The sequence below is a fragment of the Roseateles saccharophilus genome (assembly GCF_031458095.1).
GTDB lineage: Bacteria > Pseudomonadota > Gammaproteobacteria > Burkholderiales > Burkholderiaceae_C > Pelomonas > Pelomonas saccharophila_A.
Window position 1 is genome coordinate 1,572,065 of record NZ_JAVDXU010000001.1, and the last position, 55,390, is coordinate 1,627,454.

Annotated in this window: 55 protein-coding genes (2 of these 55 cut by a window edge); 31 read left to right on the top strand and 24 right to left on the bottom strand. The window is 67.7% G+C overall.

The genetic code is table 11. From position 1 onward, the window contains the following. From flhF to J2X20_RS07295, 3 genes are all read right to left on the bottom strand, one after another. A protein-coding gene (flhF, locus tag J2X20_RS07285) for a flagellar biosynthesis GTPase FlhF (RefSeq protein WP_310262919.1) crosses the window boundary here: on the bottom strand, positions 1 to 362 show its 5' portion. The gene continues 1,294 nt to the left of window position 1, outside the view; 362 of the gene's 1,656 nt are visible here — the first part of the coding sequence; the start codon lies at positions 360 to 362; the stop codon falls past the left edge of the window. Then, positions 359 to 2,449, bottom strand: a complete 2,091-nt coding sequence (gene flhA, locus J2X20_RS07290) for a flagellar biosynthesis protein FlhA (RefSeq protein ID WP_310262922.1) — start codon at positions 2,447 to 2,449, stop codon at positions 359 to 361. Before flhA ends, flhF begins: the two co-directional genes overlap by 4 nt. A gap of 181 nt (positions 2,450 to 2,630) precedes the next feature. Then, the gene (locus J2X20_RS07295) at positions 2,631 to 3,818 is read right to left on the bottom strand and encodes an EscU/YscU/HrcU family type III secretion system export apparatus switch protein (protein ID WP_310262925.1); all 1,188 of its coding nucleotides are present in this window, start codon (positions 3,816 to 3,818) and stop codon (positions 2,631 to 2,633) included. Between the two features lie 155 nt (positions 3,819 to 3,973). On the opposite strand from J2X20_RS07295, the gene J2X20_RS07300 reads away from it, so the two are divergent. Further along, positions 3,974 to 4,726: a substrate-binding periplasmic protein gene (locus tag J2X20_RS07300; RefSeq protein ID WP_310262928.1), complete on the top strand. Its 753-nt coding sequence runs from the start codon at positions 3,974 to 3,976 to the stop codon at positions 4,724 to 4,726. A gap of 62 nt (positions 4,727 to 4,788) precedes the next feature. On the opposite strand, the gene J2X20_RS07305 is transcribed toward J2X20_RS07300, so the two are convergent. The 8 genes from J2X20_RS07305 to J2X20_RS07340 all read right to left on the bottom strand — a co-directional run bounded on the left by J2X20_RS07305 (position 4,789) and on the right by J2X20_RS07340 (position 10,255). Then, on the bottom strand, positions 4,789 to 5,418 hold the full coding sequence (locus tag J2X20_RS07305) for a protein phosphatase CheZ (RefSeq protein ID WP_310265126.1): 630 nt from the start codon (positions 5,416 to 5,418) through the stop codon (positions 4,789 to 4,791). A gap of 25 nt (positions 5,419 to 5,443) precedes the next feature. Then, complete coding sequence (cheY, locus tag J2X20_RS07310; RefSeq protein ID WP_056199225.1) at positions 5,444 to 5,836, bottom strand: chemotaxis response regulator CheY; 393 nt, start codon at positions 5,834 to 5,836, stop codon at positions 5,444 to 5,446. A 54-nt stretch (positions 5,837 to 5,890) separates the two neighbouring features. Then, positions 5,891 to 6,862, bottom strand: coding sequence for a flagellar motor protein MotB (motB, locus tag J2X20_RS07315; protein ID WP_310262932.1), 972 nt, complete (start codon positions 6,860 to 6,862; stop codon positions 5,891 to 5,893). Positions 6,863 to 6,998: 136 nt separating this feature from the next. Further along, positions 6,999 to 7,856, bottom strand: a complete 858-nt coding sequence (gene motA / locus J2X20_RS07320) for a flagellar motor stator protein MotA (protein ID WP_310262935.1) — start codon at positions 7,854 to 7,856, stop codon at positions 6,999 to 7,001. Positions 7,857 to 7,946: 90 nt separating this feature from the next. Beyond that, positions 7,947 to 8,699: a class I SAM-dependent methyltransferase gene (locus tag J2X20_RS07325; RefSeq protein ID WP_310262938.1), complete on the bottom strand. Its 753-nt coding sequence runs from the start codon at positions 8,697 to 8,699 to the stop codon at positions 7,947 to 7,949. A 22-nt stretch (positions 8,700 to 8,721) separates the two neighbouring features. Continuing rightward, a complete protein-coding gene (flhC, locus tag J2X20_RS07330) occupies positions 8,722 to 9,258 on the bottom strand; it encodes a flagellar transcriptional regulator FlhC (RefSeq protein ID WP_310262941.1) in 537 nt (178 codons plus the stop codon). A 51-nt stretch (positions 9,259 to 9,309) separates the two neighbouring features. Next, the gene (gene flhD, locus J2X20_RS07335) at positions 9,310 to 9,630 is read right to left on the bottom strand and encodes a flagellar transcriptional regulator FlhD (RefSeq protein ID WP_310262943.1); all 321 of its coding nucleotides are present in this window, start codon (positions 9,628 to 9,630) and stop codon (positions 9,310 to 9,312) included. 226 nt (positions 9,631 to 9,856) lie between these two features. Beyond that, complete coding sequence (locus tag J2X20_RS07340; protein WP_310262946.1) at positions 9,857 to 10,255, bottom strand: tetratricopeptide repeat protein; 399 nt, start codon at positions 10,253 to 10,255, stop codon at positions 9,857 to 9,859. A 506-nt stretch (positions 10,256 to 10,761) separates the two neighbouring features. On the opposite strand from J2X20_RS07340, the gene J2X20_RS07345 reads away from it, so the two are divergent. The 8 genes from J2X20_RS07345 (at position 10,762) to J2X20_RS07380 (ending at position 18,027) form a co-directional block, all read left to right on the top strand. Next, on the top strand, positions 10,762 to 11,673 hold the full coding sequence (locus J2X20_RS07345) for a flagellin N-terminal helical domain-containing protein (RefSeq protein WP_310262947.1): 912 nt from the start codon (positions 10,762 to 10,764) through the stop codon (positions 11,671 to 11,673). 290 nt (positions 11,674 to 11,963) lie between these two features. Beyond that, positions 11,964 to 12,881, top strand: a complete 918-nt coding sequence (locus tag J2X20_RS07350; protein ID WP_310262950.1) for a flagellin N-terminal helical domain-containing protein — start codon at positions 11,964 to 11,966, stop codon at positions 12,879 to 12,881. Positions 12,882 to 13,212: 331 nt separating this feature from the next. Then, on the top strand, positions 13,213 to 14,187 hold the full coding sequence (locus J2X20_RS07355; RefSeq protein WP_310262953.1) for a flagellin N-terminal helical domain-containing protein: 975 nt from the start codon (positions 13,213 to 13,215) through the stop codon (positions 14,185 to 14,187). Between the two features lie 144 nt (positions 14,188 to 14,331). After that, on the top strand, positions 14,332 to 15,729 hold the full coding sequence (fliD, locus tag J2X20_RS07360; protein ID WP_310262955.1) for a flagellar filament capping protein FliD: 1,398 nt from the start codon (positions 14,332 to 14,334) through the stop codon (positions 15,727 to 15,729). Between the two features lie 127 nt (positions 15,730 to 15,856). Continuing rightward, positions 15,857 to 16,294 (top strand): flagellar export chaperone FliS, encoded by a 438-nt coding sequence (fliS, locus tag J2X20_RS07365; RefSeq protein ID WP_310262957.1) that lies wholly within the window; start codon positions 15,857 to 15,859, stop codon positions 16,292 to 16,294. A 47-nt stretch (positions 16,295 to 16,341) separates the two neighbouring features. Next, on the top strand, positions 16,342 to 16,641 hold the full coding sequence (locus tag J2X20_RS07370; protein ID WP_310262959.1) for a flagellar protein FliT: 300 nt from the start codon (positions 16,342 to 16,344) through the stop codon (positions 16,639 to 16,641). Positions 16,642 to 16,804: 163 nt separating this feature from the next. Further along, a complete protein-coding gene (locus J2X20_RS07375; protein WP_310262962.1) occupies positions 16,805 to 17,536 on the top strand; it encodes a flagellar brake protein in 732 nt (243 codons plus the stop codon). Further along, on the top strand, positions 17,533 to 18,027 hold the full coding sequence (locus J2X20_RS07380) for a pilus assembly FimT family protein (RefSeq protein ID WP_310262964.1): 495 nt from the start codon (positions 17,533 to 17,535) through the stop codon (positions 18,025 to 18,027). The genes J2X20_RS07375 and J2X20_RS07380 overlap by 4 nt, the downstream gene beginning before the upstream one ends. Before the next feature lie 9 nt (positions 18,028 to 18,036). On the opposite strand, the gene fliE is transcribed toward J2X20_RS07380, so the two are convergent. Continuing rightward, a complete protein-coding gene (fliE, locus tag J2X20_RS07385; protein WP_310262966.1) occupies positions 18,037 to 18,363 on the bottom strand; it encodes a flagellar hook-basal body complex protein FliE in 327 nt (108 codons plus the stop codon). Positions 18,364 to 18,510: 147 nt separating this feature from the next. On the opposite strand from fliE, the gene fliF reads away from it, so the two are divergent. The 14 genes from fliF (at position 18,511) to truD (ending at position 31,410) form a co-directional block, all read left to right on the top strand. Continuing rightward, on the top strand, positions 18,511 to 20,205 hold the full coding sequence (fliF, locus tag J2X20_RS07390) for a flagellar basal-body MS-ring/collar protein FliF (protein ID WP_310262968.1): 1,695 nt from the start codon (positions 18,511 to 18,513) through the stop codon (positions 20,203 to 20,205). A 2-nt stretch (positions 20,206 to 20,207) separates the two neighbouring features. Next, positions 20,208 to 21,203, top strand: a complete 996-nt coding sequence (fliG, locus tag J2X20_RS07395) for a flagellar motor switch protein FliG (RefSeq protein ID WP_310262970.1) — start codon at positions 20,208 to 20,210, stop codon at positions 21,201 to 21,203. A 243-nt stretch (positions 21,204 to 21,446) separates the two neighbouring features. Next, entirely contained in the window at positions 21,447 to 22,220 is a 774-nt protein-coding gene (locus tag J2X20_RS07400) for a FliH/SctL family protein (protein ID WP_310262971.1), read from the top strand. Further along, positions 22,217 to 23,644 (top strand): flagellar protein export ATPase FliI, encoded by a 1,428-nt coding sequence (gene fliI, locus J2X20_RS07405; protein ID WP_310262972.1) that lies wholly within the window; start codon positions 22,217 to 22,219, stop codon positions 23,642 to 23,644. The genes J2X20_RS07400 and fliI overlap by 4 nt, the downstream gene beginning before the upstream one ends. 72 nt (positions 23,645 to 23,716) lie before the next feature. Then, on the top strand, positions 23,717 to 24,172 hold the full coding sequence (gene fliJ, locus J2X20_RS07410; RefSeq protein WP_310262974.1) for a flagellar export protein FliJ: 456 nt from the start codon (positions 23,717 to 23,719) through the stop codon (positions 24,170 to 24,172). A gap of 14 nt (positions 24,173 to 24,186) precedes the next feature. Further along, positions 24,187 to 25,491 carry a flagellar hook-length control protein FliK gene (locus J2X20_RS07415; protein ID WP_310262976.1) on the top strand — a complete coding sequence of 435 codons (1,305 nt, stop codon included), beginning with the start codon at positions 24,187 to 24,189 and terminating at the stop codon, positions 25,489 to 25,491. Between the two features lie 132 nt (positions 25,492 to 25,623). Continuing rightward, on the top strand, positions 25,624 to 26,220 hold the full coding sequence (locus J2X20_RS07420) for a flagellar basal body-associated FliL family protein (RefSeq protein WP_310262978.1): 597 nt from the start codon (positions 25,624 to 25,626) through the stop codon (positions 26,218 to 26,220). A gap of 10 nt (positions 26,221 to 26,230) precedes the next feature. Continuing rightward, positions 26,231 to 27,235 carry a flagellar motor switch protein FliM gene (gene fliM, locus J2X20_RS07425; RefSeq protein WP_310262979.1) on the top strand — a complete coding sequence of 335 codons (1,005 nt, stop codon included), beginning with the start codon at positions 26,231 to 26,233 and terminating at the stop codon, positions 27,233 to 27,235. Next, positions 27,225 to 27,674 (top strand): flagellar motor switch protein FliN, encoded by a 450-nt coding sequence (gene fliN / locus J2X20_RS07430; protein ID WP_310262980.1) that lies wholly within the window; start codon positions 27,225 to 27,227, stop codon positions 27,672 to 27,674. Before fliM ends, fliN begins: the two co-directional genes overlap by 11 nt. Before the next feature lie 188 nt (positions 27,675 to 27,862). Continuing rightward, positions 27,863 to 28,183: a FliO/MopB family protein gene (locus J2X20_RS07435; RefSeq protein WP_310262983.1), complete on the top strand. Its 321-nt coding sequence runs from the start codon at positions 27,863 to 27,865 to the stop codon at positions 28,181 to 28,183. Beyond that, a complete protein-coding gene (fliP, locus tag J2X20_RS07440) occupies positions 28,176 to 28,919 on the top strand; it encodes a flagellar type III secretion system pore protein FliP (RefSeq protein WP_310262985.1) in 744 nt (247 codons plus the stop codon). Before J2X20_RS07435 ends, fliP begins: the two co-directional genes overlap by 8 nt. A gap of 60 nt (positions 28,920 to 28,979) precedes the next feature. After that, positions 28,980 to 29,249, top strand: coding sequence for a flagellar biosynthesis protein FliQ (gene fliQ, locus J2X20_RS07445; RefSeq protein ID WP_310262986.1), 270 nt, complete (start codon positions 28,980 to 28,982; stop codon positions 29,247 to 29,249). Positions 29,250 to 29,423: 174 nt separating this feature from the next. After that, positions 29,424 to 30,188, top strand: coding sequence for a flagellar biosynthetic protein FliR (fliR, locus tag J2X20_RS07450; RefSeq protein WP_310262988.1), 765 nt, complete (start codon positions 29,424 to 29,426; stop codon positions 30,186 to 30,188). 196 nt (positions 30,189 to 30,384) lie between these two features. Next, positions 30,385 to 31,410, top strand: a complete 1,026-nt coding sequence (gene truD / locus J2X20_RS07455; protein WP_310262990.1) for a tRNA pseudouridine(13) synthase TruD — start codon at positions 30,385 to 30,387, stop codon at positions 31,408 to 31,410. Positions 31,411 to 31,458: 48 nt separating this feature from the next. Here truD and J2X20_RS07460 read toward each other — a convergent pair whose 3' ends face one another. Beyond that, on the bottom strand, positions 31,459 to 32,391 hold the full coding sequence (locus tag J2X20_RS07460) for a LysR family transcriptional regulator (RefSeq protein ID WP_310262991.1): 933 nt from the start codon (positions 32,389 to 32,391) through the stop codon (positions 31,459 to 31,461). Positions 32,392 to 32,510: 119 nt separating this feature from the next. On the opposite strand from J2X20_RS07460, the gene J2X20_RS07465 reads away from it, so the two are divergent. The 3 genes from J2X20_RS07465 to J2X20_RS07475 all read left to right on the top strand — a co-directional run bounded on the left by J2X20_RS07465 (position 32,511) and on the right by J2X20_RS07475 (position 35,531). After that, a complete protein-coding gene (locus J2X20_RS07465) occupies positions 32,511 to 33,584 on the top strand; it encodes a porin (protein WP_310262993.1) in 1,074 nt (357 codons plus the stop codon). Positions 33,585 to 33,663: 79 nt separating this feature from the next. Beyond that, a complete protein-coding gene (locus J2X20_RS07470; protein ID WP_310262995.1) occupies positions 33,664 to 34,467 on the top strand; it encodes a substrate-binding domain-containing protein in 804 nt (267 codons plus the stop codon). A 41-nt stretch (positions 34,468 to 34,508) separates the two neighbouring features. Beyond that, the gene (locus J2X20_RS07475) at positions 34,509 to 35,531 is read left to right on the top strand and encodes a DctP family TRAP transporter solute-binding subunit (protein WP_310262996.1); all 1,023 of its coding nucleotides are present in this window, start codon (positions 34,509 to 34,511) and stop codon (positions 35,529 to 35,531) included. A 125-nt stretch (positions 35,532 to 35,656) separates the two neighbouring features. Here J2X20_RS07475 and J2X20_RS07480 read toward each other — a convergent pair whose 3' ends face one another. The 9 genes from J2X20_RS07480 to J2X20_RS07520 form a co-directional block, all read right to left on the bottom strand. Further along, positions 35,657 to 36,973: an ABC transporter permease gene (locus J2X20_RS07480; protein WP_310262998.1), complete on the bottom strand. Its 1,317-nt coding sequence runs from the start codon at positions 36,971 to 36,973 to the stop codon at positions 35,657 to 35,659. Between the two features lie 2 nt (positions 36,974 to 36,975). Then, entirely contained in the window at positions 36,976 to 38,145 is a 1,170-nt protein-coding gene (locus J2X20_RS07485; protein ID WP_310262999.1) for an ABC transporter permease, read from the bottom strand. Positions 38,146 to 38,158: 13 nt separating this feature from the next. Beyond that, a complete protein-coding gene (locus tag J2X20_RS07490; protein WP_310263001.1) occupies positions 38,159 to 38,851 on the bottom strand; it encodes an ABC transporter ATP-binding protein in 693 nt (230 codons plus the stop codon). A gap of 4 nt (positions 38,852 to 38,855) precedes the next feature. Beyond that, entirely contained in the window at positions 38,856 to 40,076 is a 1,221-nt protein-coding gene (locus J2X20_RS07495; RefSeq protein ID WP_310263002.1) for an efflux RND transporter periplasmic adaptor subunit, read from the bottom strand. Between the two features lie 200 nt (positions 40,077 to 40,276). Beyond that, positions 40,277 to 40,789 (bottom strand): YfiR family protein, encoded by a 513-nt coding sequence (locus J2X20_RS07500; RefSeq protein ID WP_310263004.1) that lies wholly within the window; start codon positions 40,787 to 40,789, stop codon positions 40,277 to 40,279. After that, the gene (locus J2X20_RS07505) at positions 40,786 to 42,714 is read right to left on the bottom strand and encodes a TonB-dependent receptor plug domain-containing protein (protein WP_310263006.1); all 1,929 of its coding nucleotides are present in this window, start codon (positions 42,712 to 42,714) and stop codon (positions 40,786 to 40,788) included. Before J2X20_RS07505 ends, J2X20_RS07500 begins: the two co-directional genes overlap by 4 nt. A 16-nt stretch (positions 42,715 to 42,730) precedes the next feature. Continuing rightward, on the bottom strand, positions 42,731 to 44,023 hold the full coding sequence (locus tag J2X20_RS07510) for a diguanylate cyclase domain-containing protein (protein WP_310263007.1): 1,293 nt from the start codon (positions 44,021 to 44,023) through the stop codon (positions 42,731 to 42,733). Then, positions 44,004 to 44,651 (bottom strand): response regulator, encoded by a 648-nt coding sequence (locus J2X20_RS07515; protein WP_310263010.1) that lies wholly within the window; start codon positions 44,649 to 44,651, stop codon positions 44,004 to 44,006. Before J2X20_RS07515 ends, J2X20_RS07510 begins: the two co-directional genes overlap by 20 nt. Further along, positions 44,648 to 45,805: a hybrid sensor histidine kinase/response regulator gene (locus J2X20_RS07520; RefSeq protein WP_310263012.1), complete on the bottom strand. Its 1,158-nt coding sequence runs from the start codon at positions 45,803 to 45,805 to the stop codon at positions 44,648 to 44,650. The genes J2X20_RS07515 and J2X20_RS07520 overlap by 4 nt, the downstream gene beginning before the upstream one ends. A gap of 199 nt (positions 45,806 to 46,004) precedes the next feature. Here J2X20_RS07520 and J2X20_RS07525 point away from each other — a divergent pair, with 199 nt between their 5' ends. From J2X20_RS07525 to J2X20_RS07545, 5 genes are all read left to right on the top strand, one after another. After that, positions 46,005 to 46,472, top strand: coding sequence for a hypothetical protein (locus J2X20_RS07525; protein WP_310263014.1), 468 nt, complete (start codon positions 46,005 to 46,007; stop codon positions 46,470 to 46,472). Positions 46,473 to 46,525: 53 nt separating this feature from the next. Beyond that, positions 46,526 to 46,888, top strand: a complete 363-nt coding sequence (locus tag J2X20_RS07530) for a response regulator (protein WP_056199337.1) — start codon at positions 46,526 to 46,528, stop codon at positions 46,886 to 46,888. A 25-nt stretch (positions 46,889 to 46,913) separates the two neighbouring features. Next, positions 46,914 to 49,037, top strand: a complete 2,124-nt coding sequence (locus J2X20_RS07535) for a chemotaxis protein CheA (protein WP_310263019.1) — start codon at positions 46,914 to 46,916, stop codon at positions 49,035 to 49,037. Between the two features lie 25 nt (positions 49,038 to 49,062). Continuing rightward, positions 49,063 to 49,584 carry a chemotaxis protein CheW gene (locus tag J2X20_RS07540; protein ID WP_310263021.1) on the top strand — a complete coding sequence of 174 codons (522 nt, stop codon included), beginning with the start codon at positions 49,063 to 49,065 and terminating at the stop codon, positions 49,582 to 49,584. 80 nt (positions 49,585 to 49,664) lie between these two features. Then, positions 49,665 to 51,812 (top strand): methyl-accepting chemotaxis protein, encoded by a 2,148-nt coding sequence (locus J2X20_RS07545; RefSeq protein ID WP_310263023.1) that lies wholly within the window; start codon positions 49,665 to 49,667, stop codon positions 51,810 to 51,812. Positions 51,813 to 51,839: 27 nt separating this feature from the next. On the opposite strand, the gene J2X20_RS07550 is transcribed toward J2X20_RS07545, so the two are convergent. Together J2X20_RS07550 and alaS are read right to left on the bottom strand one after the other, a co-directional pair. Beyond that, on the bottom strand, positions 51,840 to 52,979 hold the full coding sequence (locus J2X20_RS07550) for a serine hydrolase domain-containing protein (protein WP_310263025.1): 1,140 nt from the start codon (positions 52,977 to 52,979) through the stop codon (positions 51,840 to 51,842). 230 nt (positions 52,980 to 53,209) lie between these two features. After that, positions 53,210 to 55,390 carry the 3' portion of an alanine--tRNA ligase gene (gene alaS / locus J2X20_RS07555; protein ID WP_310263026.1) on the bottom strand. The gene runs 444 nt beyond the window's last position, so 2,181 of the gene's 2,625 nt are visible here — the last part of the coding sequence; the start codon falls outside the window, past its right edge — the gene reads right to left on this strand; it ends in the stop codon at positions 53,210 to 53,212.

The following is a 55,390-nucleotide window of genomic DNA, read 5'->3' on the forward strand; positions in this document are numbered from 1 at the left end:
ACGCGCTCGCGCACATAGTCCTGGAAGGACAGCGTGCTCATGGCCAGCTGCTCCACGTCACCACGCACCTCGGGGCTGCCGAAGCTGGGCTCCTGGCGCGTGGCGCGGTCGGCAAAGCTGGCGCGAGGGGCGGGCTGCTGGGGCACGGTAGGCGGCGGCGCGACCTGCGGGCGGGCCTGGGTGCGCGGCGCCGTGGAGGCCATCTGTTCGATCTGGCCCATGCCCTCCGGGGCCATGGCCAGCACTTCCACGCCTTCCGGCACGTTCTTGTTGGACAGCACGACCGCGTCGGGACCGAAGGCCTGCTTGACGAGGGCCAACGCCTCGCGCGAGGAGCGGGCGGTGAATTTACGGACGTTCATGCTGTGCCTCCGATGATGGAGCCGATGCGGATGGTGTGGGTCTCAGGAATCTCGCTGTGGCCGAGCACCTTGAGTCGGGGCGCGGCGCGCTTGAGCAGGCGGGCCATGGGCGCGCGGATCATGTCGGGCACCAGCAGCGTGGCGGGCACGCCGCGGTCTTCCTGCTTCTGGGCCGTCTCGGCGGCGCTGCGGGCCAGGGTGTCGGCCACGCCGGGGTCCAGGGCCGCGCCATGCGGCGAATTGAGGGCCTGGGTGACGAGGCGCTCCAGTTCGGGCTCCAGCGCGATGACGTCCAGCTCCTTGGTGCTGCCGTAGATCTGCTGCACGATGGCCGGCGCGATATGGGTGCGGATGCGGCGGGCCAGCTCGACCGGGTCGGTGACGGCGGCGGCGTTCTCGGCCAGGCATTCGACGATGGAGCGCATGTCGCGGACGTGCACGCCCTCCTCCAGCAGCAGCTGGAGCACGCGTTGCAGGGTGGCGATGCTGACCATTCTGGGAATCACGTCTTCGATCAATTGCGGCGCCTGCTTGGTGAGGTGTTCCACCAGGGCTTGCGTCTCCACGCGGCCCAACAACTTGGCCGCGTGCACTTGCATCAAGTGTGAAAGGTGGGTGGCCACCACGGTCGAGCAATCAACGACCGTAAACCCGCTCATTTGGGCCATCTCCTTCTGGCGTTCCTCGATCCACACCGCTGGCAGGCCGAAGGCGGGGTCAGTGGTCGGCGTGCCAATGAGCTTTTGCGTGGCGTGGCCGGGGTTGATGGCCAGCCACATGCCGGGATAGGCCTCGGCCTCGCCGACGACGGCGCCGCGCAGCGAGATGCGGTACTGGCTGGGGCGCAGCTCCAGGTTGTCGCGGATGTGCACCGGCGGCGGCAGGAAGCCGACCTCCTGCGCGAACTTGCGGCGCACGCCCTTGATGCGGGACAGCAGGTCGCCCTCGCGGCTCTTGTCCACCAGTGTGATGAGGCGGTAGCCGACTTCCAGGCCCAGGGTGTCGACCGGCACCAGGTCTTCCCAGCTCGCCTCGCCGGCGCCTTCGCTGCTGGGCATGATGGGCTTGACGGCCTTGGCGGCCTCCAGGGCCTGCTCCTTGCTGCGCAGCCAGTAGGCCAGATAGCCCAGGCCGGCGGCGATCAGCAGGAAGACGATATGGGGCATGCCCGGGATCAGCCCCAGGGCGCCGATGACGCCGGCCGTGATGGCCAGCGACTTGGCCGAGCCGAACACCTGCTTGCCGATCTGGCTGCCGATGTCCTTGTCCGTGCCGACGCGCGACACCACCATGGCGGCGGCCACCGAGATCAGCAGGGCCGGCACCTGGGCGACCAGGGCGTCACCGACGGCCAGCAGGATGTAGCTGTCGGCGGCCTGGCTGGCGGACAGTCCATGCTGGGCCACGCCGATGATGAAGCCGCCGACGATGTTGATGACCAGGATCAGCATGCCGGCGACCGCATCGCCGCGCACGAACTTGCTGGCACCGTCCATGGAGCCGAAGAAGTCGGCTTCGTCGGAGAGTTCCGCGCGGCGGCGCTTGGCCTCGGCCTCGTTGATGAGGCCGGCATTCAGGTCGGCGTCCACCGCCATCTGCTTGCCGGGCATCGCGTCCAGGGTGAAGCGCGCACCAACTTCCGCGATCCGCTCGGCGCCCTTGGTCACGACGATGAAGTTGATGACGACCAGGATGGCGAAGACGATCAGGCCGACGGCGAAATTGCCGCCGATCAGGAAGTGGCCGAAGCTCTCGATGACCTTGCCGGCGGCACCGGTGCCGGTGTGGCCCTGCAGCAGCACGACGCGGGTGGAGGCGACGTTCAGCGACAGCCGCATCAGCGTGGTCAGCAGCAGCACGGTCGGGAAGGCCGCGAAGTCCAGCGGACGCACCATGTGGGCGGCCACCATCATGACCATGACGGCCATGGCGATGTTGAAGGTGAACAGCAGGTCCAGCGCGAAGGGCGGCAGCGGCAGCACCATCATCGACAGCACCAGCAGGATCGCGATGGGCGCGCCCAGGGCCGCGATGACGCCGGCGCGTGGGCCGAGCAGGCCTTGCAGCTTCTGGATCAAGGGGTTCATGAATCGGCCTGGGCCAGCGGTAAGGGAGCGTGAATCGATGTGTTCGTGATCTGGCGCATGAAGCGCAATGGCCATGGGCCCAGGTCACCTGGGAAGTGATTGTTCTGGGCGGGTCTGAAAACTTGAGCCGGAGAAACGGCGGGAAAACGGGGCTGTTCTCGCCCAGGGCGCCTCACGGCGCTCACTCCGTGAAGTCTTCCTCGGGGTCCGGTGCCCAGCCCGGCTTGTTGTGCGGATCGAGTTCCGGCGGCACATGCGGCTTGGGCATGTCCGGGCGGGTGGCATTGCGCGCAGCCAGGGCGGCGCGCAGCTGGTAGACATAGGCCAGCACCTGGGCCACGGCGCCGAACAGGGCGGCGGGGATCTCGTGGTCGACCTTGGCGTGGGCGTAGAGGGCGCGGGCCAGCACCGGCTGCTGCAGCACCGGCACCTTGCTCTCCTTGGCCAGGTCGCGGATCTTCATGGCCAGCAGATCGGCGCCCTTGGCGACCACCTTGGGCGCGGCCATCTTGCCTTCCTCGTACTTGAGGGCCACGGCATAGTGGGTCGGGTTCATGACGACCAGGTCGGCCTGCGGCACGGCGGCCAGCATGCGGCGCTTGGCCATCTCGCGCATCTTGGCGCGCACCTTGGCCTTGATCTCGAGGTTGCCTTCAACCTCCTTCATTTCCTGCTTGACCTCTTCGCGGCTCATGCGCATGCGGCGCAGCCAGAGCTGGCGCTGCAGCGGCACGTCGATGGCGGCAAACACCGCCAGCGTCACGGCCAGCAGGCCCAGGCCCCCCATCAGCTGCTGGCCGGCATAGGCCAGGGCCGAAGGCAGGGGCACGGACATGATGCCGACATAGGCCGCCAGGCGGTCCTTCAGCACCATGGCGCCGACAACGCCCAGCACCAGGGCCAGCAGCACGGCCTTCAGCGCTGCGCCAAAGCCCTGACCGGTGAACAGGCGGCCCAGGCCGGCCAGAGGATTCAGATGCGTGAACTTGGGCGCCAGCGGCTTCATCGTCCAGTTCCAACCGCCACTGGCCAGGTTGCTGGCGATGCCGACGGCCATCAGCAGGGCCGCGATGGGACCGGCGATGGCGGCAAACGCCAGGGTCATCTCGATGAGGCGCTCGCCCATGAAGCCCGGCCGGGCCAGCAGGCGGGCGTCGAAATGCAGGCCGTTGACCAGGGTCTGGCGCAGCTTGTCGATGATCTGCGGCCCTCCCGCGGCCAGGGCCGCGCCGCCGGCGACCATCATGGCGAAATGCGGCAGGTCGCGCGAGCGCGGCACTTGGCCCTCGCGCCGGGATCTTTCGATCTTCTTGGGCGAGGCGGGTAGGTTTCTGTCCTGTGCGTCGTGGTCGGCCATGGCGGTGCTCACCCGAATTGTTCGAGGCGGCCCCGCAAACTTGAGCGAGAAAAGCGGGGTGCTTGGCCCGCTATTCCGCGCCGTGCGCCGCGGCCGCCGCCCCAGGTGTGCAGGATTGCCGCTGCCGGGGTGGCAAGGTGCCGGCGGCCGGCGTTAATCTGCCGGTCATGCGCTGTCCTGCCCGCCTGATTGCCGTGATCGCCGCGTCCTGCGCCGGCGCGGCCCTGGCCCAGGCCCAGTCGCTGGCCATCGAATACCGCGACAAGCCGCCCTACAGCCATACCGTGGACGGCAAGCCGGCCGGTTTCCTGATGGAGCGCACCATCCGATTGCTCAAGCGCGCCGGCATCGAGGCCCGCTATGCCGAGGTACCGATCCGCCGCACCCTGCAGAACCTGCAGGCCAACCAGGTCGCGCTCTGCTCGCCCGGCCTGTACAAGAACCCGGAACGCGAAGCGTTTGCGCGCTTTTCCCTGCCCATCCACCGTGACAAGCCCCACGTCGTGCTGGCCCATGCCAATGCGGCCGGGCAGATCCGCGCGATGACGCGCGTCGCCCAGTTGTTCGCCGACGCGTCGCTGCAGCCCGGCTTGATGGACGGCGTCTCCTATGGCCAGCAACTGGACCAGTTCCTCGCCAGCGCCCCCAAGCCGCCCATCCGAGCCCAGCTGGCACCGCTGCAACTGGCGCGCATGGTGGGGGTGCGCCGGGTCGACTACATGCTGATCGACGAGGAAGACCTGAACTGGCTGCGCAAGGACCCGGAGTTCACGCCCCTGCCCCTGGTGCGCATCGAGTTCGCCGACATGCCGCGCGGCGAGTTGCGCTACCTGGCCTGCTCAATGCAGGTGGCGCCGCAGACCCTGGACAGGATCAACCAGGTGATCCGGGAGCTGCTGCCCGAAGCCCAAGGCGACTGATGCTCGAATCGAGATGAAAAAGGCCGGCGCTGCGGCCGGCCTGGTGTGGGACGCAGCCCGGCTCAGAAGCCGAGGCTGGCCAGCAGGTCGTCGACCTCGCCCTGGTTGGTGACGACGTCGGTGCGCCCCTCGGGATTCACGACCGGACCCTGCAGGATGTTGGGGTCGACCTTTTCGCGCTGCTCGGGCGGAACGACCTGCACCAGCAGCTTGACGAGGCTGTCTTCCAGGTCATTGGCGAGCTTGACGACCTTGGCGACGACCTGACCCGTCAGGTCATGGAAGTCCTGGGCCAGCATGATGTCGGTCAGGTGGTTGTCGATGCTCGCGGTGCGGTTCTCGACATCCTTGACGAAGTTCATCACCGCGCCGCTGGCCACCGCGCGGACCGGGTCGGCCACGATGGCCGCGGCAAGCTCCTGCGTGGCCTTGCTGATACCGGCGTGCTCGGCCTTGGCCTGGTCGACGGAGTTCAGCACCTTCTCGGCGGCGGCCGCCGTCTTCTCGGCGATGTAGCTCAGCCGGCTGCGCGCATCGGGCAGGCCGTCGGTGGCCACCTGCAGCTTGGGCATGACGCCCAGGCGCTGCATGGTGTCGTGCAGCGTGCGGGTGATGGTGCCGAGCTGCTGGAAGACTTCGGGCGAGACGAGGAGCGGCTCCTGGGCCTTGCCCAATTGCTCCAGTTGGTCCATCGACATGGCGGTCCCCTTGTTGTTGTCAGGCGGCCGCGGCCAGCTTCTGCATGATCTTCAGAACTTTTTCTTCCAGCGTCGCCTTGGTGAAGGGCTTGACGATGTAGCCCGCGGCGCCCGACTGGGCGGCCAGCACGATGTCTTCCTTGCGGGCTTCGGCGGTGACCATCAGCACCGGCAGATGCTTGAGGTTGGGGTCTTCCTTGATGGCCTTCAGCAACTCGAAGCCCGTCATGTTGGGCATGTTGATGTCGCTGACGACGAAGTCGAACTTGGCGCCCTTGAGCATGTTCAGGGCCTCGACGCCGTCCTCGGCCTCTTCGCAGTTGTTGTAGCCGATTTCCTTGAGCAGGCCGCGCACGATGCGGCGCATGGTGGAGAAGTCGTCGACGACCAGGAATTTCATGTCAGTGCTCATGGCGATCCTCTCTCGGAGCTGGCGGTATTTCGGGGGTCAGCCCGCAGTCTAGTTCTAGCGGGCTGGCGCCGGCGCTTGAGTTTGCGGCAATTTACCGCTTGGCGGCACTTGCGTTGCGGCCTCGGGCGCGGCGGCCTCGGGCTCGGCCTCATCAGGCAGATTCTTCAGCACGGCGTCCTCGGCATCGCGGTTCATGACGATGATGCTGATGCGCCGGTTCAGGGCGCCGTTGGGGTCCTTGGCGTCGAGCAGCTTGCTGGCCGCCAGGCCCTGCACGCGCAGCATGCGTGCCTCCGACAAGCCGCCAGCGACGAGCTCGCGGCGCGAGGCGTTGGCGCGGTCGGCCGACAGCTCCCAGTTGCTGTAGCCCTTGTCACCGCCCGGGAAGGGCTGGGCGTCGGTATGGCCTTCCACGGTGAGGCGGTTGGGCACCTCGGTCAGCACGCTGCCCAGCTCGCGCAGCAGCTCGCGCATATAGGGCTTCACGACGGCGCTGCCGCTGTCGAACATGGGCCGGTTGCCCTCGTCGACGATCTGGATGCGCAGGCCTTCCTTGGTCATGTCCAGGCGGATCTGGCCGCCCAGGGCCGCCAGCTTGGGGTTCTCCGAGAGCACCTCCTCGACCTTGGTCTTGAGCTGCTCCAGCCGCGCCTTCTCGGCCTTGCGCTGTTCTTCCTTCAGGGCGCGCAGCGTGTAGCTGGACTTCTTGGCGGCGCTCTCGCCTTCCTTGACCTGGCCGGTCTCGCGCGTGAGGTCCTTGCCGCCGCCACGGATGACGCTGGAGGAGTCGCCGGAGCCCGAGCCGCCCAGCATCGACACACGCAGCGGCGACTGGAAGAACTCGGCAATGCCCTTCTTGTCGCCCTCCGTCGTGGAGCCGAGCAGCCACATCAGCAGGAAGAAGGCCATCATGGCGGTGACGAAGTCGGCATAGGCGATCTTCCACGCGCCGCCATGGGCCGCGTGGCCGCCCTTCTTCACCTTCTTGATGATGATGGGCTGGAGCTTTTTTGCGTCTCCTGCCATTACAGCCCACCCCCGAAGCGCCTACGGCGCTCCCCCTCAAAGGGGCACCGCCAGTCGCCTGGCAAAGCCAGTTCGACGGCGGCCGCGCGAGGGGCGCCGCCGGCTGGCGCCGGCTGGCTGATCAAGGCGAAGCTGATCATTTCTTTTTCACGTGGCCTTCGAGCTCGGTGAAGCTCGGACGGTCACCGGAGAACAATACCTTGCGGCCGAACTCGATGGACACCGCGGGCGCGTAGCCCTGCATGCTGGCCAGCAGCGTCGTCTTGATGCACTGGAATTCCTTGCCGGCGTCCTCGACCTTCTGCTCGAGAAGACCCGCCAGGGGCTCGGCAAAACCATAGGCCAGCAGAATGCCCAGGAAGGTTCCCACCAGGGCGGAGCCAATCATGCCGCCCAGCACCGCCGGCGGCTGGCCGACCGAGCCCATGGTGTTCACGACACCCAGCACGGCGGCGACGATGCCGAAAGCCGGCAGGCCGCCCGCCAAGCGCTGCAGCGCCGCCACGGCGGCATGCTCTTCCTGGTGGTGGGTCTCGATCTCGCTGTCCATCAGCGATTCGATCTCGTGGGCATTCAGATTGCCCGACACCATCATGCGCAGGTAATCGGTGATGAATTCGGTGACGTGGTGGTCATTGCCCACCGTCGCGTACTTCTGGAACAGCGGGCTGTTGTGCGGGTCCTCGACGTCCTTTTCAATGGACATCAGGCCCTCCTTGCGGGCCTTTTGCAGGATGTCGTACATCAGGGCCAGCAGCTCCATATAGCGGGCCTTGCTGTATTTGCTGCCCTTGAAGCACAGGCCAAGGCCGGCCGCCGTCGCCTTGACGACCTTCATCTGGTTGTTGGCCAGGAAGGCACCAATGGCGGCGCCGAAGATGGTGATCATCTCGAAGGGCAAGGCGTGCAGGATGACGCCGATGTTCCCGCCGTGAGCGATGAACACGCCGAAGATGCAGGCCATGGAGATGGCCCAGCCGATGATGACGAACATGCGCGGTTGAGTTGGGGGTCTTCAGGCCATATCGGCCCGGTGCCGGGGGGCTTGAGCAAAGTATGCCGCGATGAAGCCCGCTGGAAGCACTCAATTGGCCGGCTTTGCCGCCCCATTCCGCACCGGGCGGTAAAGCCACACGAACTGGCCGCCGGGGAGTTGCCAGCTCGCCACCGGCTGCGCATCGGGCACGGCGAAGTCCAGGCTCGCCAGCCAAGCGCCGGGCGCCAGCTCCGCGCAGGCCTTGGCCCAGACGCGCGGCATGGACTCGGGTCGCTGGAAGACGTAGACGAGGGCGAAAGGCGCCCAGTCGTCCGCCCACAGGTCGCCCTGGCGCACTGTGGCGCCCCGCACACGCAGCCGGGCAGCCCAAGCCAGCGGCCGGCTCCATTCGACGCCTTCGACGCAGGCCTCGGGGTAGATGTGAACCAGTTCACGCAGGCCGTCGCCGACACCGCAGCCGGCGTCCAGCACGCGGGCGCCCGGCGGCAGCGGTGCCAGCGCCGGCAGACGCTCGAGGGCGCCGCGCGGCGTGGGGAAAAGAGGCGCCTCGGACCACGTGCGACGCGGATACAGCCACCACAGCAGGGCCAGTGGCGCCAGCCACAGCAGACCCGATGCCCCACCCTGCCAGCCCAGTGCCAGCACCGAGGTCGGGAAGCCCAGGGCGACGATGAGGCGGCGCCAGCGCTCTTCATTCAGCCAGGCGAGGGCAGCCGCGACGGCGGCACCCAGCGCCAGCGCCGGTCCGGGCGACAGGCCGGCCCCAAGCGCGGCCGCATAAATGAACCAGGCCGCCAACCAGCTCCACAGAGCCGGCAGCGGCCAACGGGTGATCCACATGGCGACAGTGTCGCCCTATTAGTTAGTGCATCTGGATGGAGCCCTGCGCGCGGCCCTTGCCGGCGCGTGCCGGCGGGTTGCACAGGCCACAGACGAAGTGGCGCGAGATTTCGTGCGGGTGGGTGACGAACTGGCCATTGCACTTGGAACACTTGGTCAGCGTCAGCATGCCGTTGTCGACGAACTTCACCAGGCGCCAGGCGCGGGTGACGGACAGCATGGCTTCCAGGCCCTGGGCCGTCGTCTGCTCCTGGTAGAGCTGGTAGGCCTTGATGACGGTGTCAATCTCGTCCATCTCCGCGGCCTTGTTCAGGTACTCGTGGATGTTCAGGAAGAGGCTGGCGTGGATATTGGGCTGCCAGGTCATGAACCAGTCGGTCGAGAAGGGCAGCTGGCCCTTGGACGGCGACTTGCCGCTGACTTCCTTGTACAGGCGCAGCAGGCGCTCGTAGGACAGGTCGGTTTCGGATTCCAGCACCTGCAGGCGGGCACCGAGGTGGATCAGCTGAACGGCACGTTCGATCTGCTTGGCTTCGGTGAGGATGCTCTTGACGCGCATGGTGGGCTCCGGAATCTGAATCTGTGATCGAGTTGGCGAATCGACGAGGGCTTAGGCGTGCTCGTGGCGGCCGGCCATCAGGATCGACGCATGCAGGCGGGACACGCTCTCGTTCGCACCCGGCTTGCTGTGGTTGGTCAGCAGGCCCCACACCAGGTCGTCGCTCATGCGGAAGGCGCACAGCAGGGTGTTGCCGGATGCAATCTTCAGGATCTGCGCCGGGCTCAGCGTGCCGATCAGCGTGGCCGTGTCTTCGCTGATGCCCAGGCGGTACAGGGCCTGTTCGCGGTCCGCACGGATCAGGCTCTGGGCCAGCATCAGATAGGACAGGTTGGCTTCACGGATCTCGGCGAGCATTTGGTCGGCGTTCATGGCGGGTTTCCGTTTCAGAGGTAGAGGGGTGTTGCGGATCAGTGAAACGGATTGTGTTGAAGGCCCTTTTCCCGCGATATCAGGCTGCGTCGGTGCGCAGCGTCACCCTGACAGGAAGCCCTTGTCAGCGAAATTCCTACAGGCGCGTCGGGCCTGGCGGCGACCAAAGCAGCGGGGCCCCGCCAGCTTGCGCCGGCGGGGCCCCGAAGGTGTGAATTAGGTCTCGTCAGCCAAGCAGTCGCTGCAGCTCCGTCATGGCCACGGGCATCAGCTCGGGCGACTCGGCGCGCAGGCTGTCAGCAGCCGGGCCGGACTTCAGTGCGCTCAGCACCTCGATGGCCTGCTTCTTCTGGCCGCGGCCCGACAGCGCAAAACCCAGGGTGTAGAGACTGGGGCCGTGGTCGGGATGGATCTTGAGGGCGCGCTCGGCGCAGTTGGCGGCCTGCTCGTGGCGTCCGGCCACCAGCAGCAGGGCCCCCATGTCGGCCAGCAGCTCGTGGCTCATGGGCTCGTCGTCCAGGGCGTCCTGCAGGATGCCCAGGCCCTGGCCCAGGTTGCCCCGGGCGGCTTCGGCGAAGGCGGCATTGCGGGCGCGGGCCAGCAACATCAGGGCGTCTTCCGGCATCGCCTGGGCGGCAGCGGGAAGTTGATCAGCGTTTTGACGGGTCGAAGCGGACAAGGCGGGCATCTGAGGCTCCAGTCCGGCGCGGGGTATCGGCCGGGATGGAGCGCACTTTAGGCAAGCCCGTTTCGGTCGATCTCATGAAAAGCCGGGCCAATCAGGGCGAAAAAAAGGCCTGCGGCCGATCCGATGAACAAGGCCTTGCGCCCACCTCTGTTCAAAAGATCACACCCCTTGACAAAAGCGCCTCAAGAAACGTGTGGAGACATCCGATAGCCATTCCAACGGCGCCGGCAACGGTTCCGTGGTCCGGCTGGAAGGCCGAGGTGGTGTCCCATCGCTCCCGCGATCGGACAGACTTCAACGGTTGACTGGCGTCGGGCGTAGCCACAAGGGCTTGCCAACTAACTAATAAGGCGGGTCTGCGTGGGCAGCACGGGTGCCTCACCCGGGCACCTGGGTCTTCGCCGGCGCCTTTGCCGGGTTATCTCTAGCTAAAAGGAAGCATCATGCCCGCAGTCATCAATACCAACCTGCTGTCGCTGAACGCGCAGCGCAACGCCAGCTCTGCCCAGAGCTCGCTGGCCGCCTCCATGCAGCGCCTGTCGTCGGGCCTGCGTGTCAACTCCGCTCGTGACGACGCCGCCGGCCTGGCCATCGCGGAACGCATGAATTCCCAGGTCAAGGGGATGAATGTCGCCATCCGTAACGCCAACGACGGCATCTCGCTGGCCCAGACGGCTGAAGGCGCCCTCGGCAAAGTGAACGACATGCTGCAACGCATGCGTGAACTGGCCGTGCAGTCTGCCAACGGCACCAACAACACCGACGACCGCACCGCGCTGAACAACGAGTTCACGCAGCTGCAGAGCGAAATCACCCGTCTGAGCACCAACACGACCTTCAACGGCCAGGCGGTGCTGACCAACACGACGTCGTTCAACTTCCAGGTCGGCGCCAACGCCACCGCCAACGACACCATCACCATCAGCGGCCAGAACGTGCTGGGCACCGCCACGGCAGCCGGCAAGAACGACGGCGCCCTGGCTGAAGTGGCCAACGCGGCCAACACCGACATCTCCAATGTCGGCGCGGCCGGCACCGGCGCGACCTTCGACCTGTACACCGGTACCGGCACCAAGGGCGCCCTGGACTCGATCGCCAAGATCGACCAGGCCATCTCCCAGGTCAACGTGGCCCGTTCGACCTTCGGTGCCGCCCAGAACCGCTTTGACGCCGTCATCGCCAGCCTGGGTACCGCGGTCGAGAACCAGTCCGCCGCTCGCAGCCGCATCATGGATGCCGACTACGCGATGGAAACCGCCAACCTGAGCCGCGCCCAGATCCTGCAGCAGGCCGGTACCGCCATGATCGCCCAGGCCAACCAGCAGCCGCAGCAAGTGCTGTCGCTTCTTCGATGACCCTGGGCCAGCCTCAACGCTGGCCCTGAGCTCAGCAACGACGACCGTCGTCGTTGAACCCCAAGGGCAAAGCCCGCCAGCTCAAGCACCCTAAAAGGCCGCCAATCACCCCGCAATTCGCGAGATTGAGCGGCCCGTTTTTCGAAGGATCCCTCTCAAGCGTTCCACCACCCGGTCCGATAACGGTCTCAACGGGTCCCAGCTCGTAGCCAACGCAACCGGCCACACCAGCCGACTGCGCCGACTGCCAGGGCTCGGATTCCACTTATTGGCACTGAAAGGAACGCGCCATGTCTGCCACGATCAACACCAACATCGCTTCGCTGAACGCGCAGCGCAACACCTCCGCCTCGCAGGGCTCGCTGATGGTCAGCATGCAGCGCCTGTCTTCCGGCCTGCGTGTCAACTCGGCCAAGGACGACGCCGCCGGCCTCGCCATCGCCGAACGCATGAACACCCAGGTGCGCGGCATGAGCGTCGCCATCCGCAACGCCAACGACGGCATCTCCTTCGCGCAGACCGCTGAAGGCGCGCTGGGCAAGATCGGCGACATGTTGCAGCGCATGCGTGAGCTGGCCGTGCAGTCCGCCAACGGCACCAACAACGCCGACGACCGCACCGCGCTGAACAATGAATTCACGCTGCTGCAGTCTGAAATCACGCGCCTGTCCAGCAACACCAATTTCAACGGCAACGCCATCCTGACGGGTTCGGCCGCCACCACTTTCCAGGTGGGTGCCAACGCGACGGCCAATGACGTCATCACCATCACCGGCAGCGACATCCTGAACGCCGCCACGGCCGCCGGCACCAACCAGGGCGCCCTGGCCGAGGTCGCCAACTCCGCCAACACCGACATCTCCAACGTCGGCGCGGCCGGCACCGGCGCCACGTTCGACGTCTATACCGGCTCGGGCACCAAGGGCGCGCTGGACTCGGTGGCCAAGATCGACCAGGCCCTGTCCCAGGTGAACACGGCCCGCTCCACCTTCGGTGCGGCCCAGAACCGCTTCGATGCCGTCATCTCCAGCCTGCAGGTGTCGGTGGAAAGCCAGTCGGCCGCCCGCAGCCGCATCATGGATGCCGACTACGCCAGCGAAACCGCCAACCTGAGCCGCGCGCAGATCCTGCAACAGGCCGGCACCGCGATGATTTCGCAGGCCAACCAGTTGCCCCAGCAGGTGCTGACGCTGCTGCGCGGCGGTTGAACGTAAGCCCCTGGTCCAGGCCCGCCCCGCTGGACGCGGGCGTACCTGGCCGGCTCCCTAGGGGACGGCGATGCTTGCGGCATCAAGCCGCAAGCACATCGCCCCAGGCGGGCCGGCCTGGGAGCGGCCCGGCGCTCGGCCCGCAACTGATGGACAGGGCAGCGATGAGGGCGGTGGGGGCACCACCGACACAGGCCTTTATTGGCCGTGGTTTTGGGCGCTGTTCGCGGCTTTGACCCGCGGGCAGCGCCAACACAATGGCACTCCATGACGTCGCTGTTTTTGCGGCGGCGACACCGGAATCAACCGGGCTGTTTGCAGGAGTGCTCAAATGCCCCAGACCATCAATACCAACATTGCATCGCTGAACGCCCAGCGGAACTTGAACAGTTCCCAAGGGTTGCTGGCGGTGTCGATGCAACGCCTGTCTTCTGGCATGCGTGTCAATTCGGCCAAAGACGATGCCGCCGGTCTGGCGATCGCCGAGCGCATGAACACGCAAGTCCGCGGCATGTCGGTCGCCATGCGCAATGCCAATGACGGCATCTCGCTGGCGCAGACGGCTGAAGGCTCGCTCGGCAAGGTCGGCGACATGCTGCAACGCATGCGTGAACTGGCCGTGCAGGCAGCCAACGGCACCAACAACGTGCAGGACCGGGCCGCGCTGAACAACGAGTTCACGCAGCTGCAGACCGAAGTCGGTCGGCTGATCCGCAACACCAACTTCAACGGCTCGCAGATCCTGACCGGCACCGGGACGTCTTTCACCTTCCAGGTGGGCGCCAACGCCACGGCGGATGACCAGATCGTCATCACCCAGAGCGATATCCTGACGACGACCCTGGGCACCAGCGGCACGCCCAACGGCAACGATGGCGCCCTGGAGGCGGCCATCAACAACACCAAGATCAACATCCTGGGCGCTTCCGGCAGCGGTACCGGCGGCGTGCCACCTACCGCGGCCGTGGATTTCGCCGCCGCGGGTGCGCCGCCGGCCCTGACCGGTGCCAACGGCGACGAAGGCGACCCCTCGGTGGCCGTCCAGTTCCTGGACTTCGCCCTGGCCCAGGTCAACCTGGCCCGCTCCACCTACGGTGCGACCCAGAACCGCTTCGACTCCGTGATCGGCAACCTGCAGGTCGCCGTCGAGAACCAGACCGCCGCCCGTTCGCGCATCATGGACGCCGACTACGCCCAGGAAACGTCCAATATGTCGCGGGCACAGATCCTGCAGCAGGCGGGCAATGCCATGGTCGCCCAGGCCAACCAGCTGCCGCAACAGGTGCTGCAACTGCTCAAGGGCTGAGTCGCCCGCCTCTCGAAAACGCCGGGATCCGCGTGTCGGAAGTCCCGGCGTTGTCGTTTCAGGGCCTGCCTCGCGAAAATTTTCCTAAAGTTCGCCACCGGCATGCCGAAGGCCCTACGGAACGGGTCCTAACAGGAAAGGGATATGGCCACCATCTCATCGCTCGGTATCGGCAGCGGTCTCGATGTCGAAAGCCTGGTCAGCAAGCTGATGTCGATCGAGCAACAGCCGATCAACAACATCAAGCAGGCTTCGGCCAAGCTTCAGACCAAGATCTCCGCCTACGGCCAGCTGCAGTCGGCCGTATCCAGCATGCAGACGGCCGCCCAGAAGCTGTCCGACGCCAGCCTGTGGAACGCCTCCACGGTCAGCGTGTCCGACACCTCGGTGGCCACGGTCAGCGCCAGCAGCGCCGGCAGCCAGAACCACCTGCTCAAGGTCAGCCAGCTGGCCTCGGCCCAGTCGGTGGCCAGCCGCATCTTCACCAATGGCAGCCAGACCCTGGGCGACGGCACCCTGACCATCGCCCTGGGCCGCTGGGCCGGTGACCCGCCGGTCTTCACCCCCGGCAGCGGCACGCCCGCCGCCATCACCGTCAGCGCCACCGACACGCTGACCAGCATCCGCGACAAGATCAATGCCGCCAATGTCGGTGTCAATGCCAGCCTGGTCAACGACGCGGCCGGTACCCGCCTGGTCATCCGCTCGCTGAGCACCGGTGAAAACCAGGCCTTCCAGATCACGACGCCCGACGCGGCCCTGGCCGACCTGGCCTACGACGGCAGCGGCACCGGCCTGAGCCAGACCCAGGCCGCCAGCAATGCGTCCTTCAACTGGGACGGCCTGGACCTGACGTCCGAGAGCAACACCCTGTCCGGCCTGTCCGACGGCATGACCGTCAACCTGCTCAAGACCACGGCCAACACCGTCAACATCGGCACCAGCAACGACACGACCAGCATCAAGAAGGCGATCACGGATTTCGTGGACTCCTACAACAAGCTGTTCAACCTGATGCGCGACCAGACCAAGTACGACGCCGGCACCAAGACCGCGGGCGTGCTGCAGGGCGACTCCAAGGCGGTGTCGGTGCAGCAGATGCTGCGCGGCATCACCGGCGGCACGACGACGCTGGCGGGCGCCTTCGGCCGCCTGTCCGACATCGGGCTGGAGCCGGGCCAGAACGGCACGCTGACGGTCAACAGCACCAAGCTCGACAAAGCGCTGACCAATCTGACCGACCTGAAGAAGCTGTTCTCGGCGCCGGACACCAACAACAAGCAGAACCAGGGCTTCGCGCTGCGGTGGAACAGCTTCGCGACCCAGATCCTGGGCACGGACGGCGCCATCACCAGCGGCCAGAGCGCCCTGCAAAAGCGCATCGCCAACAACGACGACCAGATCGACCGCATGCAGGACTCACTGACGCTGACGGAAAAGCGCCTGCGCGCCCAATACAGCGCCCTGGACACCAAGATGAGCTCGCTCAGCGCGCTGTCGGCCTATGTCTCCAAACAGTTCGGCAGCTCGTCCTCGAGCTGAGGTCGGCGCAAAGATCCTCAAACAAGGCGCCTAAGGGCGCCTTTTTCACGCCGCCGGGGTGGGTGGGCCACCTCAAGTTCCCCGCCAGGACGCCGAAATTCGAAGGTATCCAGCCCAGAGAAACCTCATGTACGGATCCTCCTCCCCGTTTGCCTCCCGAGCTCAGCGCAGCGGCTCGGCCTATGGCAAGGTCGGCGTCGAAACCGACGTCCTCAGCGCCAGCCCGCACCGCCTCGTCGCCCTGCTGTTCGACGGCGTCGTGGAAGGCATGAACCTGGCGCTGGCCGCCATCCAGGCTGGCAACACCCCGGTCAAGAACAACGCCCTGTGCCGCTGCGTGCGCATCCTGGACGAGGGCCTCAAGGCGGCTCTCAACCTCGAATCCAACCCGCTGGCCCACGACCTGCGCGATCTCTACGCCTATCTGTGCATGCGGCTGACCTATGCCAATCTGCACAGCGACGTCGCCGCCATCGAAGAGTGCAAGCGCCTGCTGCTGCCGGTGCGCGACGCCTGGGCAACCATCGCGGACAGTCCCGCGGTGCGCGCCCCCAGGGCCGCCTGACGCCCCCACCGCCCCGCCCCCTTGCCCCAGCTTTCCGGTACGCCCCCATGAATTCCGAACTGCTCAACTATTACGAGGCCATCGAACAAGCCAGTGCCGACATGCTGTCGGCCGCCCGCACGGGCAACTGGGACGAGGTCGTCAAGCTCGAAGGCGCCTGCGTGCTGCTGATCTCGCAGCTGAAGTCCGCCGCCAGCCAGGCCCAATTGGCCCCGGGCGAGTCGCAGCTGAAGACGCGCATCATGCAGCGCATCCTGCTCAACGACGCCGAGATCCGCCACTTGGCCGAGCCGTGGCTGGAGGACCTGGACCATGTGATGAAGGGCAAGAGCCGGATGGTGCATTGAGCCCCTCGTCTGGCTCGCCCTGCTGAACGCAGGCGAGTCCAGCCGGTCCCCCGAGGGGACGGCGATGCTTGGCGGATCGACCGCCAAGCACATCGCCCAAGGCGGCCGGCTTGGGAGCGGCCCGGCGCTCGGCCGCAATACCCAAGACCGCTACCATTCCGCCATGAGCGCCCCTGAACCCACTTCCGAGGAACTGCGCGTCGCCTCCACCGCCGAGATCGCGGCCTATCTGCAGCAGTTGCAGCGCGAGAACGCCGGCGTGCTGTTGAGCGGCCCCCAGGGCCAGAGCCTGTCCAGCCGCATCGTCGCCCTGGACGCCGATGCCGACCTGCTCGGCCTGGAAATCGCCACTGATCCCCAGGGCATCAGCCAGGCCATGGTGGCCGAGGGCGAAATCACCGCCGTCGCCTACCTCGGCGCCATCAAGCTGCAGTTCGAACTCGAAGCGCCCGTCCTCGTCAGCGGCGAGCAGGGCACGGTGTTGCGCAGCGCCTTGCCGGCGCGCCTGTACCGCTTCCAGCGCCGCCAATCCTTCCGCGTGCAGCCGGCCAACAGCGCCTACCCCCGGGTCGTGCTGCCAGGAGCCGAACAGCCCGGGCACGCCCTGCGGGTGCTGGACATCAGCATCGGTGGCCTGGCCCTGGCCCTGCCGCCGGATCTCCTTCCCCTGCCCCTGGGTCAGGTCAGCGACGGCCTCGTGCTCGAGCTGGACCGCATCAGCGCGCTGCGCATCGCCCTGCTGCCCCACCACGTCAGCCCCATCGCTGGCGACGGCAGCGGCATGCAGCAGCTGGGATGCTCCTTTGTCGACCTCGACGCCAACGCCGGTCGCTCGCTGCAGGTCTATGTGGACCAGACCCAAAAGCGCCGCCGGCTGCTGAAGCTGGATCCATGACGCGCAGAACCCAGGGCTTCACCCTTCTGGAGGTGGCCTTCGTGCTGGCCATCATCGGCATCATCATGTCGGTGGCCATCCCCAGCTACGCGGGCTATCTGGCGCGCCAGCGCCTGCGCCATGTGGCCGAACTGCTGGAGCTGGACCTGCGCCGCGCCCGCGCCCTCAGCGTGGATGAAAGCCGCAATATCTATGTCAGCTTCAACAGCGGCGCGCAATGGTGCTGGGGCGCCAGCCGCAGCGCGCCCTGCAACTGCGCCACCGGCTTGCCACGCTGCGAGCTCGGCGGGGTGAGCCACAGCGAGCACAAGGGCATGCTGCTGCAATCGGGCCAGACCATCACCTTCCAGGCCGGCATGGGTCGGGCACTGGATTGGGCACGCATCGGCCTCTCCAACGACCGCAACCAGCAGCTCTACCTGGACCTGAATCCGCTGGGCCGCCCGGCCATCTGCGGAGCCGACGCACGCAAGGGCGGCTGCGGCAGCTGAGGTGCAGCCTCAGATCTGCATGTTCATGATCTCGGAATAGGCCGAGACCAGGCGGTTGCGCACCTGCAGGGTCGCCTGGAAGCCGATCTGCGCCTTCTGCATCGAGACCATGGTCTCTTCCAGGCTGACGGTCGGGTTGTCCAGTTGCACCTCGCGCTGCAATCGCGCCGCTTCGTTCTGCTGGGCGCTGACGCCCTTGAGCGCCTGCGTCATCGCGTCGCCGAAGCTGGCGCCGCTCGTCGCGGCCGGCTTGGGTGCAAGCGGCGTGCCATTGACCGCCAGGCCCGCTCGGGCGGCGGCCTGGGCAAAGTCGAAGGGGCGCAGCTTCATGTCCATGGGGCAGGACTTTGGCAGCAAGTCACGCGCACGAAGGGCCGAGATGCGCTGCTCGCGTCGGCCACTTCGGCGCTTTCTTGAGGGTGGCGGCACGAATAATTTGCGCCATCGCCGGATTCCCCGGCCCCCGCTGTATTCGCCCATCCGATGGACAACGCCCTGAGCGCCCCCGCTGCCGCCGCCCCGGTGATGATCACCCCGGTCGAAGCGCCCAACTTCGTGCAGCGTCTCAATGGCCTGCCGCTGCGCAGCAAGCTGACCATGGGCGCCGGCCTGCTGGCCCTGGCCGGCGCCGTGCTGGCCATCACGCTGTGGTCCAGCCAGGGCGACTACCGCCCCCTGTTCACCGGCCTGGCCGACAAGGACGGCGGCGCCGTCATTGGCCAGCTGTCGGCCATGCAGGTGCCCTACAAGCATGAGGCCGGCGGCACCATCCTCGTGCCGGCCAATCAGGTCTACGAGCTGCGCATGAAGCTCGCCGCCCAAGGCTTGCCCAAGGGCGGCAGCGGCAATGCCGCCGGCTTCGAGCTGATGGACAAGTCCTCCATCGGCCAGACCCAGTTCGCCGAGCGGCTGAACTTCCAGCGCGGCCTGGAAGGTGAGCTGGCCCGCACCATCACCGCCATGTCCGATGTGGCCGATGCCCGCGTACACCTGGCCATCCCGCAGCAGAACGGCTTCTTCCGCGAGCAGCAAAAGCCCAGCGCCAGCGTCTTCCTGACCCTGCGCGGCGGCCGTACCCTGGACCGCGCCCAGATCGCCGGCATCGTCCACCTCGTCTCCAACGCGGTGCCCGAGCTCAATCCCAAGGCTGTCAGCGTTTCGGACCAGACCGGCGCCCTGATCTCCCAGGCCGGCGCCGACAGCGCCAGCGGGCTGGACAGCCAGCAGCTGCAATACAAGCAGCAGATCGAGGCTGGCTACAACAAGCGCATCTTCGAATTGCTGGAGCCCGTCGTCGGCCGCGACAACCTGCGCTCCACCGTCACGGCCGACGTGGATTTCTCGCAGACCGAGGCCACCGCCGAGGAATACCGCCCCAACCAGGGCCCCAACACCCAGGCCGCGGTGCGCTCCAGCCAAAGCAACGAGAGCAACAACGCCAGCAACGCCACGCCCACCGGCGTCCCCGGCGCCGCTACCAACCAGCCGCCCGTGCCGGCTACGGCACCCGTCAACGGCGCCAGCGCCCCGCTGCAGGCGGCTCAAGGAGCGGCCGGCAACGGCAACAGCCGCCGTGAGCAGGTCACCAACTACGAGCTGGACAAGACCGTACGTGTGACGCGCGGCTCGGTCGGTAACGTCAAGCGCCTGAATGCCGCCATCGTCGTCAACCACCGTTCGGTGACCGATGCCAAGGGCAAGACCACCCAGCAGCCGGTCTCGGCCGAGGAGATCACCCGCCTGACCGACCTCGTCAAGGAAGCCATGGGCTTCAGCGCCGATCGCGGCGACTCGGTCAAGGTCATCAGCGCCCCCTTTATCGTCGACAAGACCGAACCGGCCGACGCCCCGATCTGGAAGCAGCCCTGGCTGCTGGACGTCGCCCGCAGCGCCATCGTGCCGCTGGCCTTCGTCGCCATTGCGCTGATCGCCGTCTTCGGCATGATCCGCCCCGCCATCAAGGCCGCCACCGCCAAGCCGGAGGCCGAAGAGAAGTCCGAGACGGTGGACGAAGTCGTCGACGACGAAGAGCTGCTGCCTGGGGCCGCCGGCATGCCGCGCCTGGAAGCGCCGGTGCATAACGAGAAACTTGATCGCGCCCGGCTGCTGGCCCGCGACAATCCGGTCGCGGTCGCCAATATCGTGCGCGACTGGATGACGGGTGAAACCGCTGCTTGATCATGGATGACAAGGGCATCGAGAACGCCGCAATTTTGTTGATGTCGCTGGGCGAAGAAGAAGCCAGCGAGGTCTTCAAGCATCTGTCGCCCAAGGAAGTGCAGGCGCTGGGCGAGACCATTGCCAAGCTCAAGGTCATCAAGCGCGCCCAGGTCGAGAGCGTGCTCGACAAGTTCGACGCCGTCGCCGAGACGCAGAGCACCCTGGTCACCGACACCGACGAATACGTGCGCGCCGTGCTGCGCAAGGCCCTCGGCGAGGACAAGGCCAACCTGCTGCTGGACCGCATCCTGCAGGGCAGCGACGTCTCCTCCATCGAGAGCCTGAAGTGGATGGACGCCGCCAGCGTGGCCGAACTGCTGCGCAACGAGCACCCGCAGATCATCGCGGCCATCCTGGCCCACCTCGATTTCGACCAGACCAGCTCCGTGCTCAAGCTCTTCACCGAGCGTGGTCGCAACGAGGTGCTGATCCGCATCGCCACGCTGGACGGCATCCAGCCGACGGCGCTGAAGGACCTGAATGAAGTGATGAGCCAGATCCTGGCCGGCGGCGAGCGCATGAAGAAGAGCTCGCTGGGCGGCGCCAAGACGGCGGCCGAGATCATCAACATGATGGGCTCCAGCGTCGAGGCCTCGGTGCTGGACTACATCCGCGAGGCCGACTCCGACCTGGCGCAGAAGATCATGGACAACATGTTCACCTTCGACGATGTGACCAAGATCGACGACAAGGGCGTCCAGGCCATGCTCAAGGAAGTGCAGAGCGAAAGCCTGGTCGTCGCCCTCAAGGGTGCCAGCGCCGAGCTGCGCGAGAAGATCTTCCGCAACATGTCCACCCGCGCCGCCGAGACGCTGCGCGAAGACCTCGAGACCCGTGGCCCGGTGCGCCTGTCCGAGGTCGAGGCCGAGCAGAAGGAAATGCTCAAGATCGTGCGCCGCCTCGTCGACGAGGGCCAGATCGTGCTGGTCGGCGGCGGCGACGACCAGTTCGTCTGAACATGAAGCCCCTCGTCCAAGAAATACCTTGGCCGGGACCGCTCTGCGGCCACCGGCCGCAGAGCTTCGGCAGGCACATGCCGCCCACTGGGCGCCATGTGTCCGGCCTCAGCCCCCGCGGGGACGGCGATGCTTGCCGGTTCGACCGGCAAGCACATCGCCTGAGCAGGCCGGCTAGGGAGCGGCCCGGCGCTCGGCCCGCAATGCATCATGTGCGCGAAGATGCACAGCGGAGCAACTGACATGGCCACCGGACGTCAACCCCCGCGGCAAGTGCCGCCGCCCGATCGTCGCGAAGGCGATCGCCGCGGCACCTATGCCCGCTTCATTCCCGGCGAGGAGCTGCAGGGCGCCAAGGCCTGGAGCATGTCCAACCTGGGTGGCGTGACCGCGCCATCGCCCTTCTCGCCGGCCAAGCCGCCGCCGCCCGCTGCCGCCACGGCGCCGGTGCAGCCACCCCCACCGCCCGAACCCAGCCCGCAAGAGCAGCTGCATGCCGCCCGCCAGAGCGGCTACCAGGATGGCTACCGCGACGGCATGGCCGCGCTGGACGCCTTCAAGCAGAGCTTTGCCCAGCAGATGAGCAAGCAGCTGGGCACGCTGGTGCACAGCTTCGACGACGAGATGCGCGCGTTGGAAGACGAGATGGCTGCATCAATTGCCCGCATCGCCGTCGAACTGGCCCGCCAGGTGGTGCGCACCGAGCTTGAACAGCGCCCCGAGCTGATCGCCCGCGTGGCTCATGACGCCGTCGAGGCCCTGCAGCTGTCGGCCCGCCATGTGCGCGTGCGCGTCCACCCCGACGACCACCCCCTGGTGCAGGAAGGCGCCGGCAACGAGCTGCAGGCCCGCGAGGCCCAGCTCATCCCCGACCCCGATGTGCCGCGCGGTGGCGTCAAGGTCGATGCCGATGTGGCCAGCGTCGATGCCACCATCGCGACGCGCTGGCAGCAGGCCGTCTCGGCCATCGGCCAGCAATCGATCTGGGAAGACCGTCGCCAGGACGACGACGAATGACTTCCGCGCGCACGGACCGCTGGCAGCGCTACCTGGGCGACCTCGAAACGCTGGCCGCCAATGCAGCGCCGCTGGAATCCCAGGGCAAGCTGGTGCGCGTGGCTGGCCTGGTGCTGGAAGCCACCGGCATCAAGGTGCCGCTGGGCTCGGTCTGCCGCATCCAGATGCCCAGCAGCGGCAACAACCCGCGCCGCGGCTCGGCCCCGGTGAATGCGGAGGTCGTCGGTTTCTCGGGCGACCGCGCCTATCTGATGCCCACCGACGAGGTCCAGGGCCTCTCGAGCGGCGCCACCGTCGTGCCCCGCCACCTGCCGCCGCTGGCGCCCCAGCTGGGCCAGCCCCTGCACCCCTGGCGCCGTGGCGAGGACCGCGGCCTGCACCTGCCCATGGGCGACGGGCTGCTGGGCCGCGTCGTCGACCCTCATGGCCACCCGCTGGACCGCGGCGGCGAGCTGAGCAACATCCACAACGAGCCCATGGTGCGGCGCCCCATCAACGCGATGGACCGCGACCCGGTACGCACGCCGCTGGACACCGGCGTGCGCGCCATCAACGCCATGCTGACCGTCGGCCGCGGCCAGCGCCTGGGCCTGTTCGCCGGCACCGGCGTCGGCAAGTCGGTGCTGCTGGGCATGATGGCCCGCTACACCCAGGCCGACGTCATCGTCGTCGGCCTGATCGGCGAGCGCGGCCGCGAGGTCAAGGAATTCATCGAGGACATCCTCGGCGACGAGGGCCGCCAGCGCAGCGTCGTCGTCGCCGCTCCCGCCGATTCGCCACCGCTGATGCGCATGCAGGGCGCCCACTACGCCACCGCCATCGCGGAATATTTCCGCGACCAGGGCCGGCACGTGCTGCTGCTGATGGACAGCCTCACCCGCTACGCCATGGCCCAGCGAGAGATCGCTCTGGCCATCGGCGAGCCGCCCGCCACCAAGGGCTATCCGCCGAGCTGCTTCGCCAAGCTGCCCCAACTGGTGGAGCGCAGCGGCAACGGCCTGCCGGGCGAGGGTTCCATCACGGCCTTCTACACGGTGCTGACCGAGGGCGATGACCCCCAGGACCCCATCGCCGACGCGGCGCGCGGCATCCTGGACGGCCACATCGTGCTCAGCCGCGAGCTCGCCGAGGCCGGCCACTATCCGGCCATCGACATCGAGCGCTCCATTTCCCGGGTGATGACCAGTGTTGCACCCCAAAACCAGGTCGATTCCGCGCGTCGGTTCCGCCAGCTTCTGGCGAAATACAACAAGGCCCGCGACCTGATCCAGCTCGGCGCCTATGCCCCGGGCGCCGACCCCGAGCTGGACCTGGCCGTACGCCTGCATGCCGACATGACGCGGCTGCTGCAGCAGGACATGCACAGCCCGGCACTTCTTCACGCCAGCGTCAGCCAATTGCAGGCCGTGGTCCAAGGCGCCTAAACCTTCGGGTGGCGCCCGCCGATATCGAATGAGCGCTCACCCGCGGGTTGGGCGCTGCGCTGGAGAAGTTGAATGAGTGCAACCGCCAAAGACACGCTGGCCCTGCTGCTGGAACGCGCCGAGAACGAGCGCGACGCCGCCGCACAGGCCCTGCATGCCGCCAGCAACCAGGCGCAAGCCGCGCGCGCCCAGCATGGCGAGCTGGCCGGCTATCGCCAGGAATACCAGCAGCGCTGGACGCAGAGCTTCGCCCAGGCCACCACCATGGACATCGTCGGCTGCTACCAGAGCTTTGGCCGCCGCATCGATCAGGCCGTGGACACCCAGGGCCATGTGGCCAGCCACGCCGACCAGCGCCAGCAGCGCGCGCGTGAAGCCCTCGGCCAGGCCGAGATGCGCGTCGCCGCGCTGCGCCAGCTGATTGCCCGCCGCCAGGCCGAGGCCGACAAAGTCGCCCAGCGCCGTGAACAGCGCGCCGCCGACGAATTCGCCGCGCGTGCGCATCTGCGCCGCATGGCCCACGCCTGAGGAGTCGGATCACCATGCTCAGCAGTGCCCAATCCGTCGCGCCCAAGCCCGCCGCCATGCCGCCCGCCGCGCCTGCGGCCCAGCCCGCCCTGCCCGGTGCGGGTTCGGCTGGCCGCCCCAGCTTTGCGCAATTCCTGAACGACCAGGCCGACCTGGCGCTGCCCCATACCGACCCCGTCCCGCAGGATCCCGACACGGCCAGCGAGGCGACGGCCGCACCGGCCCCTGCAGCCAACACCGCGCCGGCGCGCCGCAAGGAGGGCAACACGCCTTACGCCAAGGCGGCCCCGTCCTCCCAGGCACGCACGCCCGAAGCGACCGATGCGGGCAAGACCACCAAGGCCGTTGGCGACAGCGCCGAGACCACCGACGCGGCCAAAGACTCCGTGCAGGATCTGGAGACCTCGGGGCTGAACGAATTCACGCAGCTCATCGGTCTGGCCGTGGCGCCGCAAGCAGGGCCTCAGCCCATGAGCCCTGGCCTGCCCGGCGCGGAGGCGGCCACCGAGTCCGGCGCCAAGGGCGCCCGCGGCGCTCGTGCCGGCCGCGTGAGCACCGAAGAGGTCGGGGAAGTCGCCACCCATCGCGATGCTGCCGAGGCCGCGACGACATCCACGGGCGAACGCCGCCCCGCCGAGGCCCACAACCGCGCCGCCGATGCCCCCCATGCCAAGGGCATCGAGATCGCCGCTGACAAGGCCGCGGCGGCGCGCAGCGCCAGCAGCGAGGCCCTGCAGCAAGCCACGACCTCGGCACCCGGCGACGCCAGCCCCCGCATGGCCGCGGTGGGCGACGTCGCGCCCCCCAGCTTCTCGGCCATGCTGGCCCAGGCCCTGCCTGCGGCGGCCGCGGCCGGCGACACGGCTCCGACGGCAGCGACCAGCCAGGTGCATGCCGCCCTGCACAGCAGCGCTTTTGCCCCCGAACTCGGCGCCCGCGTCAGCCTGCTGGCCGTGGACGGCGTGCAACAGGCCGAATTGCAGCTCAATCCGGCCGACATGGGCCCGGTGGCGGTGCAGATCGTCGTCGACGGCTCCCAGGCCCAGGTGTCCTTCCATGCCGTCCAGGCCGAGACCCGCCAGGCCCTGGAACAGAGCCTGCCCGACCTCGCCGCGGCCCTGCAAAGCCAGGGCCTGACGCTGTCCGGCGGCGGCGTCTTCCAGCAGGCGCAACGCGATGCCCAGGGTGGCGATACCGAAGCCGGCTCCGGCGGTGACGGCCGTGGTTCGCGCACAAATACCGCTGGCGGTCGTGGCGCCAGCAGCAGCGTGGCCGCGCCGGTACGACGCAGCGTCGGCCTGCTCGACACATTTGCCTGAAGCTGTAGTGGAAATAGCCACGCCGGGCTCCAGCTAATCGGGGCTTGCCCGGCGGGCCCGAGGTCAATAATCGAGCGCATAGGCCCAGGTCCGCAGTGGCGGGCATAGGCATGGACCGTTCAAGGAGTTCACATGGCGACTGCGCCGGCAGCTGAAGCCGCCGCGCCCAAGGGCGGCGGCAGCAAGAAGCTCATCATCATCATTGCCGCCGTGCTCGTGCTGGTGCTGGTGGGCGGCGGCGCGGCCGTCATGCTGCTGAAGAAGAAGCCGCCGGCCGAGGACGGCGAGGACGGTGCCGAGGCCACCGAGACTGCGGCCAAGCCCAAGGCCCATGCCAAGAGCGACCATCCGCCCACCTTCGTGCCGCTGGACCCGTTCACGGTCAACCTGGCCGACAAGGACGTGGACCGCTTCGCCCAGATCGGCGTCACGCTGCAGGTCGAGGATCCCAAGTTCGCCGACCAGATCAAGGCCTATATGCCGGCCATCCGCAGCAATGTGTTGATGGTGCTGGCCCACAAGACGGCCGCCGAGCTGCTCACCAAGGAAGGCAAGGAAAAGCTCGCCAAGGACATCATGCGCGAGTCGGTGCGCCCCATGGGCATCGAACTCGACGATGAGGAAGACGACCACGCCGCCGCCGACGCGCCGAAGAAAAAGAAGAAGAAAAAAGCCCACGTCGAAAGCCCCGTGACGCAAGTCCTGTTCTCCAACTTCATCGTGCAATAAAGCCGCGCAAATGAATCAGCAGATTCTTTCGCAAGACGAAGTCGATGCACTGCTCCAGGGCATCACCGGCGAGAGCCAGAAGCTCGAGGCCGAGGAGGAGCAGGTCGGCGGCATACGCGAGTACAACCTCGCCAGCCAGGAACGCATCGTTCGTGGGCGCATGCCCACGATGGAGATCATCAACGAACGCTTCGCGCGCAATATCCGCGTCGGCCTGTTCAACTTCATCCGCAAAAGCCCGGAAGTCGCCATCGGCGGCATCAAGGTGCAGAAGTACAGCGCCTTCCTGCGCGAGATCGTCGTTCCGACCAACTTCAACATCGTCTCGGTGAAGCCGCTGCGCGGCAGCGGACTGATCGTCTGCGACCCGACGCTGGTGTTCGCCGTCATCGACTCGCTGTTCGGCGGCATCGGCAAATTCCACGCCCGCATCGAGGGCCGCGACTTCTCGCCCACCGAGCAGCGCGTCATCACCCGCATCGTCGAGGTCATCCTCGCCGAATACCACAAGGCCTGGAAGGGCATCTATCCGCTCGAGCTGGAATACCAGCGCTCGGAGATGCAGCCGCAGTTCGCCACCATCGCCACGCCCAGCGAGATCGTCGTGTCGACGTCCTTCACGCTGGAGATCGGCGAGACCAGCGGCACCATCTACTTCTGCATCCCCTACTCGACGCTGGAGCCCATCCGCGACGTGCTGTATTCCACGACCGTCGGCGACTCCTCCGAGCCCGATCGGCGCTGGATCAATCTGCTCAAGACCCAGATCCAGTCGGCCGAAGTAGAACTGGTGGCCGAGCTCGGCACGGCGCCGGCCACCGTCGAGCAGTTGCTGGCCTTCAAGCCGGGGGACTTCATCGAGCTGGACCTCGACCCCATGATCCAGGCCAAGGTGGACGGCGTGCCCGTCTTCGACTGCCACTACGGCACGTCCAATGGTCGCTACGCCCTGAAGATCGACAAGATGCTGACCGGCTCCAACGAGAGCTGGTTGGGAGCCAAACATGAGCCCTGATTCACCCAGCCAAGAAGAACAGGACGCGATGGCGGCCGAATGGGCTGCGGCCCTGGCCGAAGCCTCGTCCGCCCCCGCGCCTGCCACCGAGGTCGTCGCCGAAGTGGCCCCCGAGCAGGTGTCCACGCCCAGCTTTGCCAACTTCACGCCGACCAGCGGCGCGGGTCCGGGCAATGACATCAACATGATCCTGGACATCCCCGTCCAGCTCACCGTTGAACTCGGCCGCACCCGCATCCCGATCAAGAACATCCTGCAACTGGCCCAGGGCTCGGTCGTGGAACTGGACGCCCTGGCCGGCGAGCCCATGGACGTGCTGGTCAACGGCTATCTGATCGCCCAGGGCGAAGTGGTGGTCGTGAACGACAAGTTCGGCATCCGCCTGACCGACATCGTCACGCCTTCCGAGCGCATGCGCCGCCTCTCCAAGGCCGCTTAAACAGACCACCCCCTACCGGCTTCGCCGGCCCCCTCAAGGGGGCGACCTCGGCCGCCCGGCAAAGCCGGATCGGCGAGGTCCGCGCGAGGGCGCCGCGCCTTTGGCGTCGGCGGTCGTTGAACGAGCGCAGGTTTAACGCGCCATTTAGGGGGTTTGCGGGCTCAAGTCCGTCCGCAGAATGCCGAGGCATGAATGCTTCCGGCCTGCTCCCCTTCCTCTGGTTCCTCGGCATCGTCGCGCTGATCCCGGTCGCGCTGTGGCTGCTCAAGCGCACGCCCATGGGCGGCGCGGCGGCGGCCGGCGTGTTGCGCGTCGTGGCCCAGCTGCCCACGGCGCCCAACCAGCGCCTCCTCGTCGTCGAGGTCGGCCAGGGTGAAGACCGCCGCTGGCTGGTGCTGGGCGCCACCGCCCAGAACATCACGACGCTGCATGTGATGCCGCCGCAGGCCGAGCCGGTGGCACCGGCCACGTTCTCCAACCTGCTGAAGAAGGAACGCGGCGATGCGTAAGGCGATCGGTCTCGCGCTGCTGCTGGCCGCCGGCGGCGCCTTCGCCCAACAGGGCCAGACCCCGCCGGCCTCGCTGCCGCTGCTGGTCGGCCAGGGCGCCGGCGGCAGCTACTCGGTGCCCATCCAGACCCTGCTGTTCTTCACGGCCCTGGGCTTTCTGCCCGCGGTCATCCTGATGATGACGGCCTTCACGCGCATCGCCATCGTGCTGAGCCTGATGCGCCAGGCCCTGGGCACGCAGGCCGCGCCGCCCAACCAGGTCATCGTCGGCCTGTCGCTGTTCCTGACCTTCTTCGTCATGAGCCCGACACTGGACAAGGTCTATGCCGACGCCTGGCAGCCCTACAGCGCCGGCACCATCCAGTTTGACGAAGCCCTGAAGCGCGCCGAGGTGCCGATGCGCGGCTTCATGCTCAAGCAGACCCGCCAGGCCGACGTGGCCCTGTTCTCGCGGCTGGCCAAGGTCGACCCCAGCGTCAAGCCCGAGGACGTGCCCTTCAAGGTGCTGGTGCCGGCCTTCGTGACCAGCGAGCTGAAAAGCGCCTTCCAGATCGCCTTCCTGATCTTCATCCCCTTCCTCGTCATCGACATGATCGTGGCGAGCGTGCTGATGAGCCTGGGCATGATGATGCTGTCGCCCGTGCTCGTCGCCCTGCCCTTCAAGCTGATGCTGTTCGTCCTCGCGGACGGATGGAACCTGCTCCTTGGCTCGCTTGCAGCCAGCTTCGTGACTTGATCAATGGGGACAGGGCAGTCGGCGAGTACGCCGCCAAGTCTGTCCCGCGAAGGAAAACATATGGACGCCCAACAAGTCTTCACCTTCGGCCAGCAAGGCCTCTACATGCTGATGCTGGTGGCCGCACCCATCCTCATCGTCGTGCTGCTGGTCGGCGTCGTCATCAGCGTCATCCAGGCGGCCACGCAGATCAACGAGGCGACGCTGTCCTTCGTGCCCAAGGTCGTCGCCGCCATCCTGACGCTGGCCGTCGCCGGCCCCTGGATGATGACCACGCTGGTCGAGTACATCCAGCGGACTCTCATGACCATTCCCAACGTCGTAGGCTAAGGATGTGTCGGCCCCTCGCCCGGTCTTGCGGCGCTGAACGCGCGCAAGCCCAGTCGGTCCCCCGAGGGGACGGCGATGCCTGCCGGATCGACCGACAGGCCCATCGCCAGAGCGGGCCGGCTAGGGAGCGGCCCGGCGCTCGGCCCGCAGTTCCATGCACCACGGAACGCTGACATGTTTTCTGTGACCGAAGCCCAGCTGCTGGCGTGGTTGAACCCGCTGCTCTGGCCCTTCATCCGCACGCTGGCCCTGTTCGCCGGCATGCCGACCTTCAGCCAGCGCAATGTGCCGCTGCGCCTGCGCGTCGGCCTGGCCCTCTTCATCTCGGTGGCGGCCCAGCCCTCGCTGCCGCCCATGCCGGTCACGCCGCTGGACTCATTGCCGGGGCTGACGCTGCTGGTGGCCCAGCAGCTGCTGATCGGCCTGTCCATGGGCTTTGCGGTGCGCATCGTGTTCGCGGCGCTGGAGTTCGCCGGCGAGATCATCGGCCTGCAGATGGGCCTGAACTTCGCCGGCTTCTTCGACCCCGGTACCGGCGCCCAGGGGACAGCCAGCAGCCGCTTCTTCGGCAGCATGGTGGCCTTCCTCTTCATCGCGATCAACGGCCATCTGCTGCTGATCAACGCGCTGATCCAGAGCTTCCACGCCTTCCCGGTCGGCACCGAGCCCTTCGCTTTCCTGCGCGTGGCCATGCCCCAGCAATGGGGGGCCGAGATCTTCAGCATCGGCCTGTGGATCGCACTGCCGCTGATCACGATGCTGATGTTCGTCAACCTCGTGCTCGGCGTGATCTCCCGCGTCGCGCCTCAGATCGGCGTCTTCTCGGTCGGCTTTCCGCTGACCGTCAGCATCGGCCTGATCGGCATGGTGGCCACGCTGCCGCTGATGCAGACGCCCTTTACGGTGGCGTTGGAGCGTCTGCTCGCGGCGTTCAGTTAGCTGCCGGGGATACGGCGACCCGCTGGATTGAGCTCTGCAGCGGGGGCGGGCGCTTCTTCTGGACTTCAGACAACTTCTGGAGGCAACTGATGGCGATCTTCAAGGCGTGCGACAGGGGAGAGAATCCCGGTCTGGACTGCCCCCCGGTCGACTGGACAGCCTGTCCCGATCGACAGCGGGTGCCGTCAGACTGCTCATGACCGACGCTCAATACACGACCCTGCCCCAGTGGCCCCACGCTTATCCGGCCAACGGCGCCAGCGCCACCCTGAAACTCCTCAACGAGGATTTCATCGTGACCGAACTGCCGCTGCAGCTGCCTTCCGGTGAGGGCGAACACATCTGGCTGGACATCGAAAAGAACGGTGCCAACACCGCCTTCGTCGCCCAGCAGCTGGCCGAGGCCGCCGGCGTGCAGGAAATGGACGTGGGCTATGCCGGCCTCAAGGACCGCTACGCCGTCACCCGTCAGTGGTTCAGCATCTATCTGCCGAATGGGAAGGGGAAAGGCGAGACGCCCGACCTGACCGGGCTTCAGCACCCGGAATTCAAGGTACTGAGCCAGAGCCGCCACGTGAAAAAGCTGCGCCGCGGTGATCTGCGGGGCAACCGGTTTCGCATCGTGCTGCGTGACGTGAGCGGCGATCGCGACGCCATCGAGGCCAATCTCAAGGCCGTTGCGTCGCAGGGCGTGCCCAACTACTTCGGCGCCCAGCGTTTCGGCTTTGAGGGCGGCAACGTCGAACAAGGCCGGGCCATGCTGGCGCGAGAAATTCGCGTGCGCAACCCGAAGAAGAAGGGCCTCTACCTGTCGGCGGTGCGCTCCTTCGTCTTCAATGAAGTGCTGGCGCTGCGCATCCGGCAGGGGCTCTGGGGCAAGACCCTGCCCGGTGACGTGATGGATGAGGCGGGCCGGCCCACCGGACCGCTCTGGGGACGGGGCCGCGTGACCACCACCGATGAAGCGCAGGCCCTGGAGAACGGTGTGGCTGGACGTCACGCCATCTTGTGCGACGGCATGGAGCACGCCGGCCTGGATCAGGAGCGCCGCGCCCTGGTGGCGACCCCGGAGGACATGTCATGGGAATGGCCGCAAGCGGACCAACTGGTGCTCAGCTTCTCCCTGCTCGCCGGGAACTACGCCACTTCCGTGCTGAATGAAATCCTCCGCACCACGGAGCCCGATCGGCACACGGAGAACGAGGCTGCGGCTGTCGAATGAGGGAGGCCCACCCACGCGACGTGCGGTGATGATGCACGCGCTCAGGGTTCAATGAGCGCCGCCTGCTGAAGCGTCGCCTGGCCGCATCGCCAGCTCGCTACGCAGCGCCTGCACCAGCGCTTGCGCCGGCCCGCCCAAGCGCCGGCCCTGGCGGGTGATCAGGCCCAGCGTGCGCTCGATGCGCGGCTGCTTGAGCGACACCCCCACCAGAGCCGCCCCGGGCCGCACGGACAGCGCCAGCCGCGGCACCACCGCCACACCCAGCCCAGCCTCCACCAGGCCCAAGGCGCCGGCCACATGGTTGGCTTCGAACTGCACCATGGGTCGCTGCTTCAGGCGCGACAACGCCTGGTCGATCAAGACGCGGTTGCCGCTGTCACCTGCCACCGCCACCATGGGCTCGGCCAGCAGGTCCCGCCAGCTCAAGCCGGCGCGCTGCGCCAAGGGGTGGTCTGTTCGCAGGGCCAGAACATAGTCCTCGGTCAACAGCGGCTGGAAGTCGATCTCGGGGTGCGAAGCGCCGGTGAAGCTCAGGCCCAGCTCGGCCTCGCCAGACTGCACCGCGCGCAAGACTTCGGGCGCCCCCTCGTCCAGCATGCGCAAGCGCATCTCGGGGTGGTCGGCGGCCAACCGAGCAAAGGCGCGCGGCAACAACGTACTGGCCACGGTGGGGATGCAGGCCACCGTGAGACTGGCGGCGCGGCGCGCCACCTCCCGCTCCACCTCATCCACGCCGGTACGCAGGGCCGCCAAACCGCGCTCGGCATGGGCCAGGAACTCGCGCCCCTCCGGCGTCAATGCCACCCGACGTGTGGTGCGCTCCAGCAGCCGCACCTCCAGGACCTGCTCCAACTTGTCCACCCGACGGCTGAGGGCGGGCTGCGAGAGGAACAGCGCGTCAGCTGCTCCCTTGAAGCTGCCGGCATGCGCCACGGCGACGAAGGCCTGGACTTCATCGAGCGTGAGATTGATGCGCTTCATGGAAGAGTGAATCCAAATAATGCACTTAACAAATAAGTGTGCCCGTTGCACCATCGCTTCACAAGCAGGCGCCCACGCAACAAGCAGGCGCCGGCGCATTCAGAACATCGGAGACACCCTTGAAGCAGAAATCCATCCTGTCGGCAGCCCTTTTGTCCCTTGCGGCCGGCGGTGCCCTGGCGCAAAGCAGCGTCGTCGTCGGCGGCATCGTCGACTCGGCCGTTCGCTACGTCCACAACGAAGGCGGCGGCTCGATCAAATCGCTGGTGAGCGGCTCCAATCAGACCAGCCGTCTGTACTTTCGCGGGGACGAAGACCTCGGTGGCGGCCTTTCCGCTGGCTTCTGGCTGGAGTCTGGCCTGAACGTTGACACCGGCACCAGCACGGGCGGCACGCAGTTCTTCGACCGTCGCGCCACGTTGTCGCTGTCGAGCCGCGGCATCGGCGAACTTCGCCTGGGCCGCGACTATGTCCCGACCTACACCCTCTGGGTGCGCCACGACCCCTTCTCGCATGTCGGCGTGGCCGGTTCGAACAATTTCTCGTCCTCGTCTCAGCAGGGGCCGATCCGAAGCGCATTCAGCACGGGCCCGAATACGACGGTCCGATCCAGCAACGCCGTGGAATACCTCCTGCCGTCCGGCCTCGGTGGGCTAGAGGGTGGGCTGACGGTTGCAGCCGGCGAAGGTGGAAGCGCTGCGAATGGCCAAGACAAGCTGATCGGCGGCCGCATCGGGTGGCAGAGTGCCAGCCTGGGCGTGCACGCCAGCCGGGTGATCACCTCCAATGACCTCACGGCGTCCGGCAAGTTCAAGGACACGCTGCTCGCCGTGAACGGAACCGTCGGTCAGGTGCGGATGAACGCAGCGCTGCGCAAGTATGAGCAGGCCCTGTCCGAGGAGACCCTCCTCTTGCTGTCGACAGCGGCGACCTTGGGCCAGGTCGAGCTGAAGGCGTCCTATCTGCGGGCCAATATGAAGGGCAAGGTCGGCACGGCGGCGATTGACGCCAATGATGCGACGCAGATCGGCCTCGGTGCGGTCTACAGCCTATCCAAGCGGTCAGCGCTCTATGTCCAAGGCGCTCGGATCAACAACGACGGCAAAGCAAGCTTCTCAATCCCGGGTGGCACCACGATGGTCGCCGGGGGCAGCTCCAAGGCCCTTGAAGCCGGTGTGCGCCACAACTTCTGACGCTGGTCTCAAGCCCCGATAGGTCACGACCAGGCGACGCTTCATCGTCGCCCCTTGCTTCACAAACAGGAGACAAGCCATGAATCCCACGCGCTGCAGCCATCAGCCGCTGCCCCGAATCGCCCTTTTCCTCATCACCAGCCTGCTACTGATGCTGGCCGGCCCCGTCGCCCGGGCCGACGAGGTGCGCGTCGTCAGCTCCGGCGGCTTCGCCGCCGCCTACAAGGCCCTGGCACCGGCGTTCGAAAAGGCCACCGGGCACACCCTGATCAGCGGCTGGGGCCCATCGATGGGCGAGACGAAGAACGCGATCCCCCAGCGGCTGGCGCGACAGGAGCCCATCGACGTGGTGATCATGGTGGGCAGCGCCCTGGACCAACTCGTGGCCCGGGGACAGCTCGATGGCACCACCCGCACGGTGCTGGCCAGCTCGCGCATCGCCCTGGCCGTGCGCCACGGTGCGCCGCAACCCGCCATCGCCACGGTGGAGCAGCTAAAAGACGCGCTGATCGCGGCCAAGTCCATCGCCTACTCCGACAGCGCCAGCGGCGTCTACCTTTCGCAGGTGCTGTTCCCGCGACTGGGCCTGGCCGAGGCCTTGAAAAACAAGGCACGCATGATCCCCGCCGAACCCGTGGGCCAGGTGGTGGCGCGTGGTGACGCGGAGCTCGGCTTCCAGCAGCTCAGCGAGTTGCAGCACATCGAGGGCATCGACGTGGTCGGCCTGTTGCCCGAGGCCGCGCAGGAGGTGACCCTGTTCTCGGCCGCGGTAGTCCAGGGCGCCGCTCACGCCCAGGCAGGTCAGGCCCTTATCCGCTTTCTGGCCTCGCCCGACGCGGCACCCATCATCGACGCCACCGGCTTGACCGCCACCCGCCGCTGAGTCGCTGCTCGCGCCCATTCACAACGATCTGGAGACCTCCCATGACACGTCGCCCCTTTCTGCAGGCCAGCCTGGCCGTCGGCCTGACTTGCGCCCTCACCCCCACCCTCAGCCACGCCCAATCGGCCCCCATCCTCATCAAGTTCAGCCATGTGGCCACGGCGGATACGCCCAAGGGCCAGGGCGCCGAGCGCTTCAAGAAGCTGGCCGAGGAACGCACCAAGGGACGGGTCAAGGTCGAGGTCTATCCCAACAGCCAGCTCTACAAGGACAAGGAAGAGCTGGAGGCGCTGCAGCTGGGCTCGGTGCAGATGCTGGCGCCCTCGGTGTCCAAGTTCGGACCTTTCGGCATCAAGGAGTTCGAAGTCTTTGACCTGCCCTTCGTGACGCCGGACCAGGCCAGCTACCAGAAGGCGGTCGGTGGCGATTTCGGCAGCGCGATGCTGAAGAAACTGGACGCCAAGGGCGTGCACGGCCTGGCGTATTGGGACGCCGGCTTTCGCGTCATCACCGCCAACAAGCCGCTGCGCAAACCCGAGGACTTCAAGGGCCTGAAGATCCGCATCAACTCGTCCAAGGTGATCGACGCGCAAATGCGGGCCCTGGGCGTCATGCCTCAGACCCTGGCGTTCTCCGAGGTCTACCAGGCGCTGCAAACCGGCGTGGTGGATGGGGCCGACGTGACGCTGTCCAACGTCTACACCCAGAAGCTGTACGAGGTGCAGAAGTATGTGACGCTGCTGCATCACTCGCACCAGGCCTATGCGGTGGTGGTCAACCGCAAGTTCTGGGAGGGGCTGCCCAAGGACCTCCGGACCGCGCTGGAGTCCGCCATGGCCGACGCGACCACCTACGCCAACGGCCTGACCCTGGCCGAAGAGCGCAACGCCTACGACAAGATCAAGGCGGCCGGCAAGGCCGCGCTGGTCGAGCCCACGCCGGCCGAGCGCGACGCCATCCGCGCCGTGATGGTGCAGACTCACAAGGACATGGAGGGCCGCCTGGGTCGTGACACCATGCAGGCGTTGTACAAGGCGACTGAGTTCAACGTCGGCAAGCGCTGAGCCAAGCCCCCAGGGGGCGCCGGCTGCGTGCACCGCCGCCTTGGCAAGGCTGAACGCCACGCGTCGCGAATCCAGGGGGAGCCATCCTGACGCGGCCGCTCCCCCTGCATCGCGCTACTACCGCATCAAGCCTCGCGCAGCGCGGTCGTCACCGGCAGGCTTGCCGCCCGCACCGCCGGGAACAGCCCGCCGACAAAGCCGATGGCCAGGGCCCACTTGATGCCCTCCCACAGCAGGCCCGGCGACACGGCCAGGTTGAAGCTGAGCTTGCCGACCGAGCCGGCCGCCATCGTCGAGGCCTCGAAGCCGTTGAACAGCAGCCAGGCCACCCCGCCGCCGATGAGGCCGCCGATCAGGGCCAGCAGCGTCGTCTCCAGCATCACCGCGATGACGACCGGCAAGCCGCGAAAGCCGATGGCGCGCAGCGTGGCGATCTCGCGGGCCCGTGCCGCCACGGCCGCGAACATGGTGTTCAACGCGCCGAAGATCGCGCCCACGGCCATGATGGAGCCCACCGTGATGCCGATGATGCGCAGGATCTTGGTCATCTGCTCGCTCTGCTTGGCGAAGAATTCCAGCGTCGTGCTGGCCTTGACCTTGAGCTGGGGGTTGTTCTCCAGCGCCTCGCTGAAGGCCTTGATGGCCGCCGGGTTCTCGAGCTTGACCGTGGCCGAATTGCGGCCGCTGCCGCGCTTGTAGCTGTCGTTGACGACATTGGCGTCGGCCCACAGCTCCGACTCCATCGCGTCGCCGGAGGCAAAGATGCCGACGATGGTCCAGGGCTGGTTGCCCAGCTTCAGCGTGTCGCCAACCTTGAGCCCTGCGAACTGCCGCACCGCGCCCTTGCCGACGATGATCTCGCGCAGACCCGGCTGGAAGGTCCTGCCCTCGATGATCTTGGCATTCGGCCGCACGGCGAAGGCGGCTTCGCTGATGCCGCGCACCTGGGCGCTGCCCGACTCGTCGGCCTTGCCGCCCTTGATGGGCAGGTTGGCCGCCACCACGGTCTCGGCCGAGACGATGGGCTCGCCCTTGGCGTTCTTGGCCACGCCAGGCGCCTGCTCGATCTGCAGCACGTCCTCGCGGCTCAAGGACGACGACACCTCGTTGGCCGAAGCGCCACGCATGACGATGGCCGTGTCGGTGCTGCCGGAGTTGCGCAGCGTCTGGGCATAGCCCTCCGCCATGGCCAAGAGGGCCACCAGCACGCCCACCACGCCGGCGATGCCGACGACGATGACGGCCGAGGAGCCCAGGCGTTGGGTCAGCGTGCTGATGCCCACCGAGGCCACGGAGCGGGTCTGCATGCCGGTGCGGAACAGCAGCATCCACAGGCCCAGCAGGGCCGCCAGCGCAAGAGCGCCATACCAGGGCAGGAAGATCCAGCCCACCAGCATCAGGACGGTGAGGACAAAGAGTCCGAGATTCTTGAGGAATTTCATCGTCATGCCCTCCCGGCCAGTGCATCGGTGATGTTGACGCGCATGGCGCGCAGGGCCGGCAAGGCGCCGACGGCCAGGCCGAAGAAGAGGGCCAGGCCGACGCCGATCAGCCAGCTGACCAGGCCCGCGGCCGGCAGGTTGAGCGCGCCGCCGCTGCCGGCGCTGACGATGGGGCCGATGACGCTGGCCAGGCCCAGGCCGATGACGCCGCCGATCAGCAGCAGCAGCACTGACTCGGCCAGCACCATGGACAGCACGCTCTCGCCCGAGAACCCGAGGGTCTTGAGCACGGCGATCTCGCCGGTGCGCTCGCGCACGGCCTGCATCATGGTGTTGCCGGCCAGCAGCAGCAGCGTGAAGAAGACGGCGCCCATGATGGAGGTGACGATGAGATTGATGTCGGCCACCTGCTTCATCCAGCTGGACATGGCGGCCTGCTCGGTCAGCGTGCGCGTCTCGTGGTCGGAATTGGCCGAGATCTCGTCGATGGCCTTGAGCACGCGGTCGGCCTGGTTGACGTCCTTGACACGCGTCACATACCAGCCCACCTGGCCCTGGTTCCAGGGCGTGGTGTCGTCGAAATACTTCCAGTTCAGCAGGAACATCTGGTCCCACCAGCCGGCGGTCTTCCTGTCGGCCACATGGATGATGCCGACGATCTTGAAGGGCCAGTTCTGGCTGCCGCTCTTGTCCGGGAAGATGGTGGACTGCATGGGCACCTGGTCACCCACCTTCCAGCCGAAGCGCCGCGCCAGACCCTCGCCGATGAGGGCCCCGTCCTTGGTCTCGGCAAAGGCCTTGCGGTGCTCGGCCGAGACTTCCATCTCGGGATAGATGTCGAGATAGTTGGGCGCGACGGCGAAGCTGAAGACCTGGTTCTCGGGCTTCTGGTAGGCGCCGCCGAACCAGTTGGCGAAGGTGGTGTCCTTGACGCCGTCGATCTGCGTGATGCGGGCGCCGAGGGACATCGGCAGCAGCTGGATGAAGCTGATCTTGGCGCCGGTCTGCAGGCGCTGGGCGCCGTTGGCGCTCTGGCCGGCCTGCTCGAAGCCGACGCGCACCGCGTCCAGCAGGCCGAACAGCAGGAAGGCCGTGATGATGGACACCAGGGTCAGGAAGGTGCGCCCCTTGCGCCTGAACAGCGCCGCCCAGATGAGGTGGAGGTATTTCATGGCGTCACCTCACTCAGGCGGTGGCTTCTGCCTGTTCGACCAGGGTGCCCTTGTCCAGATGCAGGGTGTGGCTGGCGCGGGCGGCGGCGCGCGGGTCGTGGGTGACCATGACGATGGTCTTGCCATGCTCGCGATTCAGCGCCTGCAGCAGGGTCAGCACGTCCTCGGCGGACTGGCGGTCCAGGTCGCCGGTGGGTTCGTCACAGACCAGCAGCGTCGGGTCGGACACGATGGCCCGGGCGATGGAGACGCGCTGCTGCTGGCCGCCCGACAGCTCGGTCGGCTTGTGCGTGGCGCGGTCGGCCAGGCCGACCAGCTGCAGCGCAATCGCCGCGCGCTTCTTGCGCTCAGCCGCAGACAGCTTGGTCAGCAGCAGCGGCAGCTCGACGTTCTTCTGCGCCGACAGCGTCGGCATCAGGTTGTAGAACTGGAAGACGAAGCCGACCCGCGAGGCCCGCCACTTGGCCAGGGCCGCGCCCGACAGCTTGTCGATGCGCTCACCGCCCACGCTGATGGCGCCGCCGCTGGGCGCGTCCAGCCCGCCCATCAGATTGAGCAGCGTCGTCTTGCCCGAGCCCGAGGGGCCCATCAGCGCGAGGAAGTCGCCCTGCTGCACATCGAGGTCGATGTGGTGCAGCACTTCCACCTTCTGCTTGCCGCGGGTGTAGACCTTGGACAGGTCACGGATCTCGATCAGTGCGCTCATCTCTTCAGTCCTTCTTCACGATGTTGGAACCCTGCTTCAACTCGGCCGGCGGCGACACGACCACCGTCTCGCCCGCCTTCAACCCGCTGGTGACCAGCTTGAACTTGCCCTGGTCCGCGCCGAGCTTGACGGCGCGCTGCTCCGCGCGGTCGTCATGGACGACGAAGACGGCGTCGCTGCCGTCGCGCTGCACCAGCGCGTCCGGCGGCAGCAGCACGCCCGGCACCACCGCCGCCTCGGCCTTGGGCTTGGTGGCCAGGAAGCTCACGCGCACGCCCATGTCGGGCACGACGCGGTCGTCCTTCTTTTCCAGCGCCACCCTCACCTTGACGGTGGCTTTGCCGCGGTCGGCGCTCGGGATGACGGCGACGACGTGGGCCGGGATCTTCCAATCCGGGTAGGCGTCGAGCACGGCCTCGCAGGGCATGTCGGCCTTGACCTGGGCGATATAGGCTTCGTTGACGTCGACATTCACTTCCAGCGAGTCCATGTCGACGATGGTGCCCACGCCGGTGCGCGTGAAGCCGCCGCCGGCGGACAGCGGCGAGATGATCTCGCCGACCTGGGCCGCGCGGGCCGTGACGACACCGTCGAACGGCGCCTTCACGGTGGCGTAGTCGAAGTTGACACGGGCCTGGCGGGCCTGGGCCTGGGCCGCCTCGATCTGGCGCTGCGCGGCCTCCAGCTGGGCGCTGACGGTCTTCACCGCGGTGGCGGCCTGCTCGCGGGACTGGCGCGTCGTCATGCCGCTGGCGTTCAGCTCGGCCTGGCGGCGCTCGTCGGCCTGGGCCTGGGCGAGCTGGGCGCGCAATTGGCCGAGATTGGCTTCGGCGGTGCGGATCTGGGCCTCGGCGGCGGCAAGGCCCGCCCTCAGGCCGGTGTCGTCCAGCCGCGCCAGCACCTGGCCCTTCTTGACCTTGAAGCCCTCGTCGATGAGAACCTCGGTCAGCGTGCCGGTCATCTGGGCCGAGACGGTGGCCATGCGGCGCGCCGTCACATAGCCCGTGGCCTGCAGCACGGCATCGGCGCTGGCGCCCTGGCCGTTGGCGCGGACCGTGGCCGTCTGCACCGGGATGGGCTTGTTCCCCGATAGCCACCACCAGGCCCAGGCCCCGCCCGCGGCCAGCAGCACGAGGGCCACCACCAGGGCCCAAACCCATTTGGGCGGCCCGCCGCCGTCATGGTCCTCGCGATGCGCACCGTCGATGCGCAACTCCTTCAGCAATCCGGTATCGATGACACGCCCCCTGAAAGTCTCGCCCGCCAGACCGCAACGGCCCTCGAACGCACGGCCTGACGGCCACCCACTTGGAACCCGGGGCGCATTGTGCAGGGGCTGCTGCCACAGGGTGTCATCAATCGATAAACGGCGACCTGGGCTGGCGAATCGACAGCCAGGCGGGACGAACGGCAAAACCGTCCGTTTCAGCGCACTTCGCGGGCCAGCTTCAGCACCGGCGCCGCCAGGCTCAAGCCACGCTTGCGGGACTCGCCATGGTTGACGGCAAACGCCATGCCCTGGGGCTCGCTGATGAGGGCGATGCAGACGCCGGCGCGCATGGCCTCGGGGCTGGTCGCGATGACCAGCACCGGCGCATCGCCCACGGCGGCGATCCAGTGGCGCAGCGTCGCCGCATCGGCATGGCCGAGCAGCAACACCTGGCAGTCGCGGGCCGCATCGCGCGGCTCACCGAGCGCCCTCACCCGGAGCTGGGCCGCGCCCACCGGCCGGCTCGTCAGCGCCCGCAGCGCTTCCATGCCGGCGGGCTGCAGCCCGGCCGCGCACAGCGACAGCGTCGGGCTCTCCGCCACCGGCGCCGGCCACTGGGTGTACTGGGCCAGGCGCAGCACGAAGGCGGCGCGCAGCCTGTCCTCGTCCAGGCTGTCGGCCCGCGCCAGCGCGGCGGCTGCGGCCAGCAGGAGCGGCCACAGCCTCAAGGCGCGTCTCCGCGCCAGGTCAGGCCCGCCTGCCAGCGGGTGCCCTGGCGCTGCACGGGGGCGCTGTAGCCGGGGCCGCTGGCCTCGGCATAGGCCCGGCCACCGACATTCTCGGCGCCGACGAAGAAGTCCCAGCGCCGGCTCGGCTGCCACAGCAGATGGGCCTGGTGCTGGGCATAGCCGGGCAGTTGCTCGTCACCGAAGCGCGCCTTGGTGGCCCAGCCGCTCAGGGACAGGCGCAGCGCCGGTCCGGCGACGGGCATCTGCAGTGCCCATTTCAGCGTCTGGCTGGGGCTGTAGGCCTGGTGGCTGCCGTCGGCCGCGGCATTGCGCTGGCCCATCAGGCTGAGCTGCAGCTGCCAGCCCTCGCCCCAGTGGCCGTGCAGGCCCAGCTCGGCGCCACGCGAGTGGGCAACCGCGGTGTTGGCATAGGGCTTGTTGCTGCCCCGCTCGATGAAATTGACGAGATGACTCGTGAACAGCGAGGCCTGCCAGCTCCAGGCGCCCGCCGACAAGCCCGGCAGCGGCCCCTGCCAGGCCAGCTCCAGCGTGCGCAGCCGCTCGGGACGCGGCGCTTCGGCCTCGGCGCTCTGGTTGAGCGCCCGCTCGAAACGGTTGGGGGCGCGGAAGGCCGTGCCCCACATCAGCTTCAGGCTCTGGCCCGGCTCGGGCGACCAGACCCAGGCCGCGCGCGGGTTCCAGCTGGAGTCACCGCCGTGAACGCCGTCCTGGCGCAGGCCCAGCACGAGGCGCTGACGCTCGGCAAGCCGCCATTCGTCCTGCAGATAGAAGCCCAGGCGCTGGGACGCGTAGTTCTCGTCGGACGGCGTCTCACCCAGATAGACATAGCGGAAGCGCTGCACGCCGTCCCGCTGCCAGTCCATGCCAACGCTGGTGGTGTGGCTGTCGCCAGCGGGGCCACCCCAGGCGCGCGCCAGGCGCAGCTCGGCCAGCCACCAGCGGCCCAGGGCCTCGAAGCGGCTGGTGCGCAGCTCGGCCTCGTTGTCGTCGGCCTGCTCCGAGCGGTAGCGCGACTGCTGCCAGGCCAGGCCCAGGTGCAGGTCCCAATCGGCGGCGCGCCCCTCCCAGCCGGCCTGGGCGAACTGTTCGCGCAGGGAGTTGACGCTGCCGGTGATGTCGCCCGACTTCGGCAGGAAGCTGTAGAGGCCGCGTTCGCGTTGCACGCCACCCACCCGCAGCGACAGGCCGCCGCTGCGGCCGCCCAGCAGCCAGCGTCGCGCGCGGTCCCATTCCAGCGGCTGCAGGCGGGCCCGGTATTCCTCGGGCTCGCCGAACAGCAGCGGTGTGTGGGGCTCCTCGTCGCTGCTGAAGGCAGCCAGCCACTCGGCGCCGCTGTCCAGGCGCTGGGCATAGCTCAGCCGCGTGCTGACCTGGCCGCGCGGCGACAGCACCACGTGGGCCTGGGGGCCGGCCAGGGTGTCGGCGCGCTGGGTGACGATGTTGACGACGCCCAGCAGCGCATTGCCGCCATACAGGGCCGAGCCTGGCCCGGGCGTGAACTCGACGCGCTCGATGAGGCTGACGTCGACATAGAACTCGCGGTTGATCGGGCCGCCGTCGTAGAGGTTGTCGTTCAGCCTCAGGCCGTCGAGCAGGAAGAGGACGCGGCCATTGAAGTCGCCGGGCGCGACGCCGCGCACGGCTACGCGCGTGAACTCGTCGTCCTCGCGCACCTCCAGGCCCGGCATGCGGCGCAGCACGTCGCCCAGCGTGCGCAGGCCCAGCCGGGCGATGTCCTGGCGGCTGACCACATGGGTGACGGCGGGCGCCAGGTCGGCGCTCTGGGCCTGGCGCGAGGCGGTGCTGACCGACACGTCGGCGGCCGCGCCGCGGCGCTCGGTGCGCAGCAGGTCTTCGAGTGAGGGGAGTTCGCCCGTCTGCGCCAGGGCGGGAGCGCCCGCCAACAGCAGGGCGCAGAGTTCAAGGGCCCGCAGCAGGCGCGCGGCTCGCCCTGCGGTAAGTGTTCTTGCCGGCATGCTTGGCAGCGTACATGGCGGCATCGGCGGCGCACAGCAGGGACTCGGGGTCGGTTGCGTCATCAGGCACGAAAGCCAGGCCCACGGTGGCCCCGACGGGCTGGACCTGGCCCTGGACGACCAGCGGCTCGCGCACGCTGGTGATCAGCCGGCCCGCCAACTGCTCCACGGCGTCGGGTTCGGCCACGTCGGCCACCAGCAGGGCGAATTCGTCGCCGCCGAGGCGGAACAGGGTGTCGCTGGCGCGCAGCACGCTGCCCATGCGCCGGCTGACCTCGACCAGGACGGCGTCCCCCGCCGCATGGCCCAGGCTGTCGTTGACATGCTTGAAGTTGTCCAGGTCGATGAAGAGCAGGGCCAGGCGTTGCCCGCCGACATGTCCCGGGTGATGCAGGTCGACAAACAGGCGCTCCAGCGTCAGCTCGAAGGCCAGGCGGTTGGGCAGGCCGGTCAGGGTGTCGCGATGGGCCAGCTGTTGCATGGCACGGCCGGTCTGCTGCTCCTGCGCGAGCTGCTGGTTCATGTCCTCGTGCCAGACCTCGATGCGCCTGAGCATGCCGTTGAAGCGCTCGGCCAGACGCCCCACTTCGTCATGCTCGCGCACGGGGGCGCGCAGGCTGTAGTCCTGGCTGGTGGCGACCCGCTCGGCCAGGCGTGACAGGGCGATCAGCGGCGCCAGCGCGCGGCGCTGCGTCCAGCGCAGCAGCAGGCTGGCGCCCAGCAGGGACAGGGCCAGCACGGTGACGGCCCCGGCGGCCAGGCGCAGCAGGGTCGCGTTCAGCGCTTCAAATGACTCGGCCCAGGCCAGGCTGCCGATGCGCTCGCCATGCAATTGCACCGGCACGACCAGGCGCAGCCCCTGCCAGCGGACCTGCACCGGCGTGTCGCTCCAGGGCGCCGAGGCGGCCGCGTCGGGCCAGTGGGCAAAGGTTTCGCCGCCGGGCTCGCGCACGACCAGGTTCTGCAAGCCCTCGCGGCGGCTGAAGGCGATCAGGGCGTCGCGCGTGGCTTGCTGGTCGTGGAAGGCCAGGGCCGGCGCGACGTTCTCGGCCAGCAACTGGGCCGACTGCTCGGCGCTCTTGAGTTGGGCCTCGCGCAGGCTCAGGTACACCCAGCCGGCCAGGGCCAGGGAACTCAGCAGCAGGGCGGCGCCCATGACGGCGACGCTGAGCCGCGTCAGCCGCCTGACCAGCGACGGCCGGCGACGCGAACGCCTCTCAGCTGGCGACGAGGCCATTGCGGATGGCATAAACCGTCAACTCGGAGTTGTTCGTCAGGCCCAGCTTTTCCAGCACGCGGGCGCGATACACGCTGACGGTCTTGGGGCTGAGCATCAGCTCCTCGGCGATGTCCGAGAGGCGCTTGCCGGAGGCGATCATGACCAGGGTCTGCAGCTCGCGGTCAGACAGCTTGTGGTGGGCCTGCTCGGTGACGGGCGCGGTCAGGCTCTCGACCAGCATCTGGGCGATCTCGGGCGTCACGTATTTGCGGCCCTGGGCCACGGTGCGCACGGCCTGCACGAGCGTCGCCGGGTCGCCGCCCTTGTTCACGTAGCCGTAGGCGCCGGCCTTCAGCGCGCGGATGGCGTACTGGTCTTCCGGGTACATGGAGACGATCAGCGTGCGCACCGGGTTGCCCTCGTCCTTGAGCACATGCAGCACGTCCAGGCCGCTGCGGCCCGGCATGTTGATGTCCAGCACCAGCACGTCGCAGGGGTTGTCCTTGCCCAGGGTGTGCAACAGGCCGCGCAGCTCGGTGTAGTCGCCGGCTTCGCCGACGACCTCGATGTCCTGGGCGTCGGCCAGGGTGTCGCGGATGCCGCGGCGGATCAGGCCATGGTCGTCACAGAGGATGACGCGGATCACACACGCCCCCAGATGGAGTTGCCGTCATCCTTGCTGAAGTCGGTCGAGTCGTCCAGCGCGTCGATGGCGTCCTGGGCCAGGGGCACGGTCAGGATGAGGCTGGTGCCGCCGCCCGGCGGACTGGACAGGTCGACCCAGCCCCCCACCGTCGCGGCGCGCTCGTGCAGGCCGCGGATGCCGAAGGATCTCTCCTTGGCAAGGTCGTTGGCCCCCATGCCGCGGCCGTTGTCGCGGATCTCCAGCGTCAGCACACCGGAGTCCTGGCTGAGTTCGATGTCGACCCGGGTCGCGAGGGCGTGCTTGGATACATTGGTCAGCGCCTCCTGGGCGGTACGGTAGGCGACGAGGGGGACGCCGGAGGGCAGCTCCAGCCTCTCTTCGCCGATGCGCAGGCCGGCCTCGATGCCGGTGCGGCGCTCGAAGCGCGCCGTCATCCATTGCAGGGCCGCCACCAGGCCCTGCTCCAGGATGGCGGGGCGCAGGTTGTGCATGATGCGCTGGCTGGCCTCGATGGCGGCATTGACCGTCTCCAGGGCCGCGGCGACGCGCGCCCGCACCTCGGGCTCCTGGGCGTGGCGATCGATCCAGGCGAGGTCGAACTTGACGGCCGTCAGAGACCCGCCGACGTCGTCATGGATCTCGCGCGCGATGGCCGCCCGCTCCAGCTCGACGCTGGTCTGCAGATGGCCGGCCAGCTGGTGCAGGCGCTGCTTGGACTTGACCAGCTCGTGGTCGGCGGCGACGCGGGCGCGCTCGTTCTCGGCCGCGTCGATGGCGTGCAGCAGGGCCGGCGCCAGGCGGTTGAGGTTGTTCTTCAGCAGATAGTCGGAGGCGCCATTGCGCATCGCGCCCACGGCCGTGTCTTCGCCGATCTCGCCCGACACCAGGATGAAGGGCGTGAGCAAACGGCGTTCCTTCAAGGCCTCCAGCACGTCCAGGCCCGTGAAGCCCGGCAGGTTGTAGTCCGAGATGATGGCGTCCCAGCAGCGATCGAGCGCGGCCAGCACGGCCGGCAGCGCGTCCAGCCTGTCCATCTCGACCTTGAGCCCGGCACGGGTCAATTGGGCGAGGATGAGTTGATGGTCGAGTTCCGAGTCCTCGACATGCAACAAGCGCAGGACGCGGGGCGCCTGCTCCACACCAGAAATCGTCATGGGGGCGCAGTATGCCGCCGCTCGCGGCATATGGCCCGGCGCCACACTCGACCCGGTTCAGACCGGTAATACGGCTCGTTCTCGCGACATCTCAAGGTCGACAGGGGCCGAAAAAGAGGTGAACATGCCATGATGCATTCGCCCTGAGGGTATTCACAGGGCTTTGGAAAAAGAAGCAGCATCCCCTCGCGGAGACACGATGCAGACAGAACCTTCCACCGCCGCTGAATTCGATGGAGCCGTGGCCGCCATGCCGCTGCTGGCGGCCGCGGAACTGCAGGATCACCTGATGACGGTGACCAACGACCTCGAGCGCCTGCAACGCCTGCTGGACGACGCCGGCGAAGCCCTGTCCAGCCATTTCTACAGTGCCTCCAACCAGGCCATGACGCTGCTCAGCGCCAGCGACGGCACGTCGGCCTCCGAAGGCCTGAAGCAGATCATGCAGGACATCGCCGGTGCCATCACCGCCCTGCAGTTCCAGGACATGGCGACGCAGTTGATCGCCCACACCAGCCAGCGCCTGCGCAATTGTTCCGACCAGCTCGCCCGCGACACCTTCGGCATGGATGACGAGGACGGCGCCGCCGTCGTCGAGATCGCGCCGCTGCGGCCCAACCCGGTCACGCAGGACGAGATGGACGCCGGCTCCATCGAACTCTTCTGAATCCCCCCGCCAATCTCAGCCCCCAGGCAACACGTCCTCTCGGAGAAAACTAAATGCACTCAATCCTCGCTGTCGACGACTCGGCCTCGATGCGCCAGATGGTGGCCTTCACGCTCAAGAACGCCGGCTTCAACGTGGTGGAAGCGGTGGACGGGCAGGACGCCTGGGAAAAATCCGGCCAGCGCGACTTCGACCTCGTGCTGACCGACCAGAACATGCCGCGCATGGATGGCATCAGCCTGACCAAGAAGCTGCGCGAGAACCCCAAGTTCAAGACCACGCCCATCCTCATCCTGACCACCGAGTCCAGCGACGCGATGAAGCAGGCGGGCCGTGCCGCCGGCGCCACCGGCTGGCTGGTCAAGCCCTTCGACCCGGCCAAGCTGATCGAGGTGATCGGCAAGGTCATCCGCTGAAGACCAAGTCAGGGGAGCACCAGCCATGGGTGACATGACCTCAGAAGGCGCCAGCATCAGTGCCGGCATCGACCTCAGCCAGTTCTACCAGGTCTTCTTCGAGGAGGCTGGCGAGAACCTCGACAACATGGAGCAGTTGCTGCTCAATGTGAATGTCGAAGCGGCCGACGACGAAGAGCTGAACGCCATCTTCCGCTGCGCCCACTCCATCAAGGGGGGCGCGGCGACCTTCGGCTTCAGCGACGTCGCCGAGCTGACCCACCAGATGGAGACGCTGCTGGACAAGCTGCGCCGCCACGAGCTGCAGCCCAATGCCGCCATGGTGGACGTGCTGCTGCAGTCGGGCGACGCCCTGCGCGCCCAGCTCGGCCGCCACCAGGGTTCGGGCGCCGACCCGGTCGACACGACCGATCTGCTGACCAATATCAAGGCCTTCGTCGAGGGCGGCGCTGCACCGGTTGCCGCACCGGCCCCCGTGGCCGCCGCGCCGGCGCCCAAGACCGCTGCTCCCGCCCCCGCCGCCACGGCCGCCAAGCCGGGCACGCGCCTGCTGGAGCTGCAGGTCGGCCCGCTGACCGACCTGAGCCTGGCCGACAACCTCGTCGAGCTGTTCAAGGAAATCACCGACCTCGGCAACATCGAGCCGCTGGACGCCGGCCAGAGCTCGGACGGCATGCGCCGCTTCAAGATCCTGACCAGCTCCACCGACAACGACCTGCTGGACCTGTTCACCTTCCACGTCGCCCGCGAGCAGGTCAAGCTGATTCCGCTCGGCCCCGGCTTCGGCTTCTATGACGGGGCGCCCGGAGCACCGCCGGCCGAGGCGCCGTCCAGCGACCCCGGCTATGGCTTCTTCGATGACGCCCCGGGCGTGCCTGCCGTCGAAGCGGCGGCCGCAGCGGCTCCGGCCCCGACCGCCGCCATCGTGCCGGCCCGCGCCGCCACGCCGGCCAAGACCGAGGCCAAGCCGGCCGCCGGCGGCATGGACCAGACCACGCTGCGCGTGTCGATTGAAAAGGTCGACCAGCTCATCAACCTGGTGGGCGAGCTCGTCATCACCCAGGCCATGCTGGCCCAGAACAGCCGCGAGCTCGATCCGGCGCTCTATCAGCAGCTGACCTCGGGCCTGGCCGACCTGGAGCGCAACACGCGCGACCTGCAGGAATCGGTCATGTCGATCCGGATGATTCCGATGTCGACGGTGTTCAACCGTTTCCCGCGCATGCTGCGCGACCTGGCCGCCAAGCTCGGCAAGAAGGTCGAGCTGGTCACGCAAGGTGAAGCCACCGAGCTGGACAAGAGCCTGGTCGAGAAGATCACCGACCCGCTGACCCACCTGGTGCGCAACAGCTGCGACCACGGCATCGAGATGCCCGAGGACCGCCTCGCCCGCGGCAAGCCCGAGCAGGGCACGATCACGCTGGTCGCCTCCCATCAGGGCGGCAGCATCGTCATCGAGGTGCGCGACGACGGCCGCGGCCTGAACCGCGAGAAGCTCATCAAGAAGGCCCGCGAGAAGGGCATCGACGCGCCGGACAGCATGACCGACGCCGAATGCTGGAACCTGATCTTCGCGCCGGGCTTCTCTACCGCCGAGCAGGTCACCGACGTGTCCGGCCGCGGCGTCGGCATGGACGTGGTCAAGAAGAACATCACGTCCCTGGGCGGCACGGTCGAGATCGACTCCGCCGAAGGCTACGGCATGAAGGTGTCCGTGCGCCTGCCGCTGACGCTGGCCATCATGGACGGCATGAGCGTGGGCGTCGGCGACGAGTGCTACATCCTGCCCCTGTCCTCGGTCGTCGAATCCTTCCAGGTGCAGTCCGACACCATCAAGACCGTCGCCGGCTCCGGCCGCGTCGTCGAGGTGCGTGACGAGTACATGCCCGTCATCGAGCTCGAGAAGGTCTTCGACGTGCCGCGCTTCGACTTCGAGCATGTCAGCTCCATCATGGTCGTCGTGGAGGCCGAAGGCGGCCGCGTCGCCCTGCTGGTGGACGAGCTGCTCGGCCAGCAGCAGGTCGTCGTCAAAAACCTCGAAGCCAATTACCGCAAGGTCAACGACGTGTCGGGCGCCACCATCATGGGCGACGGCCGCGTGGCGCTGATCCTGGACGTCGGCAGCCTGGTGCGCCGCTCGCGCCACTAACCCACCACAACTAGGAGAGGTCTGCATGGAAGCCAACGTCCCTGCCCTGCGCCAACAAGGCGCCGTCACTACCAAGGCCCACGGCCCCAAGAGCGGCGAATACCTGACCTTCCGCCTCGGCTCCGAGGAATACGGCATCGACATCCTGAAAGTGCAGGAGATCCGTTCCTACGAGCAGCCCACGCGCATCGCCAATGCGCCGGACTTCATCAAGGGCGTCGTCAACCTGCGCGGCGTCATCGTGCCCATCGTCGACCTGCGCCTCAAGCTGAATTGCGCGACGGCCGAGTACAACAGCTTCACGGTCGTCATCGTGCTGAACGTGAAGAATCGCGTCGTTGGTGCCGTCGTGGACTCGGTCTCCGACGTGCTGGAACTGAGCCGCGACGCGATCAAGCCGGCACCCGAGCTGAGCTCGGCGTCGGTGGACACCAGCTTCATCACCGGCATCGGCTCGGTCGGCGATCGCATGCTGATCCTGATGGACATCGAAGGCCTGATGAGCAGCGCCGAGATGGGCCTGATGGATGCGGCCGTCGCCGCCTGATCACCGAGCCCTGATTCCCGTTCGCGCACCTCGGCCATGAGTCGGGGTTGGCAGCGCTTTGCTTGCTTCTGGAGATTTGCATGAGTCAGCCCATCAACTCCATTGCCCGCCAGGTGTCAGTGACCGGCGCCGTCGCCGTCGCGGGCGTGCTGCTGGTCGTCAGCCTCATCGTCGGCGCGCTGCTCAAGCGTTCGGCCAATGAGCAGGTGCAGACCTGGGTCGGCGACAAGGCCGCTTCCCTGGTCGACGCCATGCAGGCCATGGACGACGTCGCCGCCAAGCAGACCCAGCGCAGCTTCGGCTCCTTCCGCCAGGACTTCGGCCCCAGCTTCACGCTGGACGAAGCCACCGGCGACCTGCGCGACTGGGGCCCCAAGCTCAACGGCAACTTCACCCAGGTCGACAAGTTCGCCGCCGTCAACGGCGGCGTGGCCACCGTCTTCGCGGCCAAGGGCGACGACTTCGAGCGCATCACCACCTCGCTGAAGAACGAGAAGGGCGAGCGCGCCATGGGCACCCTGCTGGACCGCCAGGGCGCCGCCTACGCGGCCATCAAGGCCGGCAAGTCCTACACCGGCCGCGCCATGCTGTTCGGGCGCGCCTACATGACGCATTACGAGCCGATCAAGAGCGATGCCGGCAAGGTGGTCGGCATCCTCTTCGTCGGCTACGACCTGGATTCCTTCGAACAGGCCATGGACCGCATGGCCGGCAGCGCCAAGTTCTTCGAGCATGGCGGCACCTATATCGTGGCCGTGCCCAAGGACCCATCCAAGGCTCAACTCGCGGCCCATCCGACGGCCAAGGGCAAGCTGCTTTCCAGCGTGGCTCCCGGCTTCGAGAAGACGCTGGCCGAGCAAAAGGAAAGCACTGTCGTGCTGGACGACGTGCCCGATGTGCTGGGCAACGGCATGAGCGACAACTTCGCCGTCGCCCGCAAGAGCGACAAGACCGGCTACTGGGTCGTGGCCCAGGTCTCGCGCAGCGAGGCCCAGGCCGCCGGCCGCGCCACGCTGTGGTTCTTCTGGGGCGCCCTGGCCCTGACGGCCGCGGGCCTGGGCTTCGGCCTGCTGTGGATGATGCGCCGCTGGGTGGCCCAGCCCCTGGCCTCGCTGCAGAAGGCGGTCGGCGCGATTGCCGACGGCGACCTGACGCAGTCGGTCAGCAGCACGCGCAACGACGAGATCGGCTCGCTGATCCAGGACACCGAAAGCATGCGCCAGCGCCTGGCTTCCACCATTGGCACGGTGCGCAACTCGGTCGACAGCATCGGCACCGCCAGCACCGAGATCGCGACCGGCAACCTGGACCTCAGCCAGCGCACCGAGCAGACGGCCAGCAATCTGCAGAACGCCGCCTCGTCGATGAGCGAGCTGACCGGCACCGTGCGCCAGACGGCCGATTCGGCCCGCACCGCCAACCAGCTGGTGCAGTCCGCCGTGTCGGCGGCGACGCGCGGCGGCGAGGTCGTTGGCCAGGTCGTCACGACCATGGACGAGATCAACGCGGCCAGCAAGAAGATCTCCGACATCATCGGCACCATCGACGGCATCGCCTTCCAGACCAATATCCTGGCGCTGAATGCCGCGGTGGAAGCCGCGCGCGCCGGCGAACAGGGCCGCGGCTTCGCGGTCGTGGCCGGTGAAGTGCGCTCCCTGGCCGGCCGCAGCGCCGAAGCGGCCAAGGAGATCAAGGCCCTGATCGGCAACAGCGTCGAGCGCGTCGAGAACGGCGCCCGCCTGGTGCAGACCGCCGGCACGACCATGGGCGAGATCGTCTCCAGCGTGCAGCGCGTGCAGGACATCATCGGCGAGATCAGCTCGGCCGCCACCGAGCAGAGCGAAGGCATCAACTCGGTCAACACCTCGGTCGTGCAGCTCGACCAGATGACGCAGCAGAACGCCGCGCTGGTGGAAGAGTCCGCCGCCGCTGCCGAGAGCCTGAAGGAACAGGCCCAGCGCCTGGTCGAGGCGGTCGCCGTCTTCCGCGTCGCCGGGGGCGAGTCGCATCGAGTCTCGGCACCGCGGCCGGCACCCGCGCCCGGCTTGGCACCCAAGGCTGCGCCCAAGCCCGTACCCAAGGCCGCACCCAAGACCGCAATGTCTGCGCCCAAGGCAGCGGCATCCCGCCCCGCCCCGCCGGCCGCCAAGCCCGCGCCCATCAGCGCGCCTCGCACCGCCCCGGCGCCAGCGCCGGCGACCGAGGAAGGCGACTGGGAAACCTTCTGAGCCCGGCGCGCTGCTGTTGACGCCCGCCTAGGGCGCCATGGCCTTGAGGGTGGCGATGGCCACCGCACGGACGGCCTTGTCGGCATTGACGTCTTCGCTGGCATTGCTGGCCACCAGCACGGCGTCTTCGCTGTCCGGCTTCAGCACGATGAGGGCGAACCAGGCCCCGTTGCTGCCGGTGTGGGCGAGGTGGCGGGCGGTCACCCCGGCCATGCTGCCCTGCGCCCGCCAACCGAGCGCGAACTTGCCGCCTTCACGCGCCGGCTGGTGCAGCAGGCGGTAGGTTGGCGCCTTCAGCAGCTTGCCGCGGCCCTGCTCGCCGGCCATCTGGTCGACGGCGAACCTGGCCCAGTCCTCCAGCGACATGAAGATGCCTCCGGCCGGCGCGATGACGGCGGGGTTGTCCGCCTCCATGCCCTCGACGGGCTCGCCCGCCTTGTGCCCCAGGGGCTGGCCGCGATGGGTGGCGCCAAACCCCGCGCTGCGCAGCCCCAGCGGCTCGAACAGCTCGCGTTGCATCAAGACCTCGTAGGACAGACCGGTGGCGCGCTCGGCCACCAGGCCGGCGACCAGCACCCCCGAGTTCGAGTAACCGTCGCCGGCCCCGCGCGCAAAAGCCGGGGCCTGCGCCAGCGCGATGCGGGCAAAGGCCAGACGCTGCTCGTGCAAGGGGCGCTTGTCGTCGTAGAAGACGGCCATCCAGGATTCGTCGATGTCCGCTTGCAGGCCCGCCTGGTGCGCGAGCAGGTCGCGCAGGGTGACATCGCGGTAGGCGGGCTGCATGTCGTTGGCCAGCTCGGGCAGCAACTGACTCAGCGGAGCATCCCATGACAACACGCCCCGCTCCACCAGTCGCGCGACCATCGTGGCCGTCATGGCCTTGCCGTTGGAGCCGAGATGCCAGACGTCGCCGCGCTGAACCGCTTCGGCCCCGGCCTTGGCGCGCAGGCCGGCGACCGCCAGCTCCGTCACCTGGCCATGGCGTATCGACACGGCGCCCATGGCCGGCACCTTGCCGCCCACGCTGGCTTCGAGGCGGGCCTGCAGGCCAAGGGCGGGCGCGGCCTGGGCTGCTGCCGACGCGGACAGCTGGGGCGCATCGGCTGCGATGACCAAGGATGAGGCGGCGCAAACGGCCAGGGCGATCAAGCAGAGTCTGTGGTTCATCTCGGTGGTTTCTTCGGTTGGGACACACCGATCCCGCAGCTCGACGCGACGACGCAGGACCGCCCCCTTGAGGCATGGGGAAGGTTGGAGGGCCGCGCAGTGTTGTCGGCGCCCTCCCTGCATGCCAGCGCCGGCCGACGAAACGCACGATCGCCGGTATGGTCGGTTGCCGACCCAAGAAAAAAGGCCCGCGATGCGCGGGCCTTGTTCAGTGCGGGTCGAAGCGTCGATCAGACGCGCTCGGCCACCCAGCCCGCCACGCTCTGCAGCGCGGCCGCCACTCCGGCCGGCTGGGTGCCACCCGCCATGGCCAGGTCAGGCTTGCCGCCGCCCTTGCCACCGACCTGCTGGGCGACGAAGTTGACCAGTTCACCGGCCTTGACCTTGCCAATGCTGTCGGCGGTCACGCCCGCGGCCAGCTGGACCTTGTCGCCGTCGACCGCCGCCAGCACGATGGCCGCCGTCTTCAGCTTGTCCTTGAGCTTGTCCATGGTCTCGCGCAGGGTCTTGGCGTCGGCGCCCTCGAGCTTGGCAGCCAGCACCTTGAGGCCCTTGACGTCGACGGCCTGAGCCAGCAACTCATCACCCTGGGCGGAAGCCAGCTTGCTCTTGGCCGCCGTGAGCTCCTTCTCCAGCGACTTGATCTGGTCCAGCACGGCGTGCAGGCGGGCGCCCAGCTCATGCGGCGAGGTCTTCAGCGTCATGGCCGCGCCCTGCACCGTCGTCTCGAGCGACTGCAGATAGGCCAGGGCGTTGTCGCCGGTGACGGCTTCGACACGGCGGATGCCGGCTGCAACGCCGGACTCGGCCACGATCTTGAACAGGCCGATGTCGCCCGTCGCCTTCACGTGGGTGCCGCCGCAGAGTTCCTTGGACGAGCCGATGCTCAGCACGCGCACGGTCTCGCCGTACTTCTCGCCGAACAGCATCATGGCGCCCGACTTCTGCGCGTCGTCCAGGGCCATGACCTGGGCCTTGGCGCCGGCGTTGCCGAGAATCTCGGCATTGACCAGGGCCTCGATCTCGCGGATCTCTTCAGCGGTCACCGGCGCGTTGTGCGCGAAGTCGAAGCGGGTGCGCTCGGCATTCACCAGCGAGCCCTTCTGCTGCACATGGGCGCCCAGCACCTCGCGCAGGGCCTTGTGCATCAGATGGGTGGCGCTGTGGTTGCGCACGGTCCTGGCGCGGCGCTCGGCGTCCACGCGGGCGACGAAGACATCACCCACCTTGACCGTACCTTCGACGACCTGACCGTGGTGGCCGAACACGTCGGCCTGGATCTTCAGCGTGTCGGCCACGACGACGCGGGTCGTGCCGTTGCGCAGCTCACCGGCGTCGCCGACCTGGCCGCCGCTCTCGGCGTAGAAGGGGGTGTGGTCCAGCACGATGACGGCGTCGTCACCGGCCTGGGCCTCGTTGACCTGGGCGCCGTCGACATAGATGGCCGTGACCTTGCTGTGCTCGCACACCAAGTGCTCGTAGCCGTGGAACTCGGTGGCCGCGCCGCTGTAGGCCAGGCCCTGGGCCATCTTGAACTTGCCGGCGGCGCGGGCGCGGTTCTTCTGCTCTTCCAGCAATTCGTTGAAGCGGGCCTCGTCCACCGTCACGCCGCGCTCGCGGCAGACGTCGGCGGTCAGGTCGACCGGGAAGCCATAGGTGTCGTGCAGCTTGAAGGCGGTGTCGCCGTCGACGTTGCCGCCCTTGGCCAGCGCGCTTTCCAGGATTTCCATGCCGGTGGCGATGGTCTGGAAGAAGCGCTCTTCCTCCTGCTTCAGCACGTCGGTCACGCGCCCTTGAGCCTGACGCAGCTCTGGATAGGCGTCGCCCATCTCGGCGGAGAGAGCCGCCACCAGCTTGTGGAAGAAGGGGGTACGAGCGCCCAGCTTGTAGCCGTGGCGGATGGCGCGGCGGGCGATGCGGCGCAGCACATAGCCACGGCCGGCATTGCCGGGGATGACGCCGTCGACGATGGTGAACGAGCAGGCGCGGATGTGGTCGGCGATGACCTTCAGCGACGGGCTGGTGGCATCGCAGTCGCCACCACCGGCCGCATCGACCGCCGACTTGGCAGCAGCCAGCAGGTTGACGAAGGTGTCGATCTCATAGTTGGAGTGCACATGCTGCAGCACCGCGGCCAGGCGCTCCAGGCCCATGCCGGTGTCCACCGAGGGCTTGGGCAGCTTGTGCATGACGCCGTCTTCAGTGCGGTTGAATTGCATGAAGACGTTGTTCCAGATCTCGATGTAGCGGTCGCCGTCCTGCTCGGCCGAGCCCGGGGGGCCGCCAGCCACGTCCGGACCGTGGTCATAGAAGATCTCGGTGCAGGGGCCGCAAGGGCCGGTGTCGCCCATCATCCAGAAGTTGTCGGACATGTAGCGCGCGCCCTTGTTGTCGCCGATGCGCACGATGCG

What these genes read in the sequence shown, in the direction of transcription:
- J2X20_RS07525 (WP_310263014.1), top strand. Translation starts at nt 46,005, where the DNA reads ATGCAGACAGAACCTTCCACCGCCGCTGAATTCGATGGAGCCGTGGCC.
- J2X20_RS07345 (WP_310262947.1), top strand. Translation starts at nt 10,762, where the DNA reads ATGCCCGCAGTCATCAATACCAACCTGCTGTCGCTGAACGCGCAGCGC.
- motA (WP_310262935.1), bottom strand. Translation starts at nt 7,856, where the DNA reads ATGTTCGTCATCATCGGCTGGGCCATCTCCATGGCCTGCATCTTCGGC.
- fliN (WP_310262980.1), top strand. Translation starts at nt 27,225, where the DNA reads ATGAGCCCTGATTCACCCAGCCAAGAAGAACAGGACGCGATGGCGGCC.
- J2X20_RS07350 (WP_310262950.1), top strand. Translation starts at nt 11,964, where the DNA reads ATGTCTGCCACGATCAACACCAACATCGCTTCGCTGAACGCGCAGCGC.
- fliJ (WP_310262974.1), top strand. Translation starts at nt 23,717, where the DNA reads ATGAGTGCAACCGCCAAAGACACGCTGGCCCTGCTGCTGGAACGCGCC.
- J2X20_RS07415 (WP_310262976.1), top strand. Translation starts at nt 24,187, where the DNA reads ATGCTCAGCAGTGCCCAATCCGTCGCGCCCAAGCCCGCCGCCATGCCG.
- J2X20_RS07375 (WP_310262962.1), top strand. Translation starts at nt 16,805, where the DNA reads ATGAGCGCCCCTGAACCCACTTCCGAGGAACTGCGCGTCGCCTCCACC.
- flhA (WP_310262922.1), bottom strand. Translation starts at nt 2,449, where the DNA reads ATGAACCCCTTGATCCAGAAGCTGCAAGGCCTGCTCGGCCCACGCGCC.
- J2X20_RS07535 (WP_310263019.1), top strand. Translation starts at nt 46,914, where the DNA reads ATGGGTGACATGACCTCAGAAGGCGCCAGCATCAGTGCCGGCATCGAC.
- J2X20_RS07520 (WP_310263012.1), bottom strand. Translation starts at nt 45,805, where the DNA reads ATGACGATTTCTGGTGTGGAGCAGGCGCCCCGCGTCCTGCGCTTGTTG.
- fliF (WP_310262968.1), top strand. Translation starts at nt 18,511, where the DNA reads ATGGACAACGCCCTGAGCGCCCCCGCTGCCGCCGCCCCGGTGATGATC.
- fliD (WP_310262955.1), top strand. Translation starts at nt 14,332, where the DNA reads ATGGCCACCATCTCATCGCTCGGTATCGGCAGCGGTCTCGATGTCGAA.
- cheY (WP_056199225.1), bottom strand. Translation starts at nt 5,836, where the DNA reads ATGAGCACTGACATGAAATTCCTGGTCGTCGACGACTTCTCCACCATG.
- flhC (WP_310262941.1), bottom strand. Translation starts at nt 9,258, where the DNA reads ATGCGCGTCAAGAGCATCCTCACCGAAGCCAAGCAGATCGAACGTGCC.
- J2X20_RS07305 (WP_310265126.1), bottom strand. Translation starts at nt 5,418, where the DNA reads ATGGACCAACTGGAGCAATTGGGCAAGGCCCAGGAGCCGCTCCTCGTC.
- fliM (WP_310262979.1), top strand. Translation starts at nt 26,231, where the DNA reads ATGAATCAGCAGATTCTTTCGCAAGACGAAGTCGATGCACTGCTCCAG.
- J2X20_RS07435 (WP_310262983.1), top strand. Translation starts at nt 27,863, where the DNA reads ATGAATGCTTCCGGCCTGCTCCCCTTCCTCTGGTTCCTCGGCATCGTC.
- J2X20_RS07400 (WP_310262971.1), top strand. Translation starts at nt 21,447, where the DNA reads ATGGCCACCGGACGTCAACCCCCGCGGCAAGTGCCGCCGCCCGATCGT.
- J2X20_RS07325 (WP_310262938.1), bottom strand. Translation starts at nt 8,699, where the DNA reads ATGTGGATCACCCGTTGGCCGCTGCCGGCTCTGTGGAGCTGGTTGGCG.
- J2X20_RS07485 (WP_310262999.1), bottom strand. Translation starts at nt 38,145, where the DNA reads ATGAAATACCTCCACCTCATCTGGGCGGCGCTGTTCAGGCGCAAGGGG.
- J2X20_RS07420 (WP_310262978.1), top strand. Translation starts at nt 25,624, where the DNA reads ATGGCGACTGCGCCGGCAGCTGAAGCCGCCGCGCCCAAGGGCGGCGGC.
- fliI (WP_310262972.1), top strand. Translation starts at nt 22,217, where the DNA reads ATGACTTCCGCGCGCACGGACCGCTGGCAGCGCTACCTGGGCGACCTC.
- truD (WP_310262990.1), top strand. Translation starts at nt 30,385, where the DNA reads ATGACCGACGCTCAATACACGACCCTGCCCCAGTGGCCCCACGCTTAT.
- fliR (WP_310262988.1), top strand. Translation starts at nt 29,424, where the DNA reads ATGTTTTCTGTGACCGAAGCCCAGCTGCTGGCGTGGTTGAACCCGCTG.
- J2X20_RS07530 (WP_056199337.1), top strand. Translation starts at nt 46,526, where the DNA reads ATGCACTCAATCCTCGCTGTCGACGACTCGGCCTCGATGCGCCAGATG.
- fliE (WP_310262966.1), bottom strand. Translation starts at nt 18,363, where the DNA reads ATGGACATGAAGCTGCGCCCCTTCGACTTTGCCCAGGCCGCCGCCCGA.
- J2X20_RS07490 (WP_310263001.1), bottom strand. Translation starts at nt 38,851, where the DNA reads ATGAGCGCACTGATCGAGATCCGTGACCTGTCCAAGGTCTACACCCGC.
- J2X20_RS07355 (WP_310262953.1), top strand. Translation starts at nt 13,213, where the DNA reads ATGCCCCAGACCATCAATACCAACATTGCATCGCTGAACGCCCAGCGG.
- J2X20_RS07550 (WP_310263025.1), bottom strand. Translation starts at nt 52,979, where the DNA reads ATGAACCACAGACTCTGCTTGATCGCCCTGGCCGTTTGCGCCGCCTCA.
- J2X20_RS07340 (WP_310262946.1), bottom strand. Translation starts at nt 10,255, where the DNA reads ATGCCGGAAGACGCCCTGATGTTGCTGGCCCGCGCCCGCAATGCCGCC.
- J2X20_RS07545 (WP_310263023.1), top strand. Translation starts at nt 49,665, where the DNA reads ATGAGTCAGCCCATCAACTCCATTGCCCGCCAGGTGTCAGTGACCGGC.
- J2X20_RS07475 (WP_310262996.1), top strand. Translation starts at nt 34,509, where the DNA reads ATGACACGTCGCCCCTTTCTGCAGGCCAGCCTGGCCGTCGGCCTGACT.
- J2X20_RS07300 (WP_310262928.1), top strand. Translation starts at nt 3,974, where the DNA reads ATGCGCTGTCCTGCCCGCCTGATTGCCGTGATCGCCGCGTCCTGCGCC.
- fliS (WP_310262957.1), top strand. Translation starts at nt 15,857, where the DNA reads ATGTACGGATCCTCCTCCCCGTTTGCCTCCCGAGCTCAGCGCAGCGGC.
- J2X20_RS07480 (WP_310262998.1), bottom strand. Translation starts at nt 36,973, where the DNA reads ATGAAATTCCTCAAGAATCTCGGACTCTTTGTCCTCACCGTCCTGATG.
- motB (WP_310262932.1), bottom strand. Translation starts at nt 6,862, where the DNA reads ATGGCAGGAGACGCAAAAAAGCTCCAGCCCATCATCATCAAGAAGGTG.
- fliQ (WP_310262986.1), top strand. Translation starts at nt 28,980, where the DNA reads ATGGACGCCCAACAAGTCTTCACCTTCGGCCAGCAAGGCCTCTACATG.
- flhD (WP_310262943.1), bottom strand. Translation starts at nt 9,630, where the DNA reads ATGAACGCCGACCAAATGCTCGCCGAGATCCGTGAAGCCAACCTGTCC.
- fliP (WP_310262985.1), top strand. Translation starts at nt 28,176, where the DNA reads ATGCGTAAGGCGATCGGTCTCGCGCTGCTGCTGGCCGCCGGCGGCGCC.
- J2X20_RS07510 (WP_310263007.1), bottom strand. Translation starts at nt 44,023, where the DNA reads ATGGCCTCGTCGCCAGCTGAGAGGCGTTCGCGTCGCCGGCCGTCGCTG.
- J2X20_RS07540 (WP_310263021.1), top strand. Translation starts at nt 49,063, where the DNA reads ATGGAAGCCAACGTCCCTGCCCTGCGCCAACAAGGCGCCGTCACTACC.
- J2X20_RS07380 (WP_310262964.1), top strand. Translation starts at nt 17,533, where the DNA reads ATGACGCGCAGAACCCAGGGCTTCACCCTTCTGGAGGTGGCCTTCGTG.
- fliG (WP_310262970.1), top strand. Translation starts at nt 20,208, where the DNA reads ATGGATGACAAGGGCATCGAGAACGCCGCAATTTTGTTGATGTCGCTG.
- J2X20_RS07370 (WP_310262959.1), top strand. Translation starts at nt 16,342, where the DNA reads ATGAATTCCGAACTGCTCAACTATTACGAGGCCATCGAACAAGCCAGT.
- J2X20_RS07460 (WP_310262991.1), bottom strand. Translation starts at nt 32,391, where the DNA reads ATGAAGCGCATCAATCTCACGCTCGATGAAGTCCAGGCCTTCGTCGCC.
- J2X20_RS07470 (WP_310262995.1), top strand. Translation starts at nt 33,664, where the DNA reads ATGAATCCCACGCGCTGCAGCCATCAGCCGCTGCCCCGAATCGCCCTT.